Genomic DNA, 55,748 nt, shown 5'->3' with positions numbered 1-55,748 from the left:
GGAATTCCACATCGGCGAGGGTATTCGCACAAGGCAATACCATCTTACCTTCTATAGTCATATAGAACGTAGCTTTCTGCTGGTTCACATCCGCATGGCCTTTTACATGTACAGGTGAAATGCTTCTGATTTCGGGATCTTTTTCAAGAACACCTGAAGCATCAGCCTGTTCTTCAAAGTTCAGCGGCTTGCGATAGAAATTTTTCAATTCCTGTAGTGACCATTTCATTAAAAATCACCTCAAGGCAACAGTAGTAATTATATCGGTCCAAATATAAAATGTCAATATGATATCTTTACACCGCACTTTTGATTTTACGCTTTTTTCGAGTAAAATAAAAGGGATAAATTCTATTTTCTGAAAGGAAATCAAATGAATGCTTGCGGAGTAGTGGTTGAACACAATCCTTTTCATAACGGACATTATTATCATTTACAAGAAGCGAGAAAACAAACCGGCGCTGACTGCATCATTGCCTGTATGAGCGGCAACTTTCTTCAGCGTGGAGAACCGGCCATCCTATCCAAATGGATCAGGACAGAAATGGCCCTTCTAGGAGGCGCGGATCTCGTTATAGAGCTACCTTATCCATTTGCCACATCACACGCAGAAAGGTTTGCTTTTGGCAGCATTTCGCTGCTAGAGGCGGCAGGAGCAGAAACCTTTTGTTTCGGAAGCGAATCTGGAAAGCTGGATGACTTTCTTTCAACAATGAAGGAGTTCGAGCGCAGCCATAATCAGCTTGATTCGAAAATTTCATCCTACATGAATAAAGGCTTCTCTTATCCGAAATCAAACGCCATGGCATTGACAGAGACCATGGTAAATAGCAGCCTGGATATGAGTGCACCCAATAATATACTGGGATTTGAATACGTAAAGGCGGCCAGGCTGCACGGATTGGCCATCAAGCCACACACGATAAAGAGGATAAACGCCAATTACCATGATACGGACCTTGGTGCCGGAAATATCGCAAGTGCCACCGCCATCCGAAAAGCTCTTTTCACGGCCAAAGACACTATTCGTGCTTACATTCCAGAAACAACGGCTTCTTTAATGGATAGATCAGCTGTGGAATGGCACAGCATGAGCTGGGAGCGGCTTTACCCCTATTTCAAATATAAAGTGCTCACTGCAACGAAGGAAAAACTCTGCTCCTTTTATCAAGTGGAAGAAGGCCTTGAGAATCGAATCATGAATTGTGTAAAAAAAGCCGAAACGTTTGAAGAATATATGACCCTCCTAAAAACGAAGCGTTATACATGGACTAGACTTCAGCGCGCTTCCCTGCACATTTTCGCTGATGCTGGCAAAGAACAGATGAAAAGCCTATTACGTTCACCACCCCCTTATTTAAGGGTGCTTGGGATGAGTGAGACCGGAAGAAAATACATCTCTCATCATAAAAAACTTTCACCGCTACCCATCATCACCACATTATCGAAATATAGCCATAAAATGCTCGACTTAGAGGTCCGGACTTCTTCTGCCTATTATCATATCGCGCAGAAAAATCGTTCCTCTTCCTTTAATGAATACGCACAGCATCCTGTATTTACGTAAAAAGCTCAAACGCTTTTCTGCTGGCATAAGAAAAGCACACGGACCGAAGTCTGTGTGCTTTTTTCACTTCTTCTCTTTCAAACCCTCTAAATATTTTAATGCATCATCGAGTTTTTTCACCGGCACGATTTTCATCTTTGTGTCAATGCTCTTGCCCGCCTTTACTGCATCTTTGTAATTATTTGCAGCGACTGGGGCAAAGAAAATCTCGGCGCCCGATTCATCCGCCGCAACAATTTTTTGGCTGATTCCGCCGATCGGTCCAACTTCTTCATTTAGATTCATGGTACCGGTACCCGCGATTTTGCGGCCTTTTGCCAGGTCCTTATCTTGAAGCTGATTCATAATCTCAAGCGTAAACATTAACCCCGCTGATGGTCCGCCTATTTCTGAAGCGTTGATGTTTAGCGGCGGATCCGTTTTAATGCTAATATCCGTTACAGGGTAAGTGATTCCAAGCCCTGCTTTAGATTTCCCGCTGCTCTCGAGTTCTTTAGGAAAGGGCGCCAAGGGGAGGGTGACCGATTGTTGCTTTCCTCCCCTTTTATAAACCACTTTGACTTTGTCTCCTTCTTTCTTTGATGCCACATAATCGAGGAGCTGCATGGTTTCATTCACTTTTTGGCTGTCCATCTTAACGATAATATCTCCGGGTTTTAGAACCCCTTCAGCTGGCATGCCTTCAATGATTCCGGTAACATAGACACCATGATAAGAGATGTCCACCTTTTCTCCTGACTTCTTGAACGCGACGACAGTAGCTGCGTGCTGCGAGTCTTCCATCATTTGAAGCTGACGCTGATTGTATTCTTCATCGCTCTCATCTTTCTGGCGCACTTCTTCAGCCGGAATAATTTCCTTAAAATCTGAGGCTTTTGCCCATATGTATTGTGGGATGTTCGCTTTTCCGATCCGGACTGTCGTCAGCATAAAGACTCCTTTATCATCATCTCCGCCCTCTACTTTGATGATGGGATCGAGCACCTTTGCGTCTCCTGGAGACGTAATGTAATAGGGAAGTGGATAAAGGGCGATGACAGCCGCTCCAAGCAATACGAGTATTAATTTTCTAGCAGAAGAGAAAAATGGGGCCCGGCTTTTTTTCGATTCGTTCTCTGTCATGAATGAGACTCCTTCCATTTCTGTATCTTTTCCTTGATATGCGGGATTTGTTTACGGCCGGCTTCTTCTCCGATCGCGATGATTTCATTCACATCTTTAAAAGCTGTAGAACTGTATTGCTCAACCATCGGCCGGATCATCACATCGGCTGAGATTTCGTGCCATCGCACCATTTCACGCTGCATGATATCGATGCTTTGAATAATCACATCAAATATAGAGGAAATAGACGGCTCTGCCTTAAAATGCGAGATATCAACGGCAAGGACGATATCTGCTCCCATCTCCCGTACAACACTGACTGGCACTCTCTCGATCACTCCGCCGTCAACAAGCAGCCTGCCGCCAATTTTTTCAGGCACAAGTATGCCTGGGATAGAAATACTAGCTCTTACAGCTTCCGAAATCGGCCCTTCGCTGAATACTACTTTATTTCCTTGTATCAAATCTGTTGCCACAATGGATAAAGGAATCTGTGTATCTTCGATGTTCTTGTTATGTGTGAGCAGCCGGATTAACTCTTTTATTTTCTTCCCAGATATAAAGCCCATTTTTGGCACCGTATAATCCATATAATACTTTCGCTTGAAAAGATTGGCCATTTTTTTCATGCTTTCATCTGGCTGACCGATAGCAACGAGCGCGCCGACGAGTGCGCCCATGCTGCTGCCTGAAATCAGATCGATTGGAATGCCGGCTTCCCGTAAAGCGGAAATCACACCTACGTGCGCAAAGCCGCGCGCTCCACCAGAACCGAGCGCGAGCCCGACTTTTGGCTCTTTCATTCCAATCCCTCCTTTTAGTTTATCCTTTTTTAACATATGGTCTAAACTTTCTGCCTATACGTATTATTATAGAAGTCAGGACAAGTATCTCTTAAGGGGAGTGGCAAGATGCGGGGCAGCGTTATCAAAACACTCGGGTTAGGTATCGGCGGAAGCGTGCTTGCCGCTTCGGTTATGATCTATCCCAAAACGGCCTTTCAAGCCTCCTTGAACGGGCTGAATTTATGGTGGGATGTTGTGTTCCCATCACTTCTTCCTTTTTTTATCATGTCCGAGCTCCTTATCGGGTTTGGAGTCGTCCATTTTATCGGTGTTTTATTCGAGCCGCTTATGCGACCGCTTTTTAAAGTTCCTGGAGCTGGCGGTTTTGTCTGGGCGATGGGATTGTCTTCAGGCTTTCCTGCAGGCGCGAAATTAACAGCGAGACTTTGGCAGCAACAGCAGCTGACAACGACAGAAGCTGAAAGACTCGTCAGTTTCACGAACTGTTCAAATCCCCTCTTTATCTTTGGAGCCATTGCGGTCGGATTCTTTCAAAATCCCGCTGTAGGCATTGTTCTTGCCGTCTGTCATTATGGAGGAAACATTCTTGTCGGTTTTTCGATGCGTTTTTATAAAGGGACAGAAAAGGCTTCCTCTGAAACGAAGCAGGGCAGAAAAAGCGGATTGTTCACCGCATTTCAAAAAATGCATGAATCGAGGCTCAATGACGGCAGGCCGATCGGAAAGCTGCTTGGAGATGCGGTACAGAGCTCTGTTCAGACTCTTCTCATGATTGGTGGATTTCTTATCTTGTTCTCTGTACTAAGCAGCATACTTGAACGCCTGCATGTAACAAGAGGCATCTCTTATGCCTTGGATCAGATGCTGAACCTGCTCTCCATACCAAATGAAATTTCATTTCCATTGATGACGGGTATATTTGAAATTACCCTCGGAAGCAAGCTTTCAAGCATGGCAGATGTTTCGCTGCTCGTTCAATGCACAGCGGTAAGCTTTATATTAGCATTTAGCGGCTTATCGGTCCAAGCACAGGTGGCAAGCATCTTATCGGAAACCGACATAAGATTCAAGCCTTTCCTTACAGCAAGATTTCTGCATGCTGTCTATGCCAGCATCCTCTGTGTGTTCCTTTTCCCCTACTTGTATTCACCAAACAGCTCGGCAGCAAAAGAAACGATGGGCTCTGCTGGAATAGAGGGACTTCCATTGAGCGGGTTATGGGACTCTTTTCTCGCAGCCAGCTCTTATATCACTCTATTCACTTTATTAAGCTATATCTTTATCATGCACATAAGGTACAGTGACGAAACAAGCCGCCGTTTCTAACGGCGGCTTGAAAATTTTTGTTTTAGGGCTTCTTCTACTGCTACTGGAACAAGATCACTGACCGAAGCATGGTACTTCGCCGCTTCTTTCACGATGCTCGAGCTTAAGAAAGAATATTGGTTGCTCGTCATCATAAAGAAGGTTTCAACCTGGTCGTCTAATTTTTTATTAATGGAAGCAATTTTCATTTCATATTCAAAATCAGAAACAGCCCGCAAACCCCTTAACACGACGTTTGCACCAATTCTTTGTACATAATCAATGAGCAGGCCGTTAAATGAATCGACTTTTACATTGGGTATGTCCTTCGTCACTTCTTTTAATAGAGCGATCCGCTCTTCTACCGTGAATAAAGGATTCTTACTTTGGTTGTTGGCCACGACAACGATTACTTCATCAAATACTTTCGCGCCGCGCTTGATGATATCTAAATGGCCAAGCGTTACTGGATCAAAGCTTCCTGGACAAACAGCTGTAGCTGGCATACCTTGTCACCTCATATTACAATTTATTTATATTTATAGAATGATACAGCTGTTGCCGTTCCGTATTTATCATACTTAAACCGGATCAACCGCTCTGTTTCCTCAGGCAGCGTTACTTGAGGATCATGTTCGGCAATAATTATGCCATCTTCTGCAAGCATGCTGTATTCATCCACCTTTAGAAGGTCTTTTTTAAGCATCTGTTTGGCATAAGGAGGATCCAGAAAAATAAGATCAAACACGGCCTCACGCTTGTAAAGCGCTTTCAAAGCCCTCTGTGCATCGTTTCGATAAACTTCCGACTGCGCACTATATCCGCAGCTTTCGAGGTTTAATTTAATCGTTTCAATTGCCTTTTGTTCTCTGTCCACAAAGACGGCCTTTTCTATTCCTCGGCTCAGCGCCTCTATTCCAAGTCCCCCGCTTCCGCCATAGAGGTCCAGTGCCAGCCCTCCGTTAAAATACGGGCCAATAATATTAAAGATAGATTCCTTAATTTTATCGGTTGTCGGCCTTGTCGTCGTGCCTGGCACTGCCTTTAACGGCCTGCCCTTGCAACTACCTGATATTACTCTCAAATTTCTCACCTATAGTCGTTTAGTCTTTTACCAATCCTTATCCTATCATATATCCCATTTAAAATGAAATCACTCTTCTTTTCCATTGATTCGTATAGATTTCCAATAAAAGGAGATACTACTGCATAACAGCATCCAAAGATGTTGTTGCCAACCGCGGAGAAGACTTACATCCCCATAAGTCTTCCTCCGGTTTCTCCTCTCCCATCGCCTTGGGTAGCATGCTATCTGTAAGGCAGCCTGCAGAAATTCTGCAGGCTTTTTTCATGCTCCGGCTTCATTCAGCTTTTGTCTTCCCTCTATGCTGGTGCTGTGCTAAATTGAAAAGGGAAAGGGGATATCACATGATACAGAAATTTATTGAACTCGGAGAAGGATATTCTGACTTGTATGAGCTCATTGAACTAGGAAGAACGAGCAAGCACAGAATCTCAACACTTCTTTGTCTGCACACCAAAAAAGAAGAGAGAGAATACGCATCGGTCATCATAACCCTTCACCCTGCGTCTGAAGGTAAATTCCTACCTCTGTACATATGCCGGGAGGGGATACCGGTCGGATCGAAGCGCTACAGCCTTTTCATGGATTTTGCTGCAGAAATAGAGCAGGACCCAATCGTTTTCGATGTGAAGCATTCTTCTGAGTTTGCTGAAAAAGAATTATATTTTCATTACTTAACTGGAATCCTTCGCCTTAACTACCTGCTCCCGCCGCTGCAATAATGAACGAATGCGGGAAGCCGGGCTGATCAAGTAAAGTTACCGATAATACAAAAAAGCTGTTTTCGTAAGCTATGTTGCTTTTAAAATTCTGAGAAGTGGTTGATCTCCGTTACAGGTGCACGCTTATCGCAGGACAAGGTACGCTAAGGCAGCAACACATCAAACGCAAGAAAAAGTGAAGTTTTTTTTCGAGGAGTCGGCACCTTGCACTGCGTTCAACCTTCTCACCGTAGCATTCAAAGTAGTTGTTCAAGATATAAAAGTGTGTAAAAGCCGTTGTTTGTTAGGATTTAAGCAATCCTGATACAGGGAGTTAGAGCAGAAAGTATAGTAGAAATCCATCAGATTTATTGCAAAATCAGACTGTCTAAACCAACAATCTCATCCAAATGAGCCTGCAAAAGAAAAGACCCTGCCGATTCACCAAATTCGGTAACGACAGGGTCACTCTTTTAAATTCCCATTTTATAATCATATTCTTTAGCTTTATCTGGCACTTTGTTTTCATACTCTGTTTTAAGTTCATGCTTGAAAGACTTTCTTACGTCCTTCACAAAATGCAGAGATTTCAACTTATCAGCGATTTCATCCGCTTTAAGGCCGTCACAATAAATGACTGCATACTTCATTTTTTTTGATACGTAATGGACGTTCCCAAAGCGCCTTAGCTGTTTCGAAAACTTTAAAGAGTGCAGGTAAACCGATAACCCGGCACGGTTGCCTATCATCCAAGTTCCCTCATTTCTATCGTATGGATTTTTAACGTGTTATCCAGCAAACCCCTTTTAGCCTTCCAACCAATTCGTAAAAGAGGCGTTAACATGGAACTAGACTTAGTATGGGAAAGATTCCTCGAGCAGCTCAATCACAGTGAAACGGGCTTGTCAGCTTATAAAAAAGAAGTGACGGGTATTCCTTTTTTGTATGTGTCTCTCCTTGCAAGCACTATCGGCCGCGAACAAGCGGAGCATACCATTAAAGTATGTGCGGCACAGTCAATAAAAGGAAAAAGACTTTCGCTGCTGATGGAATATGTAAGAGAAGATAGCCACCTTCTCGTGTACCGCTTTCGTTTTCTTGTACCGCAGGAAAAAATGTTCTGCTGCGGCAATCTTTGCCCTGACTGCATCAGGTTCAAGCATTCGCGCTATTAACCGCAGCCGCAGCTTCCGCCAGACCCGCAGCCGCCGCTGCAAGACTTGCTGTCTAAAAACGGATTTCCAGTAGGCACTTTTATGGACGGCGATACACTTTCCGCGATGATTTGGCTGCATTCGATCAGCAGCTTATCCAGTTCCTTCTCCGCTTTCTTAAAAGCAGAGATCGTGCTGTGAAAATCAAGATCACGCTTCATCTCCCTTACGCTTTTATTAACGGCTGCATAATCAGGATGATATTTGCCGAAGCGCTGGACTTCTTCGAACTGTTCTTTCATGTATTGAAATCGCTTGATCAGCGATTGTGCTTCTGAATCGGACTCTAGTTCATTTTTCCAGTACCGGTAAGCAGATGCCGCTTCTGACTGAGCAACCATGGAAGCCAATCCGCTTGTCTCTTCTAATATGGATAATTGAGATACGGTCTCTCTCATAACCGGTAACCTCCTTCTGCATTAACCTGTTTATTATTATAACGGATGTAGCTCATGGTGAAAAGCAGGGAGGTCCGATTAATCATTCTCATAATCCATAAAACAAGAAAGAAAAGTACTTAAGATACAGACTTCACGATCCCGGATTGTTGTTCTTGTCTCCACCGGCTTCTCCAAGCAGTTCCATTAACAGCCCGATGCTTTTGAGCTGCTGATGAAACCGGTCTACTCTTTGACCGAATGTTTTCCCGAAAAATACCTTTGCCTGCTCTTCAAGCTCCTGCATGGATCCAGGGTTTCGACTAAGGGTACGGTACCATTCAGGCCGTTCCCGAATAAAAAACTTCAAATCTGGCCTTGTATTCAAGTAATGTAGAATTTCTTGTCTCATCATCTCTCATCCCTTTAGTCTTTATAGGTTTGAAACGTCTGGAAACTGGCTGCTTTTTCACGCTCTGCGGCTGTCGGCACTTGAGGGTTGCTCTGAAAATGCTGAATAAGCTGCTGTATGCCTTCAACCGCACCGCCAAATTGAGAGATATACTGCTGTAGGTCACTGACATTTATCTTGCCAAGCATCGAGACGATCTCCCCTACTGTCAGTTCCTTTCTTTTCTTTTCTTGATCTGTCTTTTTCTCACTCTTCTGTTTAGCGCTAGATTTTGCTTGATCATTCTTTTTATTCTCTTCCTTCATGCCCCGCTGCCATATTTCATGGTCTTCTCCAAGTGTGGCCCAATCCTTATACACTTCTTTCCACGTTTTTTGATGATCTCTTACTTCTTTAATGATGGCAGGATGCTTTACAATAAATTTTTTGAACTCTTCCACCTTGCTTTTTCCCACTGTTCTCACCTCCGGCTGTCCCACAGGTAACATTCTTCTAATACATGATACATATCTGCCTATAAAAAGGTGCGCCCATTTTTATGATTTCTTCTGTTATCAGTTGCCGAGATAGAAGAAATAAAAGTAAACTAAGATGAAACTAGATGATTGGAGTAGTGGTCATGACGGATTTGAACAATAAACTGAGGTCTACTTTAAATGAATGGATCGAAAAAGCTACAGCTGCGGATAAAGAGCTTTTACTGCAGGTTATGAAAGGGACAGAAACAAAAAACAGTGAAAAAATGCATACATACATTTCTGCTGTCATGCAAATGAACAAGCTTGAAACAACAGACGGTTCGGTGAAAATTGAAATACCGAACACGCCATTCTTAAGCAATTCACTCGGCATCATGCATGGAGGCCTCACATCCACTCTTCTTGATTCCGCAATGGGCACCGCAGCCAATTTAAACCTTGAAAAAAACGAAGGAGCTGTCACGTTAGATCTAAACATACGTTTTCTGTCACCTGGGATCGGTGAGAGCTTTATTTGTGAAGCAAGCGTAAAAAAATCAGGCAGGCAGATTATTGTAACAGAAGGCACTGTCAAAAACGAAAAAGAGCAAGAAATCGCAATCGCCACAGGCACCTTTTTCAAAGTCAACAGATAGTGAAAGGCAGACGCTTCTAAAACGCGTCTGCCTTTATTTATGGTGTTACAAAGTTTTGCGTATAATGCTTTTTATAAACCCCTACACCGAGGTGTGTGTAATCTTTGTTCAGCATCGCCCTTCGGTGTCCCTCACTGTTCAGCCAGCCCTCGACGGCTGCAGCGCCATCTGTATAATTTGCCGCAATGTTTTCGCCAGCAGCACGATACTCGACGTTGCCCTTCATTAACCGGTCTGATAATTCACCCGTTGTCGGTGATGTATGGGAGAAGTACTCGTTTTCGGCCATATCTTTACTGTGAAGGTAGGCAACCTCGGATGCTCCTCGGTGCAGGATCAAAGCCCGGAGGCCATGCCGTTCTCTTATTACATTTGTCATATCAAGAACCTGCTTTTCATTTGCCTCTTCCACCAGCTGCTGCTCCTTGGGTGTCAATTTAGGCTGTTCAGGCGCTTTTCCTTGAAACACGACCGAGTAAGGCTGCTGGCTGATTAGGACACTCTTGGCTATATATCTCACACTTGAAAGTTTCTGTGTGTACTGATCCATATAAAGCTGAGCATATACATCCTCATTAATGGCGATCAGCGGCCTTATATTAAGATCCGTTTCAGAAAGTTCAAAACGGTATAGCCCATTCTGATCATCCACGTTTACCGAAGATTTAGGCGAGGCTTTCTTTAATACACTTTCCGATGACTCCCCGATCTTAAATGGTTCTACATTCACCCTGTCGCCTAGGGCATATACAGTGACAACCTTTCCGTCTTTCACACCCGCCTGAATGTAAGCTGTTCTATCTTTCGCATATACATACCATTCATAACCATAAGCAGATGATTCAACTCGGTCTGGCTTGCCCCACTTTTTCACCCATTCCTTCTCTGTACGGCCCAAATAGCTTACAGCCGATTCTCTTGGGATGACGAGCTTCTCCTGTTTTTGAATAGCGGGACTAACTTCCTTATCCTGCAGAGTGAACGGCTTATTAGGAGCATCTTTTAAATACAGCAAGTAAAATATCACAGCTGAAAGCATTAAAATGAGAAGTATCCGCACCATGCACCGCCTTTCCATTAGTCATTTCTATTAGCTGTTCTTTATAGACGCTAGAGAAGTGTGGGTATATTTTCATATATGAGGCATAGTCTGTTCGAATGACATCCATCAAGCGCAGCTTTAAACGTTCCCTAAATTTAATGTACTTGAGTGAAAGCTGGATGTCCATTTTACTGCATAAAGAATACTTCGCTGACGATAGGCTTGAATACAGCCTATGTCATTTTTCTTTTAAAACGCTATGCTTTCTTAAAATATGAAAAAACACTGCCGTTATTGGCAGTGCCCAGGACATTTAATGAATGTGGCCACGATTTTCAGAAATATCGGTCAGGGCGCGGCCAGCTGCCATATCTGACTGACGGTGAAGTGACAAGTCACCAATTGAAACGATTCCAACAAGCTTTCCAGACTCAACGACCGGCAGCCTCCGAATTTGTTCAGAGCTCATCAATGCTGCAGCCTCTTCAAGATCCATGTCCGGGCTTGCCGTTACCAGATCCTTAGTCATGACATCTGTCACTTTCGTAGAACCGGGCCGCTTCTCTGCTATACACCGGACAGCGAGGTCACGATCCGTGATGACACCCATCAATTCACCGTTTCTGCAAACCGGGATGGCACCTACGTTATCATTCTTCATTTTAACTGCGGCTTCATACACATTATCGTCTGGATGACAGACGTCTACGTTTCGGCTCATGATTTCATTTAGCTTTTTCATAATGTACCTGCTTTCATAATTTTTCTCTTCCCTATTCTTTGCCAATCACACTAGATTATCCATTCGATTTCATTTCCAACGATTGCATCTTTAGCGCTTTCATACTATCATTAAGAAGTGATTGATCGATACTGTAGGAGGTAAAGGCATGATTTTTGAAAATACTGGTTTGGAAGAAAAGGTTGTTCAATTCTCACTACTAGAACATACGATGGAACAGCATGGAATCATCCGTGCAGGACAGTGGGATTATGAAAGAATTACATACGATTATAAATTCGAAGATATGACAAACGGAGATGTCTATTACTTCCGCATCCCTTGCCACGTAGTCGAAGGCGAAACAGAAACACCGCATGCTAAAATAGAAATCGATAAGCCGTATTTGGGCAAGCATTATTATCCGCATGGAGTAGAGTACGATGAAGAGTTCCCAAAGCATATCATCGCACACTGCAACAAGCTGATCGATGCGCTGAAAGCTGAACTGCACGTTTAATCAACCGTTGGCATTGCTTTTTGACTGCGCCGAAGTTCTACTCTGTTAAAAAATTATGCTTTCTTAACGTGCTAAAAAGGACAAAAACTCCCGCAAACCGCGGGAGTTTTTGTCCTTTAGATTACCTGTTTTCCATGGCTGTTCGATGAAAACCCCTCAAACAGCCTGCCCCCATAAGGAGAAAGAACTTGGTCAGCAAACGTTATGACTGACTCTTTGTCTCGGTCTGTATAATATTGATCAAACACACTGCAGAACGAATCGGCAAATTTAGGATCGAATTCCCTTAGTGCTCTTACGATCCATTTTCCTTCTCCGATCCAGTGGCTGTTTACACGCAGCACAAATTCATGGATAAGATAAGCTAATTTCGAAACGATGAACAAGTCTTCCACACCGTTCTCAGATCCTGACAAGTCTTCTAGCAAATCGGTGATCGTATATCGCGCGATGTCAATTTCTGTTGCCTTCCAGGGCGCAGGACCTGCTTTTAAAAGCTGGAGCGCTTCATTTTTTATTTGTGAAGCATGGCCATTGTCTTTCAGAATAATACCTTCTGCACACATCTGCGGAAGTGAGGGTCTGGCACGATCAACATTTTCTAAGAAATAGCGCTGATACGAACTTTTGTTATGAACGAAGACCTCTATCGGCCAGCCATATTCAAAATAAGACTGTCTGTATGAATCCGCAGCACATTCATCAAAAATCACGAGATCCAGATCAGAGCTTTGTGTTTCCTCTCCTCTCACCACGCTCCCAGCAAGAAGGGCAATCTCACATTCAGGAAAAAAAGCATCAATAAATTTTCGGGCGGTTAACCTTGCGCTGTCTCTCATAGCTGTCTCTCCTTTTATTGTCATTTCATACCTTACTTCTCTTAATCAACGAAAAAAACCTGCCGCATTTGGCAAGTTTTTTTTCGCTTTATTATTTGATCGTGTGCTGCGGTGCAAGGGCACTTTGCTTGATGCTCTCTAGGTCTTCTTTGTCTTTGATCCTCTCTTTTTTAACCCAGCGGTAAAAGATTAAACCTAAAACAAAGGCATAAACTACTTCCTGAATAATCTTCATGATCACTCCGCCAACATGCTGATCTTCATGTGGAGGCATGTATGAAAATAACTGCGGCACCCCTTCGTATGCAGCATATAGCTGAGTGTCTGCAAACATGATAAGAGCACAGGCTGGGGTCATTAAAACGCCGTTTGCAAAGATATACCCCACTTTCTTAATATCAGACAGCTGATCATTTGTTTCCACAGGAGTCATGACTGGCCACCACATCGTAAAGGCCGTAATGAGCAAAATACTGTGATACACGTAATGAAGAACAGCAGCGTTGGACACGGTATCAAAAATAAGGGGCAAGTGATACAAAGAGAACAAAGCGTTAAACAAAATAATCGCGATCAGCGGCTTCGTAAGAAATGTGAATAGATGATGCCACACTGTCTTGCCTTGCAGCATCTGCTGCCAATAACGCTCCGGAATGCCATATAAAACGAGCGGCGGAATCATTAAATAGAGAATGGCCATCTGGACCATATGTACACTGAATAAATAATGATGACCGATGATGCTTAATGGGCTCCCTTTCACAACATACACCAATGCCAAGGCAGCCATCATGCTTACCTTTTGCAGAAGAGTGGCACCTGTTCCCGTTTTTCTAAAATACAGATACATAGCAGCCAGAACAAGCAGCAAAATTTCAGGTTGGTACAACTCGAAAAAACTATAATGTGATAAATCAGCTTTAGCATGATGATGATTCAACAGTGTTCAACTCCTTGACATAACAAGTTCTTCCTTAAGACTAACGTGTTTGTATACTGCTGTAAAGTGTCCATCGGATGAACGAATCGCAGAAAAACATACTAATGGGAAGATGACCAAAATAAAAAGAGCTGCACGCAGCATGCAGCTCTTAAGACTTAAGAAGTCCAGATCATTCCCATAAGTGAAGCAACCGTGATGGCTGCGATCAAGATGCCGCTCGCCATGCCCCAGATTGGAAATTCATGGCCTTTATGGCTCAAGTGCATCCAGATATAGAGCTGGAAAAACACCTGTACAACGGCTAAGACCAGGATAAACATGACAGCGAAAGAATCGCCGATTTTGTCACTAGAAATCGCATAAAACGCAACAAGAGTCAGAAGGATCATCATAACAAAGGAAACATTATGATGCTTGCGCTCTTCTTTCAATGCAAGTTTCTTCTGCAGCGCTTCATGGCGGTGAATGGTTTTATCAGACTTGCTGTGAAGATCTGCCATGGATTACCCCACCTTCCCCATCAAATAAACGACTGTAAAGATAAATACCCATACAACGTCAACAAAGTGCCAGTAAAGGGCAAACAAATAATACTTAGGCGCGTTTACGAGTGTTAAACCGCGGTTCCAGTTTCTTACTAGCAATGTCGTAAGCCATAAACATCCGAACAGTACGTGTCCGCCGTGGAAGCCGACAAGCGTATAGAACGCGGAACCGAATGCAGAGCTAGTGAACGTATGCCCTTCGTGGACATATTCCACGAACTCATAAATCTCAAGTCCAAGGAAAGCAAGACCGAGAATGAGTGTAACGATAAACCATCCCTGCATTGCTTTCACTCGATTTTGTTTCATCGCAAGCACAGAGTAAACACTCGTCAGCGAGCTCGTTAAAAGAAGCATTGTTGCGACGAATACCATCGGAAGCTTGAAAATTTCTTCGCCGGATGGTCCATCCATGTGCATGTTTCTAAGACCTAAATAGGTTCCAAAAAGGGTTGCGAACAGCACCGTCTCTCCGCCAAGAAAAAGCCAGAAGCCCAAAAACTTATTTTTGCCTTCAAGGGTAGCTTTCTCCGGATGATCAGGAAAATTCGCGTCCGTCAATCTTTCATCGGCATGCATTAAGCTCTACCCCCTTTAATATCTGCTTCAACTTCTTCTTTATGAACGTGGTAGCCGTGATCGTCAATAACAGAACGAAGGAACATCGTAATCAATACAATTCCCATTCCGCCGCCTGCTGCATACCAGTTGGCATAGATGAAGCCAAACCCCGCAATAAACATTCCCAGAGACATGATAAACGGCAAGATTGATCCGTTTGGCATATGAATGTCTCCAACTGGCTCAGCTGGTGTCATCTTGCCGTTTCCAGCTGTTTTCTCCACATAAAGTGCATCAAGACCGCGAACAAGGGGAGTCTGTGCAAAGTTATATTCTGGAGTTGGTACAGGCATCGCCCACTCAAGTGTACGTCCATCCCATGGATCAGCTGATGCAATATTTTTCTTTGATGCGGAAACAATAATGTTAATAAACAATACTACTGTACCTGCTCCCATCAACAATGCGCCGATTGTAGAAACAAAGTTTGATGAATCTAATTGCTGTCCGCTCATGTATGTAAATACGCGGCGCGGCATTCCCATTAATCCTAGCCAGTGCTGAGGGAAGAATGTCAGGTGGAAGCCGATAAAGAACAGCCAGAAATTCCATTTTCCTAACGTATCGTTCAACACACGGTTAAACATTCTCGGGTACCAGTAGTATAATCCGGCAAATAATCCGAGAACCAAACCGCCAACAATTACATAGTGGAAGTGAGCGACGACGAAATAGCTGTCATGATACTGATAGTCAGCTGCTGGAACAGAAAGCATAACCCCAGTTACCCCGCCCATTACGAATGTTGGAATAAATCCGACAGCGAAAAGCATCGGTGTCGTGAAGCTGATTTTTCCGCCCCACATTGTGAAAATCCAGTTAAAGATCTTAACACCCGTTGGTATCGCGATCGCCATTGTTGCAACAGCGAAGATCGAGTTGGCGACAGGGCCAAGTCCAACTGTAAACATGTGGTGAACCCAAACCATGAATCCTAAGAATCCAATCAGAACAGTCGCGAATACCATCGCACTGTAACCAAAAAGACGCTTCTTAGAGAATGTTGAAACGATTTCAGAAATGATTCCGAAAGCTGGAAGAATGAGAATATATACTTCAGGGTGACCGAAGATCCAGAAAATGTGCTCCCAGATTAGAACGTTTCCGCCCATATCCGCATTAAAGAAATGAGTTCCGAAAACTCGCTCGAACATCAGCAAGAAAAATCCTACTGTTAAAGCAGGGAAAGCGAAAAGAATAAGTCCAGATGTTACGAATGATGCCCATGTGAACAACGGCATACGCATAAACGTCATTCCTGGTGCTCTCATGTTAATGATCGTCACGAGGAAGTTAATTCCTCCTGCCAGTGTACCTGCACCAGCGATCTGAAGACCTAATACGTAAAAATCAACGCCGTGGCCTTCTGAGGATGTGGATAGCGGGGCATAAGCCGTCCATCCAGCATCTGGCGCTCCGCCAAGGAACCAGCTTAAGTTTAAAAGCACGCCCCCGAAGAAGAAAAGCCAGAATCCTACTGCGTTCACGTATGGAAACGCAACATCTCGCGCCCCGATTTGCAGCGGAACGATCGCATTCATAAACGCGAATATAATCGGCATCGCGGCAAGGAAGATCATCGTCGTTCCGTGCATCGTTAACAGCTGGTTGAACATTTCAGCAGAAACAAAATCATTTTCCGGTTTGATCAGCTGGATACGCATCAAAATTGCTTCTAATCCCCCGATAAGGAAGAAGAACCCGCCGGATAGCAAATATAAAATACCGATTTTCTTATGGTCGACTGTCGTGAGCCAGTCCATCAGCCCACTTTTCTTTGTGTGACTTGCGTGAGTAGACAGTGGTATTACCTCCTTTAACTTGCCAAATACGGTACTATTGTAGTTTCAATTCCATCAAATAATCCGAAACGGCATCGATTTCTTCATCACTTAAATTCAGCTTAGGCATCTCATTGCCAGGCTTCACTTCTTGAGGATCTTTGATCCATTTTTTAAGGTTTTCTTTATCATGATCGATGAAACCAGCGATTTTTTCTTTGTCGCCAAATCCTGTCAGATTAGGACCTGTTGCTCCGCCTTTATCACCGACAGCGTGGCAAGATAAACAGTTCTTTTCGAACACTTTCTGGCCATCAGCATTGCCTGTTGAAGCATCAGCACTCTTGAATCCTTCAACCCAAGCTTTGTACTCTTCCTGAGAGACTACTTTAACTTTAAAGTCCATCAAAGCATGAGAAGCACCGCAAAGCTCTGCACATTTCCCTTTATAGACAGCTTCCTTGCTTCCTGTATCAAACCACATGTAGTTCTTGCTTCCATCCCCTGGGTTCGTATCTGTCTTTCCTGCAAGAGAAGGAATCCAGAAGGAGTGAATGACATCTGCTGTAGATAATTCAACGTGAACCTTCGTGTTAACTGGAAGTACTAGCTCCTGTGACGTGATCAGCTCTTCTTTTGGATATTCAAATTCCCACCAGTACTGATGGCCGGTTACCTTCAGGCTCAGTTCATCCTTAGATGGTTTTGCATCTGCTGCAAACTCAAATGTTCGCATTACTGTTGGAACAGCAAGGATGATAAGCAATAGGATTGGAATAGCCGTCCAAAGAATTTCAAGCAAGTGATTTCCTTCAACTTGTTCAGGGATGGAATCATCGCCTTCTTTTTTACGGAACTTGATAAGAACAAAGAAATAAAGAACAAATACTACTACAAGAACCAAGATCATTATGCTGATCGAAATGAGCATAAGCTGGAACTGTTTGTCCGCCACATCTCCCTGAGGAATAAGTGTTGACAATGTCGGATCACCACAGCCAGTCAGCAGAATCGCTAACATGGCAATCAGGGAAAACATTCGTCCCTTTTGAAGCCATTTTTTCATCACTTCATAAAACCCCACTTTCTCGTTGTTATTACTGATAAAAATGTATCTATTCAATCCGGTTCAATGCCGGACAAAAATAGCGCAGCCAAAATGTAAGCCCTTTTATGTAAAGGCAATGCAGAACAGCACTGAAAAGTGCTGTTCTGCCAGAATGATTATTTTATGTTAACGAGAATCATCGCGACGAACATAATCGTCAAGTAGTTCAGAGAATAAACGAACATCATTCTTGCCCATTTAATATCGTCTTTCGCACGCAATCCTGATATGGCCAGCACGAGCCAGCCTGTACCCAGCAGCGCTGTAAGGATGACATAGACGGTTCCGAAATCATACAAATAAAGCGATACAGGAAGCAGCGCAGCTGTATACCAAATCATCTGCCTTTTTGTCATCTCAAAACCTGAGACAACCGGAAGCATTGGAATTCCTGCGTTGCGATATTCTTCACAGCGTTTCATGGCAAGTGCCAAGAAATGCGGAGGCTGCCAAAGAAACATGATCAAGAACAAAATCCACGCGATCGGATGCAGGTTCGCATCTACAGCCGCCCAGCCGATAAGCGGAGGAACGGCGCCAGAAATGCCGCCTACAACCGTGTTAATAGAATGCGTCCTTTTCAGCCACATCGTGTATACGACGACATATACAAATAGTCCAATAAGGCCAAGGACTGCCGCCGTTAAAGTCGTGAGCGCCAAAAGAAGCGTACCGACAGCGGATGTTACAATTCCGACCCAAAGGACTTGATTGGCATTAATTCTGCCGGTTACGGTCGGACGCTCGAGCGTTCTTTCCATCAACTGGTCGATGTCTCTGTCGATATAATTGTTCAAACAGCAGCCGCCCGCAATGACAAGCGCGGCTCCTAATAAACAGAGTACCATCGGAACAAGCTGCTCAGTGAAGTTTAAGTTCGTATACTTAACGGCTAAGAAAAAGCCTGCAAACGTCGTAATCAGGTTGCTCATCACGATGCCGAGCTTCGCGATCGTTAAAAAGTCTTTCCAAGTGCCTGTTGGATTGGCTTCTGATAAAGGTCCGGGTTCCATAACCTTATTGGCTGCTTCGAAAGTTGTTTCTGTTTTACCCACTGATAACACCTCCTTTACCTAATAAAACACTTGCAAAATAATAACTAAGCTGAAAAGGGAATTGCCTCCTTAACAGCAAAATGTCCATATCTGTTCACAATCGCGGCCTCATCATCAAGGTACGGTGTGATAGGATAGACTTGTCAAGGAAATGTCCTATAACATTATAAAACAAATCCCGGACTTTGTATACTTTGACTAAAATCGACATTAACCTATATTATATGTACTATCCTGCCCTTTTTTATACTAGATTTATTTTTTACAAATTTGTGAAATTATCCATATTTATAAGAAACAGGTGATGGTTATATGAAAAGAGCTTTTCAGTGGTACAGCCTATTTACCACTTTTGGAATGTTGTTGGTTTTGCTCATGGGATCAATTGTAACAAAGACAGGGTCTGGCGATGGCTGCGGTAATTCATGGCCACTATGCTATGGCCAAGTCCTTCCATCCGCCCCTAAGCTTGAAACGATGATTGAATACAGCCACCGAATCGTTTCAGGCTGGCTTGGCATACTTGTCATCATACTCGCAGTCTGGGCATGGAAAAAGTACGGTCACATTAAAGGAATGAAATTTTTAGCATGCGTTGCCGTTTTCTTTATTGTACTTCAAGGTCTGCTTGGTGCAGCGGCTGTTATATGGAGTCAATCTTCCGCCGTTCTCGCCCTTCATTTCGGCTTTTCATTGATTTCATTTGCCAGCGTGCTCTTGATCGCCGTACTATCTTTTGAGAAGCAAGACAACCCGTTTGTGATGAACGTTTCATCCGGGTTTAAAAAGAACATTTACTTGCTCTTCATTTATTTGTATCTTGTCGTCTATACAGGAGCACTCGTCCGCCATACCGAATCGAGCCTTGGATGCACAGGCTTTCCGCTTTGCAATGGAGAATGGCTCCCGGAGCTTGGGGGTGCGGCTGGCATTCAGTTCCTTCATAGAATTGCCGCTTTCATCCTGTTTATCTGGATTCTTCTTTCAGCAGCTTATGCGCATAAGCATTACCGCGAAGACCGCAATGCCAAGATCGGATTTATTCTCGCTTCACTTTTCATTACCCTGCAAGCAGCAAGCGGAGCTATCGTCGTTCTGTCCAACTTGAATCTTTTTGCTGCCTTATCTCATGGTGTCATCATATCATGTTTGTTCGGTACGTTAAGCTTTCTTGTTATGGCCGCCTATCGAAAAACATAATAAGCAAAAGGCCGTCCTTCTCCCTGTTAAACAACAGCAAGAAGGACGGTCTTTATTTTGCAGCAGAGAGGGATGCCCGACAAAGCACCTCTCTGTCCTGTTATTTCGTTAGTTCCAGCAGCAGGTCGCCCGGAGAAATCGCATCGCTACCTGCAACAAAAATCTCTTTAACCGTTCCATCAAACGGCGCTTGTACAGTCGTTTCCATTTTCATCGCTTCTGTGATCATCAAATGGTCGCCTTTTTTCACTTTCTCGCCCTTTTCAACCAATACTTTTACAACCGTTCCCGGCATACCAGCACCGATCTGTTCAGGACTAGAAGGGTCAGCTTTTTTCCTAACCGCTTCTGTAACCTTGGCGCTTTCATCGATGACAACGATCTCTCGCGGCTGTCCATTCAATTCAAAATAAACCACTCGCGAGCCATCCTTTTGAGGTTCTCCGATCGAAACTAATTTTACGATCAGCGTTTTACCTTGTTCGATTTCAATGTTGATTTCTTCTCCAAGCCGCATGCCGTAGAAGAAGGTTGGCGTATCTAAAACAGAGACATCTCCGAAGAGGTTGAAGACCTTTTCTCTGTCTAAGAATACCTTAGGATAAAGCGCGTATGACAAAGCATCAAACATGGTTACTTGGCGTCCGAGCTTATGGAAGAGCGTTTCCTTTATATCCATAAAGTCAGCTGCCTCCAGCTGCTCACCTGGTCTTACCGTAAGGGGTTCTCTCCCTTTTAACACAATCCTTTGAAGCTCCTGCGGGAATCCCTGATAGGGCTGTCCAAGATAGCCCTGGAAGAACTCGACTACGGAGTCAGGAAAATCTAAGGTGTCTCCTCTTTCATACACATCATCTTCTGATAAGCTGTTTTGGACCATATATAGTGCCATGTCTCCGACAACCTTTGATGATGGCGTTACCTTGACCACGTCGCCGAACATATCGTTCACTCTTCTGTACATTTGTTTCACTTCATCCCAGCGGTTTCCAAGCCCTACTGCTTTTGCTTGCTGCTGCAGGTTCGAGAACTGCCCGCCTGGCATCTCATGTTCGTAAACTTCTGGATCGGGAGCTGCCATCCCGCTTTCAAACCCTTGATAATATTTACGCACATCTTCCCAGTAGGCTGACATTTGTTTTACATTTTGTATGCTAAGATCTGGCTGCCTTGAGTTGCCTGCCAGAGCATAGTATAGAGAATCCGCGCTCGGCTGCGATGTCTGACCGGCCATGGAGCTTACTGCTACATCGACAATGTCAACACCTGCCTCCACCGCCTTCGCATACGTGAAGATCCCGTTTCCACTCGTATCATGTGTATGAAGATGGATAGGAAGGCTCGTCTCCGTTTTCAAGGCACTGACTAAGTCATACGCTGCTTGCGGCTTTAAAAGGCCAGCCATATCTTTAATTCCCAGAATATGTGCACCTTCCTGTTCCAATTGCTTTGCCATGCTGACATAATACGCAAGGTCATATTTGGAACGGGAAGGGTCAAGGATATCACCTGTATAGCAGATTGAAGCTTCCGCTATTTTCCCTGCATCTCGTACAGCGTGGATAGCAGTCTTCATCCCTTCCACCCAGTTCAAGCTGTCAAAGATTCTGAATACATCGATTCCAGCCTGTGAGGAATGCTTGACAAACTCTGTGATTACGTTATCTGGATAGTTCTTATAGCCGACAGCGTTCGATGCACGAAGCAGCATTTGAAACAATACATTCGGTACACGCTCTCTCAGCTTGAGCAGTCTTTCCCATGGATCTTCATTTAAGAACCGGTAAGCCACATCAAATGTCGCACCGCCCCACATTTCAAGTGAAAACAGCTCTGGCCATAGCTTTGACACAGGATCCGCCGCTTTAAGGAGATCGTGTGTGCGAACACGTGTCGCTAGCAATGACTGATGGCCGTCGCGGAAAGTGGTGTCGGTTAGAAGGACTTTCTTTTGGTCCTTCACCCATGAAGCCAGTCCTTCAGGCCCTCTTTCATCGAGAATCTGCTTCGTTCCTGGGCGAGCATCATCCGAATATTTAACTGCAGGAATACGCGTTTCACTGTATAAAGGCTTCTCGATCTTTTCAAGACCTGGAAATCCGTTGATGGTCGTGCTGCCGATGTACGAGAGCATTTTTGTTCCCCGGTCTTTTCTTTTCGGGAACACGAATAGCTCGTTCGTGGAGTCAATGAATGATGTGTCGTATTGTCCGGATAAAAAGTTTTTGTGTTTGACTACATTCTCGAGAAATTCGATGTTTGTTTTAATTCCTCGAATACGGAACTCTTTTAAATTCCGCAGCATTTTAGACGCGGCATTCTCGAATGTCAGGGCCCAAGTAGACAGCTTAACAAGAAGGGAGTCATAATGCGGTGTGATGACCGCTCCTTGAAATCCATTTCCTGCATCCAGGCGTACTCCAAAGCCCCCGCCCGAACGATAAGCCATAATCTTGCCGGTATCCGGCATGAACTGATTGGCAGGATCCTCTGTTGTTACACGGCATTGAATGGCATAACCGTGGCAGGCGATCTCCTCTTGTTTTGGAATAGCAACTTCCCTGCTGTGGAGGGAATGGCCGCCAGCAATCAAAATCTGTGATTGAACGATATCAATCCCTGTAACCATTTCTGTAATCGTATGTTCAACCTGAACGCGAGGGTTCACTTCAATAAAATAAAAATCCTCGCTGCTCGTAACTAAGTATTCTACGGTTCCTGCGTTGTAGTAGCCGACATGCTTCATCAGCCTGAGGGCTGACTCACAAATGTCTTGCCTGCACTTCTCACTGAGTGAAACACTCGGAGCGACCTCGACAACTTTCTGATGCCTTCTTTGAACGGAGCAGTCTCTTTCATAAAGGTGGACAATATTACCATCATGATCCCCGATGATCTGAACTTCAATATGCTTTGGCTTTTCTATAAACCTTTCTACATACACATCATCTTTTCCAAACGACGCTTTCGCTTCAGATTTTGCCCGGTCATAACTTTCAGCGAGTGAGTTTTCACTGCGAACGATCCTCATCCCTCTGCCGCCTCCGCCGAGCGCCGCTTTAATAATAATTGGGTATCCGTGCTCTGAAGCAAAAGACCGCACTTCCTCCAGGCTGGTTACTGGTCCGCCGCTGCCCGGTATAACTGGAATATCAGCTTCCACAGCAGCAGCACGGGCTTTCACTTTATCTCCGAATATATTTAAGTGTTCTTCTTTAGGTCCGACAAAAATAATGCCTTCTTCACGGCATCGCCTTGCAAAGTCAGCGTTTTCTGATAAGAACCCGTAGCCTGGGTGGATAGCATCCACATCGTTCGCTTTAGCGATATCAATGATTCCTTCAATATCTAAATACGCATCAATCGGCTTTTTCCCTGCTCCCACTAAATAGGCTTCATCTGCCTTGTATCTGTGATAGGAACCTGAATCTTCTTTAGAATAAACCGCAACGGTCCGGATATTGAGCTCGGTACACGCCCTGAATATACGGATGGCGATTTCACCGCGGTTGGCAACGAGTATTTTTTTGATGGTTTTTTCCATGAGGTTCCTCTCCTTTTCCATGCTATAACGCTTTTACATGACTTTCTCTTACAGCCGGTGCTGAAACAGGCTGATTTTGTTTGTAATGAACGTGTGCGGAAATATTGATCAAGATGCCTGCTGAAGCCATAAACAAAATGAGCGATGAGCCTCCATATGAAACAAACGGCAGCGGTACGCCTGTGATCGGGAGGACTCCAACCGCTGCCCCGAGATTCACGACCGATTGAACACCTATCATGCCTGAGATGCCGAAAGCAAGCAGGCTGCCGTATGTATCCTTCCCTATCACTCCTATGTAGAAACCTTTTAAAACAATAAACGCAAGCAGCAGCAACACCACTGCAATTCCCAGAAACCCAAGCTCTTCACCGATTATGGCAATGATGAAATCAGTATGAGGCTCTGGAAGAAAACCGTATTTCTGCACAGATTCACCGAGCCCTGATCCTGTTAGCCCTCCTGCCGCCATGGCAACATAAGCATTGATGAGCTGGTAGCCATCCTGCTCGGGGTCAGAAAACGGATCGTATGCAGCATCAAAACGCGACATCTGCTCTCCGGAAAATAGAAACGAAAACAAGCTGAGTGCGGCCAGGCAAGAACCAATCAAAAGGAAAAGATGTTTCCGGCGCATTCCAGAACAAAAGATGACGATACCTGCCACGCTTGCTACGATCATTGCTGTACCAAAATCCGGCTGTTTGATGATCAGCAGCAAAATGATAACGATGATGGATAGAGGGGGGATGACACTTGTGCTGAATTGGTCCAGTTTCTCCTGCTTTTTAGAAAAGATTCCTGCAAGATAGATGGCCAGCCCGAGCTTTACAAATTCGGCAGGCTGAAGACCGAATCCCCCGATCATAATCCAGCTTTTGGCGTTATTGACGGTTTTACCGAAAAGAAAAACCGCAGCAAGCATAGCGATAGAGCCAAATACAATCGGAACCATCAATTTTTTGTACGTTTGATAGGGCAGCACGAGAGTAAAGGCGAAAATGATGAGGCCAACAAAAAAGAAAGCTAGCTGCCGTACAAAAAAATGGCTTGGACTGTACTCATATTTCGTGATTGAAACACCGATGCTCGCACTATAGATCATCACTAATCCGATGCCGCATAACAAAAAAACGGCAATCAAAAGATAATAATCAACATGCTGAAAAAATTTTTTCAAAACCCTCACCTTTTCCTCATACTTTCTACATATAAAACAATTCGGTTAATCAGGCGAAATTCCTGTCGTAATTTAGCTAAAAAATCAAAGAGCAGCTAATTTTAGCTCATAGCGATAAGTCAAATATTCTTCAATCAATAAAAAGGAATACAAAAAACCCAGACTGATTGTTCACCGTCTGGGTTAGTATCATTTCCTCATGGATGCCTCATGCAGCGCGCTCAGCTGCTTTTCAAGCGTTCCAAGCAGCTCCTTGCCGGCCTCCGCATCTATTAATTGAAGACGAACAGCAAAGTCAATTTCACGGGATAAGCCGAACATCTGCGTATCCAGAACTTCCTCATAGAGGGGACATTGCGGCATCGTCAAGTTGCCCATTTGGACTTCGATCAGCTTTAATATTTTCTGGGCATCGGCTTTAAGTAATTCCAGCGCCCTTTCGTGGTGTCCTGTTACCATCTCAGCTGCCAAAGATCATCCCTCCGTTCCTGCACCTATCTAACTTTAAATATAAAGCTTTCATCACAAAAAATCAACATATTACAGTAATCGGGGAATCGTGCTATGCTTTAGATGCTCATTTAAGCAACCAGGAGGTTAATATGGAATTCATCTTATATTTAAAAGGAAATGTCGCCCATCCTCTCACAATCGATCCAAGCGTATGGATTTTTGATGAACGGAAAATTCTCGTCTCGGATATCGGGAGACTGAACGGCCTAGAAGACGCTGACACGTTGTATTTAAAAGACGTCTCTTCCCATTGGGACCGTGAGATTACAAAAGGGGCCGAGCTTCCTTCAGATAAAGCGAAAGAAAGTGGCATGACGAAAAAAGAGTACTTGCTGCAAAATTCATTTGCGATGCCGCTCGCTCCGTTTATAAAAAACGCAGAGCCCGCAGAGAGAGCCCGCGCTGTCATCATCCAAGGAAAAGATCAGACAGAAACGATTTCACTAGACGATGCCGCACGGTGTTATCTGGCATTTTCTGAAAATGGAAAACCATTGAAAGAAGATGGGCCTATACATGTTTATTTTCCAGACAGCAGCAAGCCACCAATGAAACACATCATTGGCTTTGAAATTGTGTAAGCAGGAGGGTGTCCAGATAAAGCAATGGACACCCTCATCTGTTAAAGCCTTACAATAAATCTGCTGCCAAGAGGGCAAGGCTGGACCGTTCCCCTTTTTCAAGCTTCACATGCCCGCTGATCTTTTGATCTTTAAACTTTTCCACAACATATGTGAGACCATTCGTGAACTCATCCAAATACGGGTGGTCTATCTGATTGGGATCGCCAAGGAGCACGATTTTACTGCCTTCCCCTACACGTGTCAGGATGGTTTTTATTTCGTGCTTGGTCAGGTTCTGCGCCTCATCAATGATAATGAACTGATCGGGCAGGCTTCTTCCTCTTATATACGTGAGTGCTTCAACATGAATGGATCCGATGCCGGCCAAGATCTTATCAAGTTCTCCAGGCTTTTTCGTATTAAACAAATATTCCAGATTATCATAGATCGGCTGCATCCACGGCTTCAGCTTTTCTTCTTTTTCTCCTGGCAAATAGCCGATATCTTTTCCAACAGGAACGATAGGCCGCGCGATAAAGAGTTTAATGTAGCTTTTCAAGTCTTCGGTTTGCATAAGCCCTGCAGCAAGCGTTAGCAGCGTTTTCCCCGTCCCGGCTTTTCCGATCATCGTCACAAGAGGAATGTCCTTTCTCATGAGCAGTTCAAACGCCATTTTCTGCTGAGCGTTGCGAGCTCGTATTCCCCATATCTGTTCATTATCAAACACGAGCGGTTTGATTTTTTTCCCAGATTCGTCCACCTTTGCCAGTGCAGATGATGAGCTTCTGTACAGGTCTTTTAAAATAATAAATTGATGCGGATAAAACACGTGTCCGGCAAGCTCTTCGATTGCGAGTTCCTGGCTTTCGTAATAAGCAGCAAGCACTTCACTTGCGACATACACTTCCTTATAGCCGCTGTAAGTCTGGTCATCACGGTCTACTACCCGGTCACTGAGAAAATCTTCTGCCTCTAGCCCGAGGGCATCAGCCTTTACCCTGACAAGGACATCTTTTGACACGAGTATGACTTTTCTTCCATCCAGCCTCTTTTTTTCTTCAGCGGCCAGGTTGGAAGCAACAGCCAAGATGCGGTTATCGTTAGAAGCTTCAATAAATGTATCCTGTAAGCGCTGAAAAGAGCGATTGTTCAGTTCAACTCGCAATGTTCCGCCTTGTTCGAGCGGTACACCTTCATGAAGTTTTCCATTTTGCCTAAGCTTATCAATCAGCCGTGAAAACTCGCGTGCGTTCCTTCCAATCTCGTCCATATATCGTTTTTTCGAATCCAATTCATCTAGAACTACCGCAGGTATTACGATATCATGGCCATCAAAAGAAAAAATAGAATACGGATCCTGAAGCAAAACATTCGTATCAAGGACGTATAATTTATCCAACATGCGGCCTCCTGTCTTCTGCATTAAAAATGGCATCTTATTCTGTGTGTAGTTCAATGTATGAAGAAATAGACGAAGTTAGAAGAGAGCTTTACTTTTTCAGGAGGCCGAATTGGCTCACAGCGTTCCGCTCAAGTTGCGGTACAACTTGGCTGCGTGTGTGCTATACTTAATTTTAAGAAAAATTGAGGTGACCGATATGCGCGTAAAATGCGTTCTATGTGACAAAATTGATGTAATTGAAGATCATTGCTCACTCGCTAAAAAACTGAGAAACCGCCCCATCCATACGTACATGTGCCCTAACTGCAAAGACAGGATAACAGACAAGACCGAACGCCGTGCTGCAACTGGCAACTTTTCATTATACAGAAGTCCTCAAAAAGAAAATGACTGGTAAAGAGTTGAAAGGCATTGTCTACAGCGGACTTTATTCGGGCATTTGGCTTGGCCTTCTATTTTATGCGATACAAAAACTATCAAACAGAAGGCTTCTGGATTTTCTCTTAAACGTTGATTTTCTCCCATTGCCTAAAGATATTACTCATAATGTTTTTTTGCAATGGACGCTTCACTTAGCCATCTCTCTGCTGCTGGCGTTCGCCCTTTACAGAGCAGCAAAGGCTAGACCGTCTCTGCTCCTTCCACTTTCTCTAGCCATTAACTTGATTGTTTCAATCTCGTTCTTCCCGCTTGAGGGGATTTCGGTAGAAAAAATCCTTCAGCCTTCCTTAGTGAATGTTAGCATTTGGACTGCGGGGCATGTTTTATACGCTTGGATTCTGGCTTCCTCGCTTAAAAGAACCGTTTTTAAACAATATAATGAAAAACCGCGCTGATCTTCAGCGCGGTTTTTCATTATATTTCGGTTCTGATGCAATAGAACGATAGAGTGCATCAATGTACTCTTTGGAGAAGGTGAGCGTTTCGTGTTTATCATCTTTTTCATATGAGATGATGTAGGCATCTTCTGATCCGCTCACTGCAATGTTCGAGACATGATGGTCTTCCATCAAGATCTCGTGAAAGAACTGCAGCGTATCAGCTGCGGCTTGATCTTCAGGTCTGTGCTCGGCCACTGTCTTGATGCTCAGCCAGTTATAGAAGACATCTTGAAGGTTCACGCTTGCGCTTCCTTCTTTTTGCTTTTATAGAGCCTGTAACGGTAAGCACCAAGAAAAATGGCAGAAACGATCAGTCCTTCTGCAACAGGAAGGCCGATTCCAAGAATGGCAAGCGGAAAACAGCCCACTAGTAGAAGGATATAAATAAACAATGATTTTAAGACTGGCAGTTTTTTTGCAAAACCTAATTTATAGACGATGATGCAAAGGAGAACAATCAAAGCGTATAACAGCCAAAACCCTGTAGTTGGATCTTTATCGATCCCAAGTAAAAGAGCAATGGAGGAGGAATTCTCCCCCGTAGCTTTCATGATTTGATCTTCTTTCACCTTTACCACTCCCCGATGGCAAAACTGCGTTTATTTATTTAATTTATTCTTTTTCGTCACACGTTCACGTTCGTTCTTATCTAGAATCTTCTTACGTAAACGGATGCTCTCAGGTGTCACTTCACAATATTCATCATCGTTCAAATACTCAAGTGATTCTTCAAGTGACATGACGCGAGGCTTCTTCATTGTAACCGTCTGGTCTTTGTTCGCTGAACGCATGTTTGTCATCTGTTTCACTTTCACGATGTTTACCGTGATGTCGTTCTCACGCGTGTGCTCTCCAACGATCATGCCTTCATAGACTTCTGTACCCGGTTCAACGAACAACGTACCGCGGTCTTCCACACCCATCATGCCGTACTGAGAAGCCTTTCCGTTTTCCATGGATACAAGCACACCTTGACGGCGTCCTCCGACGTTGCCGGCAGCCATAGGCTTGTAGCTGTCAAACGTATGGTTCAAGATTCCGTAGCCGCGCGTCTGTGTCAGGAATTCAGTTCCATATCCGATCAATCCGCGTGCAGGCACGAGGAACTCAAGGCGGACTTGTCCAGATCCGTTGTTAATCATGTTCAGCATCTCGCCTTTACGATCTCCAAGTGATTCCATGATCGAGCCAGTGTATTCTTCAGGAATGTCGATTTGTACACGCTCAACAGGCTCGCATTTCTTGCCATCGATCTCGCGTACGATAACTTCAGGCTTTGAAACTTGCAATTCATAGCCTTCACGACGCAAGTTCTCGATCAGGATAGACAAGTGAAGCTCTCCGCGTCCTGAAACCGTCCAAACATCCGGAGAATCTGTGTTTTCAACACGCAAGCTGACATCTGTCTGAAGCTCCGATTTCAAACGCTCTTCAATTTTACGGCTCGTTACATACTTTCCTTCACGTCCTGCGAAAGGAGAGTTGTTAACAAGGAACGTCATCTTCAGTGTAGGCTCATCGATGCGGAGGATCGGAAGTGCTTCTTCCTGACCTTCAGGACAAACTGTTTCACCTACGTTGATTTCTTCCATTCCTGAAACCGCGATAAGGTCGCCGGCTTTTGCTTCTTCGATCTCAATGCGCTTAAGTCCAAGGAAACCGAACAGCTTCGTTACACGGAACTTCTTTACTGTGCCGTCAAGCTTCATAAGCGAAACCTGCTGACCTACTTTGATCGTTCCGCGGAAGACGCGTCCGATTCCGATACGGCCAAGGTAATCGTTGTAATCAAGCATCGTCACCTGATACTGAAGCGGCTCATCACTGTTGTCTACAGGTGCTGGAATTGTTTCAAGAATCGTATCTAGGAGTGCAGACATATCTTCATCTTGCTTTTCAGGGTCCAGGCTTGCTGTCCCGTTAAGAGCTGATGCAAATACAACTGGGAACTCAAGCTGATCTTCTTCTGCTCCAAGATCAATAAAGAGGTCGATCACTTCATCAATTACTTCAAGCGGGCGTGCAAAATCACGGTCGATTTTGTTAACTACAACGATTGGCGTCAACTTTTGCTCTAATGCTTTCTTCAATACGAAACGTGTCTGCGGCATGCAGCCTTCGTATGCGTCAACTACGAGAAGAACACCATCTACCATTTTCATGATACGTTCTACTTCTCCGCCAAAGTCTGCGTGTCCAGGTGTATCCATGATGTTAATGCGCTTTTCTTTATAGTTGATTGCTGTATTTTTAGCAAGGATAGTGATTCCGCGCTCTCTTTCTAAATCGTTGGAATCCATCGCTCTTTCGCTTACTTGCTCGTTTGAGCGAAATGTTCCAGATTGATGAAGCAGCTTGTCAACCAGTGTTGTTTTGCCGTGGTCAACGTGGGCAATAATGGCTATATTTCTTAAGTCTTCTCGACGATTCAATAGAATTCTCTCCTTATTTAACCTTTTACAGGTGTTCATTATTAGTGTCTATTTTTGCTCAACTTTTGTATTATACCATACTTTTGAAAACATACTTTTTCTTTTTATGTATTTTCGGTAAACTAGGGGTAAAGCTCGTCCCAACACAGAAAGGAGCTCGCCAACATGAAACCTAACTTTCTTTTTTTCCTTCTTGCTCTTTGCACGGCAATGTCAATCGGCGGTATTGGAGTGGCTGTAAGTGAACAGAGCATCTTGATCGCTGCCGTTTCAATCTTTTGTGTCATTGTTTTAATGGGTGCAGGTTTTACATTAAAAAAGAAACTTCGGGAACAAAACCAAGAATAAATGAGAAATAAACAAGGAAGAAGGGCCTCCCCTTCTTCCTTGTTTATTTCTGCCCCGAAAGAAGTTCCTTCATAACTTGTTCATGCAATCCCGGTTTTCCGCAGAATACACTGTTTTGTTCGAGCAGGGAAATCTCGTCGCCATAAACGGTCGTCACGATTCCTCCGGCTTCTTCAATTAATATTTTTCCTGCCGCAAAGTCCCATGGCGACAGCCTCATCGTCAAGTACGCGTCAAGCCTGCCTGCAGCTACATATGCCATTTCAAGTGCAGCGGATCCATAAGACCGAGTGCCTCTAGACCTTTTAACAACCGGAAGAAGAAGGGTATGATCGAAGCGTCTGTTAGGCGTCAGCCATGTTGCATTGATGCCAAAGACACATTCTTCAAGCACCGTTTTCTGTAGCATTGGCAGTTTTTGCCCATTTAAATAGACGCCGTTATTTTTTTCTGCGGTAAACAATTCATCCTTTGCCACATCATAGATAAACCCTAGCATACCAATACCGTTAAAATAAATGCCTATTGAAACAGCAAAGTTGCATTGCTGATGAATGAAATTGGTCGTTCCGTCAATCGGATCAATGATCCATAGAACCCCGCTGGCATCCGTGATATTGTCACCGTAGCCTTCTTCGCCGAGCACGCGGTGATCGGGGAACTCATGGTTAATATGGCGGATAAAATACCGCTCGATGCTCTTATCCATTTCTGTCACAAGATCAGCAGCGTGTGATTTGTATGTAATCGTCCTCTCGCGGTCAAACGAGTCCTTGATCATGTTTCCGGCTTCCTTTATCCAAGCCTCTGCCCTCTGTTTAATCTGGTTATAATCCATGGTTTCCATTGCGACACTCCCTGTGAGCTTTCCTCCATTATATGATATCCTTCTTATGTTCACAAAAAAACGAACCACCGAAGTAAAGATGGGTCCGTTTTTTATTATCCGGTTTCACTCTCGATCATGCCTCTAATCTCACGAGTTCCTGCCGCATCCGCTCCAGCTTTCGCTTGCATTCATTCACAGCTTTCTGGTCTTTCGCTTTCAAGGCATCCGACAGTGTCGACAATTCATAATCGATTTCAAGCTTCAATACAGGAATTCTTCTTTCCGCATCCGTTTTTTTCAGCGTTTGTATCACTTGTTTCATTCTTTCCACTTCCTTTCAGTATTTTTCTTACGTTATTTTATGAATGTGCCATTCATATGGTACCCTCTGCACCGCCTTTTTTCTGGCTTCTCATGTATGGTAGAATCAATGGGTACTATAATGAGATGGAGGACTGCACCATGTTCAAAGGTTTTAACAACCGCGATTTTGATGTGTTTAAAATAGATGGGCTACAAGAGCGTATGGAGAAGCTGATTGAAAGAATCCGCCCTAAACTTGAAGACCTAGGCAAAGAGTATGCAGGCGAACTTTCTGCTCTATCCGGAACGGAGATGCACTACCACGTTGCTAAGCACGCGCGTAGGACAGTCAATCCGCCAAAGGATACGTGGGTCGCTTTTGCACCAAATAAGAGGGGCTATAAGATGCTTCCACATTTCCAGATCGGTCTTTTTGAGTCTCACGTCTTTATCTGGTATGCCGTTATATATGAAGCTCCTATGAAAGTTGAGATCTCAAAAAAAATGCTAAAAAACGTGATGTCCATCAAGCAACAAATACCTGATACGTTTGTTTGGTCTCCGGATCATATGAAACCGGAAGCTGTCTCTCATAAGGAATTAAAGGATAACGGCTTAGAAGATCTCATATCACGGCTCGGCACGGTAAAAAAAGCGGAGCTGTTGTGTGGTGTTCATGTTGCAAGAGAAAAGGCCACAAGCATGACCGCGGAAGAATGGCATTCCCTACTTTCAAGTACGTTCCGGCAGCTGATGCCTCTATATGAAATGCATATCGTCAGTTCTAGTTGATTGTCTGCGTGCACCTGTAACGGAGATTAACATCTCCTCGAAAACTAAAAGCAACAATGTTTACAAAAACAGCCTTTTATAAAGTAAAACAAAAAATAGTGGCAAGAGTCGGCTTAGCCCGCTTCTTACCACTATTATATTGTTCTTGACTAAATATGTTTGGGTAAATACCCGCCTAATAGAAAGTTATCGTTTGATGCGCTGCTGCAACTCAGAAAGTACCTTTATCGCTTCACTTTCCAATCTTCGAAGAATTTCACTTGCCGATAATACCTCTTTTATGCCGCCCATACCTTGGCCGGCCCACCCAAAGCCTTCCTTTTCTCTGCCCTCATGAATATATTTCCTGTTTGCCTCACCACTAATGTAATCCTTTAACTCCTCAAATCCGTGGCTTTCTTTTTCCATCTCCAGAATTTTTTCAATAAACGGTGTGTAGACGGCCCTTCCTGGCGCACCTAGTGACCGCTTGATCACAACCGTATCCTCTTCACTGCCATCTAGAATGGCCTGTTTATAAGCAGGGTGGGCATGTTCACACTCACTTGCCGCAATAAACCTCGTTCCCATCTCAATGCCTTCTGCTCCTAATGATAAGGCTGCAGCGAGCCCCTTTCCATCCACGATTCCTCCTGAAGCTATAACGGGTAATGAAACAGCCTCAACAACCCTTGGTATGAGGGCGATCGTTCCAGTATCCGCTCTGCCGATGTGCCCTCCGCCTTCTTGTCCGACCGCCATAATAAAATCAGCGCCGCTCTCTTCAGCTTTTTGAGCCTGCCTGACGCTCGAAACGAGGACGAGAGTTTTTATTCCCGTCTTGTCCAGTTTTTTAATAAAAGGAGCGGGGTTGCCTCCCGTGATGCTGATCACCTTCACACCTTCTTCTATTGCCGCTTCTAGCATATGTTCATAAGGCCGCCCATGCTGCCCGATCGCAAAGTTAACACCGAATGGCCGGCTAGACAGGCTTTTAACAGCCTTAATCTCTAGTTGCAGCGCCTTTTCATCCGGTAGTGACATGGCTGTAATCTGTCCAAGACCTCCTGCATTGGAAACAGCAGCTGCAAGCTTTGAATAGGCGAGATAGGCAAGGCCGCCTTGGATGACCGGGATCTGGATTCCGAGCCCTTCCGTTACCTTCGTATGTATTCTCATAATAACTCTCCTTTTTTGCATATTTACTTACATAATCGTTTGTTTTTTGATATACTTCATTTTGTTTTATAAGTTCAAAGATAGGATAATTTGATTATAGATGAGGTGTGCGAATTTTGTCTCAACAAGAAACCCCGCTGTTTACCGGACTGCGTGAGCATGCAAAAAAAAACCCGCTGCAGTTTCATATTCCCGGCCATAAAAAGGGGCGCGGAATGGACGAAGAATTTCGTGATTTTATTGGTGAAAATGCTTTATCCATCGATTTGATCAACATTGCTCCACTGGATGACCTGCATCATCCTAAAGGGATGATTAAAAAAGCACAGCAGCTTGCAGCTCAGGCTTTTGGTGCTGACCATACGTATTTCAGTGTACAAGGGACAAGCGGGGCGATCATGACGATGATCATGAGTGTCGTAGGGCCTGGTGAAAAAATCATTGTGCCGAGAAATGTGCATAAGTCCATCATGACGGCCATTGTTTTTTCAGGCGCGACACCCATATTTATTCACCCAGAACTTGATATTGATTTAGGAATCTCACATGGCATCAGCCCTGAAGCAGTAAAAAAAGCTCTAGAACAGCATCCTGATGCAAAAGCCGTTCTGGTCATTAATCCAACATACTTTGGAGTGGCAGCTGATCTGAAAGAAATTGTCGATATTGCTCATTCTAAAAATGTTCCGGTTGTCGTGGACGAAGCGCACGGTGTCCTGATCCACTTCCACGATCATATGCCACTATCTGCGATGCAGGCTGGTGCGGATATGGCCGCGACAAGTGTTCATAAGCTTGGCGGTTCATTAACCGGAAGCTCCATCCTGAATGTGAGAAATGGTCTTGTTTCTCCGGATCGCGTGCAGACAATCCTAAGCATGCTTACGACGACGTCCACGTCGTATATTTTGTTAGCCTCTCTAGATGCAGCGCGACGCCGCTTAGCAACAGAAGGGTATACCTTGATCGAAAAAGCCATTAAACTCGCAAACGACACCCGCGAGAAGGTGAACGAAATCGACGGGTTGTATTGCGTCGGTGAAGAAATTTTAAATACAAAGGCTACATTTGATTACGATCCGACTAAGCTGCTCATATCCGTTCAAGAGCTTGGGATTACAGGGTATGAAGCCGAGACGTGGCTTCGAGAAAAACACCAGATTGAAGTCGAACTGTCTGACTTGTATAATATTCTTTGCTTGATCACGACAGCAGACAAAGAGAAAGACACGATGGTGCTTGTGGATGCACTAAAAGAGATGGCTCAAGTGCTCCGCCAGACGAAATCAGAAGAGACCGCCACACTTCCTGTGCATGTGCCTGACATCCCGGTTCTTGCGCTCTCTCCAAGAGATGCCTTTTACGCTGAAACAGAATCTGTGCTCTTTGAAGAATCTGCAGGCAGGATTATCGCCGAATTTATTATGGTCTATCCTCCAGGCATCCCGATCTTTATACCTGGTGAGATTATCACAGAGGAGAACCTGGCTTACATTAAAGAAAATCTTGAAGCGGGTCTCCCTGTACAAGGTCCGGAAGACGGCACATTGAAAAGATTAAAAGTTATAAAAGAGCATATAGCGATTAGATAAAAACGCAAAAAAACCTCCACAGACTGTGGAGGTTTTTTTGCGTTTTCTTACATTTCCTGAATGACAACATCTTTACAATGCGGGCACTGCTTTGTATAGAGAGTCGTTACTTTTTCATCTTCAAAATGCTCTACCGTTGCTTCACACGTCTGACATACAATGATTCCCATAAAGAAACTCTCCCTTCCGTTTGAAAGCGCTTTTATTTGCTAACCTAATAATAATATGTCACATTAAAGATGTCAAGGGTAAATTAGTATAACACTTTTGCAGATATCATTCATACTGATGTACAAAATAGTGTTTCGGTACATACTCTTCCACGATGGCAGCCAGGTGTTCGGCTTCACTTAAGCTAGGAAGATGAAAGGCTTTCCTTAAGTACTCTACATTTTTTACATCCTCCGAATCTAATAAAGCCGATCTTCCTGTCTGCATACATATTACGAGCGGCTTCCCAAAAAACATATTCGTGAATACCAGACCAAAATCAAATCGAGATGTTTCTGTGGCATAACCTACAAATCTTACTTTTACGTGTTCGGTTTCGTCATATAATTTTTCAAGCCATTCCATAGTCCACCCTCCTCACCAATTAACCGGGCTGCCATGTTCACTGCTTTATCTAAATACTATTCAATCATACTAAATATATTCCGCACCCAATTTCTTCCCTTTTCCCTCTCTTACTTAAAAGTAAACTTAAGTTTTCATAATCTTCTTACAAATGGTAAACTACATGTACCTTGACGATCAGGAGGTAATATATGTCTAATCAAGCTTCCATCACATTAACCTCATCCTCTTTACAGAAGAGGATCAGCTTGTCAGAAGTAAAAGATCTGCTTCACTATTATAAAGACATTACGGAAAAAACAGGGAATCAGTTAAATTGGCAGTACAGCGAAGCAGCCTTTCCTTATGTCATAATGGAAAACAGCAGCAAACCGAATCATATGATTTGTTTAAAAGGAGATGGAAACAAGCTGTACAATTATTTATTACTAGGAGTGGAAACAGCATTATCTAACGAAGAGACCGATGACTTCAGTACTATTCATATCGGGCTCACTGAAATATCTACGCATGGGGATAAAGCGAAGGCGAACGAAATGGGCAAGTTTTTAGCTAGCAAGCTTAAAGGGAAACTGACCCTTTTTAATGGCAGGGTCATGCACTATGATCTGAAAAAATAAGTGCCTGAATGCCTCCCTCTCAAGCATTGCCCCCACCTTTTCTCGAAAACCGCCGAATATACTTAACTTAGAAGCTCACTGCAGAGCTTCTTTTTTGATGACATCATAGCTTCTGCGTTTCGTGGCAATGATAATAACTAAACACGAGAAAGGGTGTATGTATGAACAAGAGGTCTCATACGGTATTTATTGTTTCCTTGGCCATATCCTTGGTCTTTATCATCGCTGGAATCCTTGTACCTGAACAGTTCTACAAAAAAGCAACGATGATCCAAAATTTTCTACAGGATAAATTCGGGTGGTTTTATCTTTTATCCGCCACTATTTTTTTAGTATTTGTCCTATTTTTAGCGTTCAGTAAATTTGGAAGGATCAGGCTTGGTGAAGCTAGGGAGAAGCCTGAATACAGTACGATAACTTGGTTTGCCATGCTGTTCAGTGCAGGCATGGGAATAGGTTTGGTCTTTTGGGGAGTAGCAGAGCCAATCAGCCATTTTTATGCCCCTCCGGCCGGAGAAGCATCAACCCCAGAAGCAGCACAGCTAGCTTTGAGATACAGCTTTTTCCATTGGGGGCTTCATCCTTGGGCAATCTATACTCTGATAGGCTTGGCATTGGCTTATTTCAAGTTCAAAAGAAATTCACCAGGTTTGATCAGTGCCATTTTCAGTCCGATTCTTGGAGAAAGAACGGAGGGTCCGATTGGTAAAGCGATTGATGTTATCGCTGTCATTGCTACCGTTTTTGGAGTTGCTACATCACTTGGTCTTGGCGCTGTCCAGATTAGCGGTGGTATATCGTACATAAGCAATATCCCGAACACATTTTTGACACAGCTCATCATTATTGCCATTGTCACCATTTTGTTTATCTTATCAGCTCAGACCGGTCTGAATAAAGGCATAAAATACCTGAGCAACCTAAACATCGTTCTCGCCGTCGCGCTTATGCTCTTTCTGCTGTTTGTCTCTCAGACAAACTTCATTATGGATGTGTTCGTGCAATCGATCGGCAATTACTTGCAATACCTTCCTGGCATGAGTCTTAGGCTTAGCCCATTTAAGCCGTCTCAATCCGGCTGGATACAAGGCTGGACTGTTTTTTACTGGGCATGGTGGATTGCTTGGGCGCCATTTGTCGGCACTTTCATTGCACGTGTTTCTAAAGGCCGTACGATCAGAGAGTTCATCCTCGGCGTCCTGCTTGTCCCGACTCTTTTTGGCGCGCTATGGTTTTCGGTGTTTGGGGGAGCCGCCCTGCACCTCGAGTTGTTCAGCCAGCTAGGTTTGAATAAAGTGATTGAATCAAAAGGAACAGAGATCGCCCTTTTTGCTCTTTTTGATCAGCTCCCACTCAGCTCATTCATGTCAGTGTTAGCGATTTTTTTAATCAGCACTTTCTTCATTACATCCGCTGATTCTGCCACCTTTGTTCTAGGAATGCAGACATCCGGAGGGAGTCTAAACCCTTCTGGGAGGGTGAAATTTATATGGGGAGTTATTATCTCTGCATCAGCAGCCATTTTATTATGGTCAGGAGGGCTTGAAGCCTTACAGACGGCATCCATTATCGTGGCATTTCCTTTTGCATTTGTCATGCTGTTTATCATGGTTTCCCTTTATAAAGCTCTTTCTACCGAGGAAGCGGTCAAGAAGCAATAGGCATCCTCTAAACCGGCAAATGGAGCCAGCTTAGAGCCGCCCACTTGCCCACCATGTATAGCAGTGTGCTAGACAATGTAATCCGGAAAGAGAGTGTTTTATCCTTGATCGACTGCAGCGTGACTAAATAGCCAAAATAGGAGAACAAAAGCAGCAGCAGCGTTTCAAATAATTTATGATCATGCCTCGACAAAAGGAGCACCGTGCTGTACAAAATCCAAAGAGCTGTATGAATAAAACCTATCACTATGGCAGGCATATCGTTCCCTCCTTTGTGAATACTGTAAATAATATGCGCGGTCTCTTCGTAACATTCAAAAGCGTTCCTTCCTGTTTAAGAACGCTGTACAAATAAAAAAAGCTTTCCGCCGGATGCGGAAAGCTTTTTTATTTGTATTTACTTTACAACGTGTACAGGAAGGCCAATCGCTACTTCTGCAGCTTCCATCGCAATCTCACCGAATGTTGGGTGAGCATGAATCGTCATAGCGATGTCTTCTGCTGTCATGCCTGCTTCAATCGCAAGACCAAGCTCAGCGATCATATCAGAAGCGTTTCCACCTGCAATTTGGGCACCGATGATCAAACCGTCTTCTTTGCGCGTGATCAGCTTCATGAAGCCATCTGTCTCGTTCATAGAAAGCGCACGGCCGTTTGCAGCAAACGGGAACTTAGAAGCTTTTACATCGAATCCAGCTTCTTTCGCGCTCTTTTCATCATAACCCACAGTCGCTAGCTCAGGATCTGTGAACACGACAGCAGGAATCGCCATATAGTCGATTTCAGCCGCATGTCCGCTGATCACTTCAGCTGCCACTTTGCCTTCATACGATGCTTTGTGAGCAAGTGCAGGACCTTCTACAACATCACCGATCGCATAAATGCCGCTGACACTTGTCTGGCATTGCTTGTTGATCTTGATGAGTCCGCGCTCTGTCATTTCCACGCCAACCTGCTCAAGGCCAAGCTCTTCTGTGTTCGGACGGCGTCCTACCGTTACGAGGACGTAATCCGCTTCGAATGTTTTTTCTTCACCTTTTACTTCAACCGTCACTTTGACGCCGTCTTTCGTTTCTTCAACGCCTTTAGCCATCGCTTCAGTGAATACTTCCACGTTGCCTTTTTTCTTCAAGCGCTTAGAAACGACCTGGCTCATCTGCTTTTCAAAGCCTGGAAGGATCTGCTTTCCGCCTTCAAGAACGGTAATTTCCGTTCCGAAGTTGGCGAAAGCAGTTCCAAGCTCCATTCCGATGTAGCCGCCGCCGATGACAACCATTTTCTTCGGAACTTCCTGAAGTGCAAGCGCACCAGTCGAAGAAATGATTCTCTCACTCCATTTAAATCCTGGAATTTCAATAGGACGGGAACCAGTCGCGATAATGCAGTTTTTGAATGTGTAGGTTTGTGAAGCTTTGTCGTCCATGATGCGAACCGTATTTTCATTTACGAAGTACGCTTCTCCACGGATGATCTCTACCTTGTTTCCTTTTAGAAGACCTTCAACACCGCCAGTCAGCTTCTTAACGATGCCGCCTTTCCATTCTTGGACTTTTGAAAAATCAACGGTTACGTTATCAACCGTGATTCCCATGTCGTCAGAATGCTTCGCGTGTTCAACACGGTGACCCGCATTGATCAGTGCTTTAGAAGGGATACAGCCGACATTCAGACAAACGCCGCCCATTTCAGCCTTTTCCGCTACTGCTACTTTTTGTCCAAGCTGTGCCGCACGAATCGCCGCTACATATCCCCCAGGGCCTGAACCAATAATCAGTGTGTCTAATTCAATCGGAAAATCTCCTACTACCATCTTTTTTACGCCTCCATTACTAATAGTTGTGGATCGTTTAACAAGCGTTTAATGTGGTTGAGTGCGTTTTGAGCCGTCGCGCCATCGATCAGACGGTGGTCGAAGCTTAGAGAAAGTGCCAGAACTGGAGCAACGACGACTTCTCCGTTTTTCACGACCGCTTTTTCAGCAATGCGCCCGATTCCAAGAATCGCTACTTCAGGGTGGTTGATGACCGGTGTGAACCACTGACCGCCTGCAGAACCGATGTTCGTGATCGTGCACGTTCCGCCCTTCATCTCTTCACCGGACAGCTTTCCGTCGCGGGCTTTTGTAGCCAGTTCATTGATCTCAGAAGAAATCTTGAAGATCGATTTACGGTCTGCTTCTTTAACAACAGGAACCATTAATCCGTTGTCAGTGTCAGCTGCGATACCGATGTTGAAGTAGTGCTTGTACACGATTTCTTCATTCGAATCATCAATTGAAGCATTAAGCACAGGGTACTCACGAAGAGCAGATGTAAGTGCCTTAACTACGTAAGGTAAATAAGTAAGCTTAATACCTTTGTCAGCTGCTACAGACTTGAATTTCTTGCGGTGTGCAACAAGATCTGTCACGTCCACTTCATCCATGAGTGTTACGTGTGGGGCAGTATGCTTAGAGTTAACCATCGCTTTCGAGATCGCTTTGCGGATGCCTTTGATCTTCTCGCGTGTTTCCTGCTCACCTGCTGGAATGGCTTTTGGCGCTTCTTTCTTAGTTTCAGCCGCTTTCGGCGCGTCCTCTGTACCTTTTGCTTCTGCTGCAGGTGCAGGTGCTTCTCCGCCTCCGCTCACGAACTTGTCTACATCTTCCTTCAGTACACGCCCGTTGTCTCCGGAACCTTGAACTTTACGAATATCGATGCCTTTTTCGCGGGCATATTTACGTACAGACGGCATAGCAATCACACGCTTTGTTTCATCTACTGGCTCTTCTTTCACTTCTTCTTGAGCCGGCGTGTCTGTTTTAGCCGCTTCTGGGGCCTTTTCTTCCGCTTTAGGCTGTTCAGGAGCTTTCTCTTCCTCTTCATGACCGTGTGCAGAAGCCGGCGCTTCGCCGTCAAAGTCGATGGTAACAAGAACGTCGCCTACTACAGCTACTGTCCCTTCATCAACTTTCACTTCTAAAATTTTACCGTCAACCGGCGATGGAATCTCAACGACTGCTTTATCATTTTGAACTTCAAGAAGAATGTCATCTTCCTTTACTTCGTCTCCTGGCTTAACAAACCATTTAACGATTTCACCTTCATGGATTCCTTCTCCAATGTCGGGAAGCTTGAATTCAAATGCCACAAATAACGCCTCCTAATAATCAAGTTTAACATATTTCCTCATTTTAAAAGGCTGAAAAAGAAATCGGTTTCCGTCATTCTCTTTCAGCATTACATGTTGTTATTTAGAAGTTATAGACTTGCTTCGCTTTTTCCACGATATCTTTGTGGTCAGGCAGCCATGCATCTTCTGCTGATGCAAACGGGAACACCGTGTCTGGCGCTGTTACACGAAGAACAGGTGCCTCTAGGCTAAGGATCGCGCGGTCGTTGATTTCAGCAACAACAAATGCTGCAATCCCTGCTTGCTTTTGAGCTTCCTGAACGACAATCGCGCGGCCCGTTTTCTCAACCGAAGCAATGATCGTATCAATATCAAGCGGGCTGATGGTACGAAGGTCGATCACTTCAGCAGAGATGCCTTCCTTCTCAAGCTCTTCAGCTGCTTTAAGAGAAGCGTGAACCATGGCGCCGTATGTGATGATGGAAACATCTTTACCTTCACGCTTGATGTCTGCTTTACCGATTTCAATTGTGTACTCTTCCTCAGGAACTTCGCCGCGGAATGAACGGTAAAGCTTCATGTGCTCAAGGAAAACAACCGGATCGTTGTCACGGATTGCTGAAATCAATAGTCCTTTTGCATCATAAGGAGTAGAAGGAATGATTACCTTCACACCTGGAGACTGGTACATTAATCCTTCGAGTGAATCAGCATGCAGTTCAGGCGTTTTAACCCCTCCTCCAAAAGGAGAACGGATCGTTACAGGAGAGTTGTACACTCCGCCTGAACGGTAGCGCATACGCGCCATCTGGGCAACAACAGAATCCATTACTTCGAATAAGAATCCGAAGAACTGAATTTCCATTACTGGGCGGAATCCTGTCATGCCAAGACCTAGCGCAAGGCCGCCGATTCCAGATTCGGCAAGCGGCGTGTCAAACACACGGTCCTCGCCGAATTCTTTTTGAAGGCCTTCCGTGGCACGGAATACGCCTCCGTTTTGACCAACGTCTTCACCGAAAACAAGAACGTTCTCGTTATTTTTAAGTTCAGTGCGCATCGCATCCGTGATGGCCTGGATCATGGTCATTTGAGCCATATTATTTCGACTCCTTTGCTTTGTATTCTTCCATTTGCTCTTTCAGGTTGTAAGGAAGTTCTTCAAACATGAAGCCGATCAAGTCTGTAACTTTTTGTTTAGCAGCGCCGTCAGCCTTCTTGATCGCTTCTTTAATATCTTCTTTCGCTTGATCTACCACTTTGTTTTCTTGCTCTTCAGACCAAAGTTTCTTACTTTCAAGGAACTTGCGGAAACGGACTAATGGATCTTTCTTCGTCCACTCGTCATCAAGCTCTTTCGTTCTGTAGCGCGTAGGATCATCGCCCGCCATCGTATGCGGTCCGTATCGATACGTAAGTGTTTCGATAAGCGTAGGTCCTTCGCCATTCACTGCACGTTCACGCGCCTGCTGTGTTGCAGCATAAACCGCAAGAACGTCCATTCCGTCTACTTGGATGCCTTCAATTCCAGCAGCAACAGCTTTTTGTGCGATTGTTTTCGCAGCAGACTGCTTTTCAACAGGAACAGAAATCGCGAAACGGTTGTTTTGAACGACAAAAATAGCGTTTGCTTTGTAAGCGCCTGCGAAATTTAGACCTTCGTAGAAATCACCCTGTGAAGCTCCGCCATCACCTGTGTAAGTGATCGCAACGTTTTTCTTGCCTTTCTTTTTCAAGCCAAGCCCGAATCCTGCAGCCTGAATGATCTGCGCGCCGATGATAATCTGCGGCATTAAAACATTCACACCTTCAGGAATCTGTCCGCCTTCAAAATGTCCGCGGGAATACAAAAACGCTTTATATAGTGGCAAACCGTGAAAAACGATTTGCGGGATATCACGGTAGCCTGGAAGAATCCAGTCCTCTTTATCAAGCGCGAACTGTGTCCCGAGCATAGAAGCTTCTTGTCCTGCAACTGGTGCATAAAAGCCAAGGCGTCCTTGTCTGTTAAGTGAGATTGCACGCTGATCCCAAATACGCGTATAAACCATTCTGCGCATTAATTCTTGAAGCTGCTCGTCTGATAGCTCAGGCATTGCGGCTTCATTTACAACTTCTCCGTCTTCTGAGAGAATTTGAAACGTTTCAAATTGATCTTGAACGGCATCAATTGTGTTCGTTTTCATGTACTTCACCTCTTCCTTTCTTATACCCTCATAAATTCTGCCAAAAAAGCAAACACATTCTTTATGTTGTCCAAAAAACGTGCAGCAGATGACAAAGGACAGCAAATGTTTCACGGATATTTTCAGACCGGAACATACACACTTTGTTTTCCCTGTTAATGAAGGATGAAACAGAGTGGCTGTCCATAACTGCAACTGTAACTGTACTACTTATATACTACACCAATAGTAATACACTAACAGCATTCACGAATATAAGTGTACATCACCTTAAAAATGCAGTCAATCTCTTTACCACTCTATGTTTCGAATAAAATCTTTCTCATTCCTAACGGGATACTTCAGCAGCGCAATTAAACTGTATCAATGAAATATAACACCTGTTTCATTCTCCCATTATTTCTTTGCGCGTAATAATAAGCCTGGTATTCACCTCGATTGGAGACCATGACTAAATATCCGTTCTTTTTTTTAATTCTGCCTGTATGCTAGAATAATACAGGTTATGAATCGATATTGTGTTCGGGAGGATTAATATGCTCACAATGAAGGACATCGTTAGAGAGGGGCATCCCGCTCTGAGAGAAAAATCCGCTGAGGTGGAGATCCCTATTAGGGAAGAAGATAAGACAACAGCACTTGCATTGCTTGAATATGTTAAGAACAGCCAGGACCCAGATATTGGACCAAAATTCGGCCTCCGTCCTGGCATCGGGTTAGCTGCTCCACAAATAGGCGTCACAAAACGCATGATTGCTGTGCATGTTGAAGGAGAAGACGGAGAGTTATACAGCTGTGCTGTGATCAATCCGAAAATAACCAGTCACTCCGTGCAAATGACGTATTTAGAAAGCGGAGAAGGATGCTTATCGGTAGACCGGGATGTCCCTGGCTATGTACCGCGATATGCAAAATTGACAGTCAAGGGATACAGCCCAGATGGCGAACCGGTTGAATTCAAATTAAAGGGCATGCCGGCTATCGTGTTCCAGCATGAGATCGACCACCTCGATGGCATCATGTTTTATGACCGCATCAATAAAGAGAACCCGTTTCAGCCGCCTGCCGCGGTTCCGTTTGGAAGATAGCGAAAGAAAACTAAGCTGATGTCAGGATTTTTTGTCAGCCTACCCTAATCTCTGTACGTTAACTTTTTGACTGCGTCGAATTTCTCTTCTTTAAATTTTCATTTAAAACGCAAAAAATCTGCGGATATCCGCAGATTTTTTTGTTTCCTTTACCTTCTAGCCGTTCAAGCTGGAAAATTTCGGTCCTTCTCTTCCTTCCTCTTATTTTTCGCAGATAAAAAAATTCCCGCCAGAACAAAAATCATTCCTGCAGCTGCGTGAAGAGTAAACAGCTCATTAAGCAAAACAGTTCCCCAAATAACTGCCGTAACCGGGACCAAATAAGTGACAAGTGTGGCTAATTCAGCCGATCCTTTTTGAATTAAATAATAATAAAGCAAATATGCGACGCCTCCTCCAAAGGATCCGAGGCCTATTAGCGAGAGAACGGACAGCCAAGAGATGGATGCTGCTACACTGCCTGTCGCTGCACTTCCTGCAAGACCCGTAAAGAAACTTGCCAATAAGGTTGAAACAGAGATAACCCAAACTCCCGCCTCTTGAAGATGTTTTTTCGCTAAATGGGAGCTGAACCCATAACAGCAAGTGGCACAAAGCATAAGGACAACACCCGTCACGACCGTTAATTTCCCTTCTTCTGAAGAATCCACTCCCGACAAAAGCAGGATTCCGAAAAACCCGGCCAAAATTCCAATGTATTGGCGTTTCGCAAGCTTTGAACCAAAAAAAAGAACGCCGATCACGGTTGCCCATAGCGGAGTCGTTGCATTTAAGATAGCTGCTAGACTGCTCGGTAGAACCTTCTCACTTAGTGCGATCAGCCCCCATGGAATGCCAGCGTTTAAGATCCCTACAATGAAAAGCATTGGATAAGGCTGTTCTCTCCAATTTATGGTTAATTGTTTTGCGAAATAAATGATGGCCAAGGCAGCAAGGCCGAACACACTCCGGTATAGAACAATCTGCCAAGGACTCAGTTCTAGGAGAAGAATCTTGATGAACATGAAAGACATTCCCCAAATCACACTCAAGCTCACCAATGCTGCTGCAAGTCTAATCATTGCCACACTCCTGTCATTTTAAGTTCCATTAATTACCTGTTCCTTTTTCTGTAAGAAGCACATCCTAAGAAAAAACGTACGGTGGTGTTAAGATGAAAAGAAGAAAACGGTGGCTCCAGAGATTAAGAAAAATGCTTTTTCCCCAAGCTCCACTGAAATCCGCACTAAAATAATATGATCTAAATTGGGCAGTATGGGTCCGGAAGAATTTAGGGTAAGATGAAATATAATGAAAAACGTTACTGTTTCATTTATAATAGAACGAAGATTATATAAATACTAGCACGGCGAGGAGATTATAAGATGATTTATAAAGTATTTTTTCAAATTCATGCGAACGAAGTACCGGTTAGAGAAAACACAAAGACAATTTATGTAGAAGCGGGTTCTATCGCAGAGGTGCGCAACAAACTGAAGGACCGTTCTTACAATATTGAATTCATTCAAGAAATTAAAGGTGAATTCCTTGATTACGAACAATCCTTCGAGTCTTATGTATTGGAGAATGTATAATTTATGAAATTCGTAAAAAACCATCAGACGGCTGTCTTTGCTCTTGGCGGTCTCGGTGAAATCGGAAAGAACACGTACGGAATTCAATTTCAGGATGAAATTATTCTGGTAGACGCCGGAATCAAGTTCCCTGAAGATGAACTCCTTGGCATCGATTATGTTATTCCTGATTACACATACCTTGTTAAGAACGAAGATAAAATTAAAGGTCTCTTTATCACACACGGTCATGAAGACCATATTGGAGGCATTCCTTACCTGCTTCGTCAGGTGAATGTACCGATATACGGCGGAAAGCTGGCCATTTCCTTGATCAAAAACAAACTGGATGAACATGGACTTTTGCGCCGTGCCAAACTGAATATTATCGGTGAAGAGGATATCATCAAATTCCGGAAAACATCGGTCTCTTTTTTCCGTACGACTCACAGCATTCCCGAATCACTTGGTGTTGTGGTGAAAACACCTCCAGGAAATATCGTACATACTGGAGACTTTAAATTTGATTTTACTCCGGTGGGAGAGCCTGCGAACTTAACCAAAATGGCTGAAATCGGGAAAGAAGGCGTACTTTGCCTTCTATCTGACAGCACGAATAGCGAAGTGCCAGGATTCACGCTATCTGAAAGAAGAGTCGGAGAAAGCATTCATGATATCTTCCGAAAAGTGGACGGACGTATTATTTTCGCTACATTCGCTTCCAACATTCACAGACTGCAGCAAGTCGTAGAAGCATCGGTTCAAAACAATCGAAAAATCGCTGTTTTCGGACGAAGCATGGATTCTGCCATAACCATTGGACAAGAGCTCGGGTTCATTAAAGCACCCAAAAACACGTTCATAGATTCCAATCAGATCAACCGTTTTCCAGATAACGAGATAACGATCCTTTGTACGGGAAGCCAAGGTGAACCGATGGCCGCTCTTTCTAGAATCGCGAATGGAACACACCGCCAGATTCAGATTATTCCCGGTGACACCGTCATATTCTCATCTTCTCCGATTCCCGGAAACGCGCTCAGTGTTTCTAAGACGATCAACCAATTGTACCGGGCAGGCGCTGAAGTCATTCACGGTTCTCTCAATGATATTCACACATCCGGACATGGAGGACAGCAGGAACAAAAGCTTATGCTTCGCCTTATGAAGCCAAAGTACTTCCTCCCGATTCACGGAGAGTATAGAATGCTGAAAATGCATACAAAGCTTGCTGTAGATTGTGATGTTGCTCCAGAGAATTGCTTTATCATGGACAATGGGGAAGTTCTCGCTCTTTCTGGAACAGAAGCGTCAATCGCAGGAAAAATTCCGTCAGGCTCTGTATATGTCGACGGCAGCGGGATCGGGGACATCGGGAATATCGTGCTCCGCGACCGCAAAATATTATCTGAGGAAGGCCTTGTTGTAGTCGTTGTGAGCATGAACATGAAAGAGTTCAGAATCGAGGCTGGACCAGACATCATTTCTCGCGGATTTGTCTATATGCGGGAATCAGGGGATCTTATCAACGATGCTCAAGACTTGCTTTCCAAGCACCTTGAAACCATCATGGGCGAAAAGCGTACAACTCAGTGGTCTGAAATCAAAAACGAAATCACGGATACACTTGCTCCTTTCCTTTATGAAAAGACAAAACGCCGTCCTATGATCCTCCCGATTATTATGGAAATCTAATAAAAACAGCAGCCGCTCATCATGATGAGCGGCTGCTGTTTTTTGACTGCTATCTATTATGTACGAAGCACGAGAAGTAAGTATGCTTCCGTCAATCCTGTGCGAGCTGATTTTCCAGCCTGTTAATGCTTTTGTCACCGCCAATGACGATAAGGATATCTTCACCAGTAATCGGTTCGCCCGCTGGAGGAGACACAATGATCTCTTCTCCTCTTTTAATGGCAACGACATTGCACCCATAGCGCGCCCGGACATCAAGCTGTGCCAACGTTCTTCCGATCATCGCATCAGAAGCACTCAATTCCACTATGCTATGTTCTTCTGAAAGCTCCAGATAGTCAATCACACTGTTGGAAACAATCTGATGGGCAATCCTTACGCCCATATCCCGTTCTGGATGAATGATTCGGTCAGCTCCGATTTTCCGAAGAACTTTTTCATGATAATCGTTCTGGGCTTTCACCGTGATCTTATTCACGCCTAGCTCTTTTAAAATAAGAGTGGTCAGGATGCTCGATTGAATGTTATCACCAATCGCCACAATGACATGCTCGAAGTTTCGTATCCCAAGACTTTTGAGTACTCCTTCATCCGTCGTATCAGCAGTGACCGAATGCGCCGCAATCGATGAATACTCGTTCACCCGCTCTTCATCAAGATCAATAGCTAATACATCCATTCCTTGGTTAGTTAACGCTCGGCACATATTGCCGCCAAATCGGCCAAGTCCAATGACTGCGAACTGTTTTTTCATATCCTTACCTCCTCTTACATCTATTCCCTATATGGTAATCAATTATTTCTGAAAACGCAAAAAAGGAATCCTGTATGACCAGGATTCCTTTATTCATTCATTTTAAAGTGTATTAAAGAGTCTTCTGACCAGGCTTCCAGTTCGCTGGGCATAGTCCGCCCGTTTGAAGGGCCTGCAGGACACGAAGCGTCTCATCAACATCACGGCCGATGTTGTTATGGTTGACTACAGAATACATCAGCTCGCCTTCAGGAGAAATGATGAATAATCCGCGAAGAGCGATGCCTTCTTCCTCAATAAGCACACCATAATCACGTGCTACAGAATGGTTTGTATCAGCTGCCAGCGCATATCGAAGTTCACCAAGGCCGTTCATATCGCGCGGAGTGTTGATCCAAGCTTTATGTGTGTGGATGGTATCCGTAGATACTCCAATAACTTCAGCATCAAGATCTTCAAACTCGTCGTAACGATCGCTTAAAGATGTAATTTCTGTAGGGCAGACAAATGTGAAGTCCATTGGATAAAAATAAAGAACTGTCCATTTGTCGTTTTTCATGTTTTCCTCTAAGCTTACTTTGCCAAATTCTTTATTCGGCAATACCGCGTCCATCTCAAAGCGAGGCGCTTGTTTTGCTACCATGCGTTCTGCCATTCTAAAAAACCTCCACTGCTATATTATTTACAGGCTTCATTATAATACAAAGGCTTATTTTTAGTCAATATTAAATGATAATTAATTTAAATAAGCCCCATTTAATGACCCTGTTATAACATCTCCCTAATGATAACAAGATAACCGAAGAATGTGAAATGATGCGCTTGTTTTATAAATAAAGCGATCGGGAAAACCTCTTAAAAGGAGGAATTATATGCCTTACAAAAAGTTAAGTGAACTGCCCGAACCCGTAAAGAAACATTTGCCACATCATGCTCAGGAGATATACAAGGAAGCGTTTAACTCCGCATTAAGTGAGTATGATGCCGAAGAAACCGCCCATAAAGTAGCTTGGGGCGCGGTCAAGCATAAATATGAAAAGAGAAAAAATGGAGACTGGACAGAAAAAGACACCTGAATCTACTCATCAGGTGTCTTCTTCTTATCATATCCATTGCGATGGATTTCAATTTTCTTCACTTGATGTCCCTCTAAGTCCAGCACTTTAAATGTATACCCTTGGTAGTTAACCGCGCTTCCAACCTCTAGATCCATTTCCTTCGTCAACATCCATCCCCCGATTGTATCAAGGTCTGAATCATCAATATCTAACGACAGCAGCGAATTAATTTCAGAAATCAGCACTTTGCCTTCTACATGAATGTCTTCTGCGGAAATACGCTGTACTTCAGGCTCTTCATCCTCGTCAAACTCATCCCTGATCTCACCAACGATTTCCTCTAAAATGTCTTCTACCGTAACGATTCCCGCTGTACCGCCATATTCATCTACGAGTACGGCCATATGGGTACGGTCTTTCTGCATTTTCACAAGAAGCTTCTGAATGGGAATGGTTTCATGAACCGTAATAATAGGACGGATATAATCTTCTAAGTTTCCATCTTCCCTGTCTACAAATTCGTTAAAAAATTCTTTAATGTTCACCAGCCCGATGATATGATCTTTATCAAATTGCGCGACCGGATAACGTGTGAATTTTTCATCTCTCATAATTTCCATATTCTCAGAAAAAGTCTTTTCTTTAAACAAGCAGACAATCTCCGTTCTTGGCACCATGATCTCTTTGGCAACGCGGTCATCGAACTCAAATATTCTATTCACGTAACGGTATTCCGACTGGTTAATCTCACCGCCTTGAAGGCTTTCCGATAAGATGAGGCGCAGCTCTTCTTCTGTATGCACCATCTCATGCTCACCGGCAGGCTTTAGTCCAAACAATTGTGTGAGCAGCCTGGCTGAGCCATTCAAGATAAAAATGAAAGGATACATCAGCTTATAAAAAAATATAAGCGGCCTTGCTGTCGCTAAACTGATTGCTTCGGCTTTCTGAATCGCTACCGTTTTCGGTGCAAGCTCTCCGAGCACAACGTGCAAGAATGTGATGAGGATAAACGAAATAGCGAACGAAATGGTATGTGCCAGCGCATTCGATATATCCATCCTTTCAAAAACGGGCAGCAGGAGTTTCACTACAGTCGGCTCTCCGAGAAAACCCAAACCTAACGCGGTTATTGTAATGCCCAGCTGGCATGCTGATAAATAGCCATCAAGATTGCTGATGACTTTCTTAGCCGCAATCGCCCGCTTATTTCCTTCTGCAGCTAAATGATCGATCCGTGTCTTTCTGATTTTAACGATCGCAAATTCAGATGCAACGAAAAAAGCAGTCAAAACAATCAAAATGACGATTAAAAAGAGATAAAGGATTGTCATTAGAAAACCACCTGTCTGTATAGAGTGCATGTAAGCCGGATGGATGGCAAGCCAGCACGCTTTCATTTGTTGACTAAATACTTCCCTATCGAATGACGAAATAAACTGCACGTACGTACAAATTAGGATAAGAGCGTTATGTACCTCATTTTTTATCTTTTCATCATGCTAAGAGGACGATCACAGATGAAAAGTGATGCTTTGTTAACGTAAAAAAACTTGGCTGACACCATGCTTTTATGTCAGCACTGCTGCCCTTAACTTTTTAATGCGCCGAATTTCTATTCTGTTAAAAAGGTAAAGTGTAAAAAAGGACAGCCGCAGCTGCCCTACTGATTTAACTTGCTTTCAACCTGTGAGCATACTTCTTCTGCCGTCATGCCATGTGCGTTTAATACCGAACCTTGCACGGCCGCGTTCTGTATTCCCATTACATTTTGGTCTTGTCCAGAAATGACACAGCAGTCACAGCCGTTAGCATCGCTTTCCTGCTTCAGTTCCACAACATCGTGGCCCTTTGCTCTGAGTGCCTCTGAAACAGCAGACAGCGATTGTTCTACACCGATTTTCGCCATATGTAACACCTCCTTACCCGATTAATGTTGCCTGGTGTCCTTCTTTCTATTCCAGATGGCATCAAAAAAAGCAGGGTGCCAATAATAGGCATCCTGCTTCACACATGTCTCAAAAATTTTATAAGCAGATCAACAGCCAAAGGAATCGCCTTTTCATTAGGCTGAAGCTTAGCATGATGAAGACCATAAGGCGTTTCCACCCCAAGCCAGAACATGAAACCAGGGACAGCTTCTAAAAAGTATCCGTAATCTTCTCCTGTCATCGCTTCCTTACAGCGGATGACCTGAACATCTCCTGTCTGCTCCGCAAACGATATAAACCGTTCGGTAAGCTCGGGATCGTTATCGACCATCCTGTAGTTCGCACCATAATCAATCACTGCCTCACATTCAAAGGAAGCAGCAATGCCCTCTGCTAACTTTTCTATACGGTGCTTCACTTTAAGCATGGAAGAAGAGGATAGTGTACGGATTGTCCCTTCAATACGAGCTTTCTCTGCAATGATGTTCTGTTTCGTACCGCCTGTTATCTTCCCTACCGTAATGACAGCAGAATCAAGAGGGTCTATGTTTCGGGCTACTATCGTTTGCAGCTGAGTAACAAAATGGCTCGCAGCTACAACCATATCATTAGCATGGTGAGGGTAGGCAGCATGTCCGCCTTTGCCTTTCAGATCAATAAAAAGTTCTGACGTATTGGCAAACAGCAGGCCAGGTTTTGTAGCAATCGTACCGACAGGGTACTCCGGAGCAATATGGAGTGCAACCATGATATCCGGCTTGCTTCGGAGAAACGGCTCGCTCTCTCTCATCGTAAACGCCCCGCCAGGCCCTTCTTCAGCAGGCTGGAAAATAAAGAGCACATGGTCATCAAGCGGCTCACTCGCAAAATGCCGCAGGATGCCAAGAGCGATCGTCATGTGAAAGTCATGGCCGCACGCATGCATATGCCCTTCATGATGAGATGCGAAATCGTATCCTGTTTCCTCTTTTATTGGAAGGCCGTCCATATCTGCTCGGTAACCGATCGTTTTCTTGCCAGAGCGGCCACGGACTTTAACAAAGATACCGGTTTTCCATGTTTCCACTTCCAGATGCTCCTGAGGCAGGCTGTTAATCACATTTAACAGAAGGGACTGTGTCTTGAACTCTTGAAAACCTGGTTCGGGTATTTGGTGCAGCTTCCTGCGAATGTCAATAAGCCAATTCATCAAAACGTCTCCTTAAAAGGAAAATCAGTCGTTTAACTGGCGAAGCTCTTGTTTGATCTCTGTTTTTGATTTTGTTTTTTCGTCGATCTCTTTGATGACACGTGCTGGTGTACCAGCCACAACAGTATAAGGAGGTACATCTTCAATAACAATCGCACCAGCGGCTACTACGGCCCCTTTTCCTACTGTCACACCCTCAAGAACGACTGCGTTCGCACCGATCACTACATCGTCTTCCACCACAACTGGCTTAGCTGAAGGTGGTTCGATAACGCCTGCTAATACGGATCCTGCCCCAATATGGCAGTTCTTCCCAACTGTAGCGCGTCCACCTAATACGACGTTCATATCGATCATCGTGCCTTCGCCAATAACAGCACCGATGTTGATCGATGCTCCCATCATAATGACAGCATTATTGCCGATTTCCACTTGGTCGCGGATGATGGCACCTGGCTCAATGCGTGCGTGAATATTTTTCATATCGAGCAGAGGAATCGCAGAGTTTCTGCGGTCGTTTTCGATGACAAAATCCTCGATTTTTCCTTCGTTCGCTTTCAGAGCAGCATCAATTTCCTTCCACTCTCCAAAAAGAACTCCCGTTGGTCCGTTTAAAAATGCTTTTGTATCTTTGCCAAAATCAATACCCTCAAGGTCACCTTTCACATACACCTTAACCGGCGTCGATTTCGTGCTGTTTTGAATGAACGAGATAATTTCATTTGCATCCATCATTTTCATAAAAATACATCCTCCTTAATACCAATCTGTCTTGTATTAAACCACTAAATGCCGCAACTTTCAAACCTTATTCACAGGAAATTGGTTCACAATCTCTAAAAACGCGCGTACTTGATTCAGCTCTGCAGCAGTATTGTGATGAATGATCCACGTATCACGCTGCATATCGCTGTCGGTTTTTGTAGAGAGCGGGATTTTATAGAATTCATCCTCAGGACGCAAGCTGACTGAAGGCAATATCGCATAGCCGATCCCGTTGAGCGCCATTTGTTTGCACGTTTCAATTTGATCGACGATGATTGTTTTCTTTGGTGCGGATTTGAAATGCTCATGCCACCAATCCTGAATTTCCTGATAATACGTTGAATGGCTTTTAAATTGAATAAAAGGCTTATTCGTCTCGCCCACTTCCTCGATTGAAGACAATGTGGTGTCAACTAAATATAAGCGATCGCTAAACAAGTGCTTTTTCTCCCCGCGCCATTCCGGATTTCCTCTAACAATACCTACATGGATGCTTTCTTCATATAAATGCTTGATAATTTCACTTGTCCATCCTGTGATCAAGGAGATGTTCACATTAGGGTATAATGTAACGTATTTTTTCAGTACGTTAGGAAGCCAATATTGGCCGATAATAGAAGCAACCGCGAGCTTTAATGTCCCATGCACCTCGTGAGAAAGAGATCGGATCTCTTCTTTAACCCTCTCTTCTCTTTGTAATGTTTCATTGACATAATGAATAATCTTTTCTCCTGCCGGTGTTAAAGTAAGACCCTTTTGTGACCGGATAAAAATTCTTGTGCCCCATTGGCTTTCAATCGTCTGCAGCCGTTGGCTTAATGCAGGCTGTGAGACGAATAGCCGTTCGGCAGCTTTTCGCATATTCAGTTCGAGTGCCAGTACGTGCAGGATCTCCAACTCTGACAATTGCATTGACGCCAATCCCTTCATAAGTATTCCTTATGTACATTTACTAGTATATACGAATTTCAATTATGACTCATCCATCATAAAATAAATAACGAAACGTATGGAATGAGGTGAAGCCTTGTGACGACTCTATTATTTTTGATTGGCATCTGCGCAACATTTTTAGGCACTTTAGCCGGAGGCGGAGGAATTTTAAGCTTTCCAGCGATGCTTTTATTAGGCGTGCCGCCACATATTGCCATTGCCTCGAATAAATTCTCCAACACCTTCAGTTCCTTTTCCAGTTTTTATGTACTGCTGCGGAAAAAGGAAGTGACACTTCGTACACTTGTCGTTCCTGGTTTCTTCAGCCTTGCTGGAGGAATCGCAGGAAGTCAGCTGTCTGTGGCAATCCCTTCACATGTTATGAACGTACTGGCCCTATTTTTGCTTGTGGCAGCCTTTATGCTGACATACTTGAAACGGCCGGATGAAACTATCGATTTCAAAGGCCCCATCCCCTCTTCTACTTACCCTCTATTATTTGGCATCGGGGCATATGACGGCATGTTCGGACCTGGGCAAGGTACACTGCAGATGAATGTATTTTTGAATAAAGGATTTTCTGTCATACGAGCCATCGCTTTCACCCGCTTCAACACTTTTTTGAGCTGCATCGGTGCGGCTGTCTCTTATATCGCGTCTGGCTTCTTCCTCGCCGAAGTCGCGATCCCTTTAGCAGCAGGCAGCCTCATCGGAGCACAGCTTGCCGTCCGCTCAGCCAAAAAGCTGTCAAAAAAGCACATCCTCATGATGGTAAGAGCCCTTACTCTGCTGCTCATCCTCCAGCTTGCCCTGCAGATGTAAAAGTAACCAAGCCCGGGGTCCGGTACAATTTTTTACGATCCCGCTAACGGCTTCCTATGCAAGGGTAGGGTACCGGACCCCAATAAACCAATAAACCAATAAAGCAATAAAAACTATCATGAGCGGTCCTCTCCCAACCCCCGCATGAAAATGGGAATGCGGTGACTATACTGAAGATGACACAAACAGTTCCAGTACGTGGCTTTTTAT

The 55,748-nt window shown here is 44.1% G+C and carries 63 protein-coding genes (1 of these 63 running past the window's edge); 20 read left to right on the top strand and 43 right to left on the bottom strand.

The annotated features are described in order from the left end of the window. Positions 1–229, bottom strand: partial view of a YceD family protein gene (locus ACFQPF_RS10230; protein WP_379749268.1) — the beginning only. It extends 293 nt beyond the left edge of the window; only the first 229 of its 522 coding nucleotides appear in the window; its start codon is at positions 227–229; its stop codon lies off the left edge, out of view. Between the two features lie 144 nt (positions 230–373). Between ACFQPF_RS10230 and ACFQPF_RS10225 the strand changes: the two genes are divergently transcribed. Next, positions 374–1,567 carry a nucleotidyltransferase gene (locus ACFQPF_RS10225; RefSeq protein ID WP_379749266.1) on the top strand — a complete coding sequence of 398 codons (1,194 nt, stop codon included), beginning with the start codon at positions 374–376 and terminating at the stop codon, positions 1,565–1,567. A 63-nt stretch (positions 1,568–1,630) separates the two neighbouring features. Here the strand turns inward: ACFQPF_RS10225 and ACFQPF_RS10220 are convergent, their stop codons facing one another. Both ACFQPF_RS10220 and ACFQPF_RS10215 read right to left on the bottom strand, forming a co-directional pair. Beyond that, a complete protein-coding gene (locus ACFQPF_RS10220; RefSeq protein ID WP_379749264.1) occupies positions 1,631–2,689 on the bottom strand; it encodes a SepM family pheromone-processing serine protease in 1,059 nt (352 codons plus the stop codon). Then, the gene (locus ACFQPF_RS10215; protein WP_379749262.1) at positions 2,686–3,474 is read right to left on the bottom strand and encodes a patatin-like phospholipase family protein; all 789 of its coding nucleotides are present in this window, start codon (positions 3,472–3,474) and stop codon (positions 2,686–2,688) included. The genes ACFQPF_RS10220 and ACFQPF_RS10215 overlap by 4 nt, the downstream gene beginning before the upstream one ends. 108 nt (positions 3,475–3,582) lie before the next feature. Here ACFQPF_RS10215 and ylbJ point away from each other — a divergent pair, with 108 nt between their 5' ends. After that, positions 3,583–4,803, top strand: coding sequence for a sporulation integral membrane protein YlbJ (gene ylbJ, locus ACFQPF_RS10210; protein WP_379749260.1), 1,221 nt, complete (start codon positions 3,583–3,585; stop codon positions 4,801–4,803). Here ylbJ and coaD read toward each other — a convergent pair. Further along, positions 4,800–5,288, bottom strand: a complete 489-nt coding sequence (gene coaD, locus ACFQPF_RS10205) for a pantetheine-phosphate adenylyltransferase (protein WP_379749258.1) — start codon at positions 5,286–5,288, stop codon at positions 4,800–4,802. The two genes, ylbJ and coaD, sit on opposite strands and share 4 nt — an antisense overlap. A 23-nt stretch (positions 5,289–5,311) precedes the next feature. After that, the gene (gene rsmD, locus ACFQPF_RS10200) at positions 5,312–5,866 is read right to left on the bottom strand and encodes a 16S rRNA (guanine(966)-N(2))-methyltransferase RsmD (RefSeq protein WP_379749256.1); all 555 of its coding nucleotides are present in this window, start codon (positions 5,864–5,866) and stop codon (positions 5,312–5,314) included. A gap of 344 nt (positions 5,867–6,210) precedes the next feature. Here rsmD and ACFQPF_RS10195 point away from each other — a divergent pair, with 344 nt between their 5' ends. Next, positions 6,211–6,588, top strand: coding sequence for a DUF7147 family protein (locus tag ACFQPF_RS10195; protein ID WP_379749254.1), 378 nt, complete (start codon positions 6,211–6,213; stop codon positions 6,586–6,588). Between the two features lie 452 nt (positions 6,589–7,040). Here the strand turns inward: ACFQPF_RS10195 and ACFQPF_RS10190 are convergent, their stop codons facing one another. Further along, positions 7,041–7,316 (bottom strand): YlbG family protein, encoded by a 276-nt coding sequence (locus tag ACFQPF_RS10190; RefSeq protein ID WP_379749252.1) that lies wholly within the window; start codon positions 7,314–7,316, stop codon positions 7,041–7,043. A gap of 93 nt (positions 7,317–7,409) precedes the next feature. Between ACFQPF_RS10190 and ACFQPF_RS10185 the strand changes: the two genes are divergently transcribed. Then, positions 7,410–7,742, top strand: coding sequence for a hypothetical protein (locus tag ACFQPF_RS10185; protein WP_379749250.1), 333 nt, complete (start codon positions 7,410–7,412; stop codon positions 7,740–7,742). Here the strand turns inward: ACFQPF_RS10185 and ACFQPF_RS10180 are convergent. The 3 genes from ACFQPF_RS10180 to ylbD form a co-directional block, all read right to left on the bottom strand. Continuing rightward, positions 7,739–8,179, bottom strand: a complete 441-nt coding sequence (locus ACFQPF_RS10180; protein WP_379749248.1) for a YlbF/YmcA family competence regulator — start codon at positions 8,177–8,179, stop codon at positions 7,739–7,741. The genes ACFQPF_RS10185 and ACFQPF_RS10180 overlap by 4 nt on opposite strands. Before the next feature lie 133 nt (positions 8,180–8,312). Next, positions 8,313–8,573 (bottom strand): YlbE-like family protein, encoded by a 261-nt coding sequence (locus ACFQPF_RS10175; RefSeq protein ID WP_379749246.1) that lies wholly within the window; start codon positions 8,571–8,573, stop codon positions 8,313–8,315. Positions 8,574–8,584: 11 nt separating this feature from the next. Beyond that, on the bottom strand, positions 8,585–9,025 hold the full coding sequence (gene ylbD, locus ACFQPF_RS10170; RefSeq protein ID WP_379749244.1) for a spore coat protein YlbD: 441 nt from the start codon (positions 9,023–9,025) through the stop codon (positions 8,585–8,587). Between the two features lie 146 nt (positions 9,026–9,171). Here ylbD and ACFQPF_RS10165 point away from each other — a divergent pair, with 146 nt between their 5' ends. After that, positions 9,172–9,684, top strand: a complete 513-nt coding sequence (locus ACFQPF_RS10165) for a PaaI family thioesterase (protein WP_379749242.1) — start codon at positions 9,172–9,174, stop codon at positions 9,682–9,684. A gap of 37 nt (positions 9,685–9,721) precedes the next feature. On the opposite strand, the gene ACFQPF_RS10160 is transcribed toward ACFQPF_RS10165, so the two are convergent. Together ACFQPF_RS10160 and ACFQPF_RS10155 are read right to left on the bottom strand one after the other, a co-directional pair. Further along, positions 9,722–10,747 (bottom strand): CAP domain-containing protein, encoded by a 1,026-nt coding sequence (locus ACFQPF_RS10160; RefSeq protein ID WP_379749240.1) that lies wholly within the window; start codon positions 10,745–10,747, stop codon positions 9,722–9,724. Between the two features lie 292 nt (positions 10,748–11,039). Next, on the bottom strand, positions 11,040–11,468 hold the full coding sequence (locus tag ACFQPF_RS10155; RefSeq protein WP_379749237.1) for a CBS domain-containing protein: 429 nt from the start codon (positions 11,466–11,468) through the stop codon (positions 11,040–11,042). A 148-nt stretch (positions 11,469–11,616) separates the two neighbouring features. Here ACFQPF_RS10155 and ACFQPF_RS10150 point away from each other — a divergent pair, with 148 nt between their 5' ends. Continuing rightward, positions 11,617–11,967, top strand: coding sequence for a YugN family protein (locus tag ACFQPF_RS10150; RefSeq protein ID WP_379749235.1), 351 nt, complete (start codon positions 11,617–11,619; stop codon positions 11,965–11,967). A 116-nt stretch (positions 11,968–12,083) separates the two neighbouring features. On the opposite strand, the gene ACFQPF_RS10145 is transcribed toward ACFQPF_RS10150, so the two are convergent. The 7 genes from ACFQPF_RS10145 to cyoE form a co-directional block, all read right to left on the bottom strand. Beyond that, entirely contained in the window at positions 12,084–12,806 is a 723-nt protein-coding gene (locus ACFQPF_RS10145; protein WP_379749233.1) for a nucleotidyltransferase domain-containing protein, read from the bottom strand. Between the two features lie 91 nt (positions 12,807–12,897). Then, complete coding sequence (locus tag ACFQPF_RS10140; RefSeq protein WP_379749231.1) at positions 12,898–13,746, bottom strand: cytochrome c oxidase assembly protein; 849 nt, start codon at positions 13,744–13,746, stop codon at positions 12,898–12,900. Positions 13,747–13,904: 158 nt separating this feature from the next. Further along, positions 13,905–14,249, bottom strand: coding sequence for a cytochrome C oxidase subunit IV family protein (locus ACFQPF_RS10135; RefSeq protein WP_379749228.1), 345 nt, complete (start codon positions 14,247–14,249; stop codon positions 13,905–13,907). Positions 14,250–14,252: 3 nt separating this feature from the next. Further along, a complete protein-coding gene (locus ACFQPF_RS10130; RefSeq protein ID WP_379749225.1) occupies positions 14,253–14,873 on the bottom strand; it encodes a cytochrome (ubi)quinol oxidase subunit III in 621 nt (206 codons plus the stop codon). Further along, positions 14,873–16,717, bottom strand: coding sequence for a cytochrome c oxidase subunit I (gene ctaD / locus ACFQPF_RS10125; RefSeq protein WP_379749684.1), 1,845 nt, complete (start codon positions 16,715–16,717; stop codon positions 14,873–14,875). Before ctaD ends, ACFQPF_RS10130 begins: the two co-directional genes overlap by 1 nt. 34 nt (positions 16,718–16,751) lie before the next feature. Further along, entirely contained in the window at positions 16,752–17,762 is a 1,011-nt protein-coding gene (gene coxB / locus ACFQPF_RS10120; RefSeq protein ID WP_379749682.1) for a cytochrome c oxidase subunit II, read from the bottom strand. A 158-nt stretch (positions 17,763–17,920) separates the two neighbouring features. Beyond that, positions 17,921–18,859: a heme o synthase gene (cyoE, locus tag ACFQPF_RS10115; protein WP_379749223.1), complete on the bottom strand. Its 939-nt coding sequence runs from the start codon at positions 18,857–18,859 to the stop codon at positions 17,921–17,923. 312 nt (positions 18,860–19,171) lie between these two features. Between cyoE and ACFQPF_RS10110 the strand changes: the two genes are divergently transcribed. Next, on the top strand, positions 19,172–20,059 hold the full coding sequence (locus ACFQPF_RS10110; RefSeq protein ID WP_379749220.1) for a COX15/CtaA family protein: 888 nt from the start codon (positions 19,172–19,174) through the stop codon (positions 20,057–20,059). A 100-nt stretch (positions 20,060–20,159) separates the two neighbouring features. Here ACFQPF_RS10110 and pyc read toward each other — a convergent pair whose 3' ends face one another. From pyc to ACFQPF_RS10095, 3 genes are all read right to left on the bottom strand, one after another. Then, positions 20,160–23,603, bottom strand: coding sequence for a pyruvate carboxylase (gene pyc, locus ACFQPF_RS10105; RefSeq protein ID WP_379749218.1), 3,444 nt, complete (start codon positions 23,601–23,603; stop codon positions 20,160–20,162). Positions 23,604–23,625: 22 nt separating this feature from the next. Then, positions 23,626–24,792, bottom strand: coding sequence for a putative lipid II flippase FtsW (gene ftsW, locus ACFQPF_RS10100; protein WP_379749216.1), 1,167 nt, complete (start codon positions 24,790–24,792; stop codon positions 23,626–23,628). A 180-nt stretch (positions 24,793–24,972) separates the two neighbouring features. Further along, positions 24,973–25,254 carry an Fpa/YlaN family protein gene (locus ACFQPF_RS10095; protein ID WP_094250947.1) on the bottom strand — a complete coding sequence of 94 codons (282 nt, stop codon included), beginning with the start codon at positions 25,252–25,254 and terminating at the stop codon, positions 24,973–24,975. A gap of 131 nt (positions 25,255–25,385) precedes the next feature. Between ACFQPF_RS10095 and ACFQPF_RS10090 the strand changes: the two genes are divergently transcribed. Continuing rightward, positions 25,386–25,877 carry a peptidyl-prolyl cis-trans isomerase gene (locus ACFQPF_RS10090; protein WP_379749213.1) on the top strand — a complete coding sequence of 164 codons (492 nt, stop codon included), beginning with the start codon at positions 25,386–25,388 and terminating at the stop codon, positions 25,875–25,877. 49 nt (positions 25,878–25,926) lie between these two features. Here the strand turns inward: ACFQPF_RS10090 and ACFQPF_RS10085 are convergent, their stop codons facing one another. Next, complete coding sequence (locus tag ACFQPF_RS10085; RefSeq protein ID WP_379749680.1) at positions 25,927–27,258, bottom strand: PhoH family protein; 1,332 nt, start codon at positions 27,256–27,258, stop codon at positions 25,927–25,929. A gap of 199 nt (positions 27,259–27,457) precedes the next feature. Between ACFQPF_RS10085 and ACFQPF_RS10080 the strand changes: the two genes are divergently transcribed. Then, complete coding sequence (locus ACFQPF_RS10080) at positions 27,458–27,658, top strand: YlaI family protein (RefSeq protein ID WP_379749678.1); 201 nt, start codon at positions 27,458–27,460, stop codon at positions 27,656–27,658. After that, the gene (locus tag ACFQPF_RS10075) at positions 27,600–28,097 is read left to right on the top strand and encodes a hypothetical protein (protein WP_379749710.1); all 498 of its coding nucleotides are present in this window, start codon (positions 27,600–27,602) and stop codon (positions 28,095–28,097) included. The genes ACFQPF_RS10080 and ACFQPF_RS10075 overlap by 59 nt, the downstream gene beginning before the upstream one ends. Positions 28,098–28,100: 3 nt before the next feature. On the opposite strand, the gene ACFQPF_RS10070 is transcribed toward ACFQPF_RS10075, so the two are convergent. From ACFQPF_RS10070 to typA, 3 genes are read right to left on the bottom strand one after another with little or no spacing between them, the layout of a single operon-like run. Next, complete coding sequence (locus tag ACFQPF_RS10070) at positions 28,101–28,382, bottom strand: hypothetical protein (protein ID WP_379749211.1); 282 nt, start codon at positions 28,380–28,382, stop codon at positions 28,101–28,103. Then, positions 28,379–28,693 (bottom strand): YlaH-like family protein, encoded by a 315-nt coding sequence (locus ACFQPF_RS10065; protein WP_379749676.1) that lies wholly within the window; start codon positions 28,691–28,693, stop codon positions 28,379–28,381. The genes ACFQPF_RS10070 and ACFQPF_RS10065 overlap by 4 nt, the downstream gene beginning before the upstream one ends. 48 nt (positions 28,694–28,741) lie before the next feature. Next, positions 28,742–30,574, bottom strand: coding sequence for a translational GTPase TypA (typA, locus tag ACFQPF_RS10060; protein WP_379749209.1), 1,833 nt, complete (start codon positions 30,572–30,574; stop codon positions 28,742–28,744). A gap of 165 nt (positions 30,575–30,739) precedes the next feature. Here typA and ACFQPF_RS10055 point away from each other — a divergent pair, with 165 nt between their 5' ends. Then, on the top strand, positions 30,740–30,922 hold the full coding sequence (locus tag ACFQPF_RS10055) for a DUF5325 family protein (protein ID WP_379749207.1): 183 nt from the start codon (positions 30,740–30,742) through the stop codon (positions 30,920–30,922). Between the two features lie 43 nt (positions 30,923–30,965). On the opposite strand, the gene ACFQPF_RS10050 is transcribed toward ACFQPF_RS10055, so the two are convergent. Together ACFQPF_RS10050 and ACFQPF_RS10045 are read right to left on the bottom strand one after the other, a co-directional pair. Beyond that, the gene (locus ACFQPF_RS10050; protein ID WP_379749205.1) at positions 30,966–31,769 is read right to left on the bottom strand and encodes an inositol monophosphatase family protein; all 804 of its coding nucleotides are present in this window, start codon (positions 31,767–31,769) and stop codon (positions 30,966–30,968) included. A 115-nt stretch (positions 31,770–31,884) separates the two neighbouring features. Further along, positions 31,885–32,073: a hypothetical protein gene (locus ACFQPF_RS10045; RefSeq protein WP_379749203.1), complete on the bottom strand. Its 189-nt coding sequence runs from the start codon at positions 32,071–32,073 to the stop codon at positions 31,885–31,887. 140 nt (positions 32,074–32,213) lie between these two features. On the opposite strand from ACFQPF_RS10045, the gene ACFQPF_RS10040 reads away from it, so the two are divergent. After that, complete coding sequence (locus ACFQPF_RS10040) at positions 32,214–32,846, top strand: YktB family protein (RefSeq protein ID WP_379749201.1); 633 nt, start codon at positions 32,214–32,216, stop codon at positions 32,844–32,846. A 186-nt stretch (positions 32,847–33,032) separates the two neighbouring features. Here ACFQPF_RS10040 and ACFQPF_RS10035 read toward each other — a convergent pair whose 3' ends face one another. After that, complete coding sequence (locus ACFQPF_RS10035; protein ID WP_379749199.1) at positions 33,033–34,004, bottom strand: NAD(P)H-dependent flavin oxidoreductase; 972 nt, start codon at positions 34,002–34,004, stop codon at positions 33,033–33,035. 116 nt (positions 34,005–34,120) lie between these two features. Between ACFQPF_RS10035 and ACFQPF_RS10030 the strand changes: the two genes are divergently transcribed. After that, on the top strand, positions 34,121–35,596 hold the full coding sequence (locus ACFQPF_RS10030; protein ID WP_379749197.1) for an aminotransferase class I/II-fold pyridoxal phosphate-dependent enzyme: 1,476 nt from the start codon (positions 34,121–34,123) through the stop codon (positions 35,594–35,596). A gap of 47 nt (positions 35,597–35,643) precedes the next feature. On the opposite strand, the gene ACFQPF_RS10025 is transcribed toward ACFQPF_RS10030, so the two are convergent. After that, positions 35,644–35,766 (bottom strand): GapA-binding peptide SR1P, encoded by a 123-nt coding sequence (locus ACFQPF_RS10025; RefSeq protein ID WP_379749195.1) that lies wholly within the window; start codon positions 35,764–35,766, stop codon positions 35,644–35,646. A 106-nt stretch (positions 35,767–35,872) separates the two neighbouring features. Then, a complete protein-coding gene (locus ACFQPF_RS10020; protein WP_379749193.1) occupies positions 35,873–36,172 on the bottom strand; it encodes a DUF3055 domain-containing protein in 300 nt (99 codons plus the stop codon). A gap of 191 nt (positions 36,173–36,363) precedes the next feature. Here ACFQPF_RS10020 and ACFQPF_RS10015 point away from each other — a divergent pair, with 191 nt between their 5' ends. After that, positions 36,364–36,792, top strand: coding sequence for a DUF1885 family protein (locus ACFQPF_RS10015; protein WP_379749191.1), 429 nt, complete (start codon positions 36,364–36,366; stop codon positions 36,790–36,792). A 161-nt stretch (positions 36,793–36,953) separates the two neighbouring features. Further along, positions 36,954–38,453 (top strand): glycine betaine uptake BCCT transporter, encoded by a 1,500-nt coding sequence (locus ACFQPF_RS10010; RefSeq protein WP_379749189.1) that lies wholly within the window; start codon positions 36,954–36,956, stop codon positions 38,451–38,453. 7 nt (positions 38,454–38,460) lie between these two features. Here ACFQPF_RS10010 and ACFQPF_RS10005 read toward each other — a convergent pair whose 3' ends face one another. From ACFQPF_RS10005 to pdhA, 5 genes are all read right to left on the bottom strand, one after another. Next, entirely contained in the window at positions 38,461–38,712 is a 252-nt protein-coding gene (locus ACFQPF_RS10005; protein ID WP_379749187.1) for a hypothetical protein, read from the bottom strand. Positions 38,713–38,850: 138 nt separating this feature from the next. After that, positions 38,851–40,263: a dihydrolipoyl dehydrogenase gene (gene lpdA, locus ACFQPF_RS10000; protein WP_379749185.1), complete on the bottom strand. Its 1,413-nt coding sequence runs from the start codon at positions 40,261–40,263 to the stop codon at positions 38,851–38,853. A gap of 5 nt (positions 40,264–40,268) precedes the next feature. After that, entirely contained in the window at positions 40,269–41,582 is a 1,314-nt protein-coding gene (locus tag ACFQPF_RS09995) for a dihydrolipoamide acetyltransferase family protein (protein ID WP_379749183.1), read from the bottom strand. Positions 41,583–41,685: 103 nt separating this feature from the next. Continuing rightward, entirely contained in the window at positions 41,686–42,663 is a 978-nt protein-coding gene (locus tag ACFQPF_RS09990) for an alpha-ketoacid dehydrogenase subunit beta (RefSeq protein ID WP_379749181.1), read from the bottom strand. Between the two features lies 1 nt (position 42,664). Beyond that, positions 42,665–43,750, bottom strand: a complete 1,086-nt coding sequence (pdhA, locus tag ACFQPF_RS09985; protein ID WP_379749179.1) for a pyruvate dehydrogenase (acetyl-transferring) E1 component subunit alpha — start codon at positions 43,748–43,750, stop codon at positions 42,665–42,667. Between the two features lie 536 nt (positions 43,751–44,286). Between pdhA and def the strand changes: the two genes are divergently transcribed. Further along, positions 44,287–44,838 carry a peptide deformylase gene (gene def / locus ACFQPF_RS09980; protein WP_379749177.1) on the top strand — a complete coding sequence of 184 codons (552 nt, stop codon included), beginning with the start codon at positions 44,287–44,289 and terminating at the stop codon, positions 44,836–44,838. Between the two features lie 164 nt (positions 44,839–45,002). Here the strand turns inward: def and ACFQPF_RS09975 are convergent, their stop codons facing one another. After that, positions 45,003–45,899: a DMT family transporter gene (locus tag ACFQPF_RS09975; RefSeq protein ID WP_379749175.1), complete on the bottom strand. Its 897-nt coding sequence runs from the start codon at positions 45,897–45,899 to the stop codon at positions 45,003–45,005. 303 nt (positions 45,900–46,202) lie between these two features. On the opposite strand from ACFQPF_RS09975, the gene ACFQPF_RS09970 reads away from it, so the two are divergent. Continuing rightward, positions 46,203–46,412, top strand: coding sequence for a DNA-dependent RNA polymerase subunit epsilon (locus tag ACFQPF_RS09970; RefSeq protein WP_379749173.1), 210 nt, complete (start codon positions 46,203–46,205; stop codon positions 46,410–46,412). 3 nt (positions 46,413–46,415) lie between these two features. Further along, complete coding sequence (gene rnjA, locus ACFQPF_RS09965) at positions 46,416–48,086, top strand: ribonuclease J1 (RefSeq protein ID WP_379749171.1); 1,671 nt, start codon at positions 46,416–46,418, stop codon at positions 48,084–48,086. 91 nt (positions 48,087–48,177) lie between these two features. Here the strand turns inward: rnjA and ACFQPF_RS09960 are convergent, their stop codons facing one another. Continuing rightward, positions 48,178–48,840: a potassium channel family protein gene (locus tag ACFQPF_RS09960; RefSeq protein ID WP_379749169.1), complete on the bottom strand. Its 663-nt coding sequence runs from the start codon at positions 48,838–48,840 to the stop codon at positions 48,178–48,180. A 112-nt stretch (positions 48,841–48,952) separates the two neighbouring features. After that, complete coding sequence (locus ACFQPF_RS09955) at positions 48,953–49,495, bottom strand: peroxiredoxin (RefSeq protein ID WP_379749167.1); 543 nt, start codon at positions 49,493–49,495, stop codon at positions 48,953–48,955. Positions 49,496–49,712: 217 nt separating this feature from the next. On the opposite strand from ACFQPF_RS09955, the gene ACFQPF_RS09950 reads away from it, so the two are divergent. Next, positions 49,713–49,916 (top strand): ChaB family protein, encoded by a 204-nt coding sequence (locus ACFQPF_RS09950; protein WP_379749165.1) that lies wholly within the window; start codon positions 49,713–49,715, stop codon positions 49,914–49,916. A gap of 2 nt (positions 49,917–49,918) precedes the next feature. Here ACFQPF_RS09950 and ACFQPF_RS09945 read toward each other — a convergent pair whose 3' ends face one another. The 5 genes from ACFQPF_RS09945 to ccpC all read right to left on the bottom strand — a co-directional run bounded on the left by ACFQPF_RS09945 (position 49,919) and on the right by ccpC (position 54,695). After that, positions 49,919–51,232: a hemolysin family protein gene (locus tag ACFQPF_RS09945; RefSeq protein WP_379749163.1), complete on the bottom strand. Its 1,314-nt coding sequence runs from the start codon at positions 51,230–51,232 to the stop codon at positions 49,919–49,921. Between the two features lie 329 nt (positions 51,233–51,561). Beyond that, positions 51,562–51,807, bottom strand: a complete 246-nt coding sequence (locus ACFQPF_RS09940; RefSeq protein WP_379749161.1) for a YkuS family protein — start codon at positions 51,805–51,807, stop codon at positions 51,562–51,564. A gap of 98 nt (positions 51,808–51,905) precedes the next feature. Next, positions 51,906–53,018, bottom strand: coding sequence for an N-acetyldiaminopimelate deacetylase (locus ACFQPF_RS09935; RefSeq protein WP_379749159.1), 1,113 nt, complete (start codon positions 53,016–53,018; stop codon positions 51,906–51,908). Positions 53,019–53,042: 24 nt separating this feature from the next. Next, a complete protein-coding gene (gene dapD / locus ACFQPF_RS09930; protein WP_379749157.1) occupies positions 53,043–53,759 on the bottom strand; it encodes a 2,3,4,5-tetrahydropyridine-2,6-dicarboxylate N-acetyltransferase in 717 nt (238 codons plus the stop codon). 60 nt (positions 53,760–53,819) lie between these two features. After that, positions 53,820–54,695, bottom strand: a complete 876-nt coding sequence (ccpC, locus tag ACFQPF_RS09925; protein ID WP_379749155.1) for a transcriptional regulator CcpC — start codon at positions 54,693–54,695, stop codon at positions 53,820–53,822. Positions 54,696–54,812: 117 nt separating this feature from the next. On the opposite strand from ccpC, the gene ACFQPF_RS09920 reads away from it, so the two are divergent. Further along, positions 54,813–55,538, top strand: coding sequence for a sulfite exporter TauE/SafE family protein (locus ACFQPF_RS09920; RefSeq protein ID WP_379749153.1), 726 nt, complete (start codon positions 54,813–54,815; stop codon positions 55,536–55,538). The last annotated feature ends 210 nt before the right edge of the window (positions 55,539–55,748 follow it).

Origin of the sequence: Fictibacillus iocasae (assembly GCF_042665465.1) — a bacterium.
Taxonomy (GTDB): Bacteria; Bacillota; Bacilli; order Bacillales; family Fictibacillaceae; genus Fictibacillus; species Fictibacillus iocasae.
This window is presented reverse-complemented; position numbering and strand designations above follow the sequence as displayed.

Bases quoted from the DNA above. Each gene is read 5' to 3' on its own strand.
- ACFQPF_RS10225 (WP_379749266.1), top strand. From the start codon at position 374: ATGAATGCTTGCGGAGTAGTGGTTGAACACAATCCTTTTCATAACGGA.
- ACFQPF_RS10220 (WP_379749264.1), bottom strand. From the start codon at position 2,689: ATGACAGAGAACGAATCGAAAAAAAGCCGGGCCCCATTTTTCTCTTCT.
- ACFQPF_RS10215 (WP_379749262.1), bottom strand. From the start codon at position 3,474: ATGAAAGAGCCAAAAGTCGGGCTCGCGCTCGGTTCTGGTGGAGCGCGC.
- ylbJ (WP_379749260.1), top strand. From the start codon at position 3,583: ATGCGGGGCAGCGTTATCAAAACACTCGGGTTAGGTATCGGCGGAAGC.
- coaD (WP_379749258.1), bottom strand. From the start codon at position 5,288: ATGCCAGCTACAGCTGTTTGTCCAGGAAGCTTTGATCCAGTAACGCTT.
- ACFQPF_RS10195 (WP_379749254.1), top strand. From the start codon at position 6,211: ATGATACAGAAATTTATTGAACTCGGAGAAGGATATTCTGACTTGTAT.
- ACFQPF_RS10190 (WP_379749252.1), bottom strand. From the start codon at position 7,316: ATGATAGGCAACCGTGCCGGGTTATCGGTTTACCTGCACTCTTTAAAG.
- ACFQPF_RS10185 (WP_379749250.1), top strand. From the start codon at position 7,410: ATGGAACTAGACTTAGTATGGGAAAGATTCCTCGAGCAGCTCAATCAC.
- ACFQPF_RS10180 (WP_379749248.1), bottom strand. From the start codon at position 8,179: ATGAGAGAGACCGTATCTCAATTATCCATATTAGAAGAGACAAGCGGA.
- ACFQPF_RS10175 (WP_379749246.1), bottom strand. From the start codon at position 8,573: ATGATGAGACAAGAAATTCTACATTACTTGAATACAAGGCCAGATTTG.
- ACFQPF_RS10165 (WP_379749242.1), top strand. From the start codon at position 9,172: ATGATTGGAGTAGTGGTCATGACGGATTTGAACAATAAACTGAGGTCT.
- ACFQPF_RS10160 (WP_379749240.1), bottom strand. From the start codon at position 10,747: ATGGTGCGGATACTTCTCATTTTAATGCTTTCAGCTGTGATATTTTAC.
- ACFQPF_RS10155 (WP_379749237.1), bottom strand. From the start codon at position 11,468: ATGAAAAAGCTAAATGAAATCATGAGCCGAAACGTAGACGTCTGTCAT.
- ACFQPF_RS10150 (WP_379749235.1), top strand. From the start codon at position 11,617: ATGATTTTTGAAAATACTGGTTTGGAAGAAAAGGTTGTTCAATTCTCA.
- ACFQPF_RS10145 (WP_379749233.1), bottom strand. From the start codon at position 12,806: ATGAGAGACAGCGCAAGGTTAACCGCCCGAAAATTTATTGATGCTTTT.
- ACFQPF_RS10135 (WP_379749228.1), bottom strand. From the start codon at position 14,249: ATGGCAGATCTTCACAGCAAGTCTGATAAAACCATTCACCGCCATGAA.
- ACFQPF_RS10130 (WP_379749225.1), bottom strand. From the start codon at position 14,873: ATGCATGCCGATGAAAGATTGACGGACGCGAATTTTCCTGATCATCCG.
- coxB (WP_379749682.1), bottom strand. From the start codon at position 17,762: ATGAAAAAATGGCTTCAAAAGGGACGAATGTTTTCCCTGATTGCCATG.
- ACFQPF_RS10110 (WP_379749220.1), top strand. From the start codon at position 19,172: ATGAAAAGAGCTTTTCAGTGGTACAGCCTATTTACCACTTTTGGAATG.
- pyc (WP_379749218.1), bottom strand. From the start codon at position 23,603: ATGGAAAAAACCATCAAAAAAATACTCGTTGCCAACCGCGGTGAAATC.
- ACFQPF_RS10090 (WP_379749213.1), top strand. From the start codon at position 25,386: ATGGAATTCATCTTATATTTAAAAGGAAATGTCGCCCATCCTCTCACA.
- ACFQPF_RS10080 (WP_379749678.1), top strand. From the start codon at position 27,458: ATGCGCGTAAAATGCGTTCTATGTGACAAAATTGATGTAATTGAAGAT.
- ACFQPF_RS10065 (WP_379749676.1), bottom strand. From the start codon at position 28,693: ATGAAAGCTACGGGGGAGAATTCCTCCTCCATTGCTCTTTTACTTGGG.
- ACFQPF_RS10055 (WP_379749207.1), top strand. From the start codon at position 30,740: ATGAAACCTAACTTTCTTTTTTTCCTTCTTGCTCTTTGCACGGCAATG.
- ACFQPF_RS10050 (WP_379749205.1), bottom strand. From the start codon at position 31,769: ATGGAAACCATGGATTATAACCAGATTAAACAGAGGGCAGAGGCTTGG.
- ACFQPF_RS10045 (WP_379749203.1), bottom strand. From the start codon at position 32,073: ATGAAACAAGTGATACAAACGCTGAAAAAAACGGATGCGGAAAGAAGA.
- ACFQPF_RS10040 (WP_379749201.1), top strand. From the start codon at position 32,214: ATGTTCAAAGGTTTTAACAACCGCGATTTTGATGTGTTTAAAATAGAT.
- ACFQPF_RS10035 (WP_379749199.1), bottom strand. From the start codon at position 34,004: ATGAGAATACATACGAAGGTAACGGAAGGGCTCGGAATCCAGATCCCG.
- ACFQPF_RS10025 (WP_379749195.1), bottom strand. From the start codon at position 35,766: ATGGGAATCATTGTATGTCAGACGTGTGAAGCAACGGTAGAGCATTTT.
- ACFQPF_RS10020 (WP_379749193.1), bottom strand. From the start codon at position 36,172: ATGGAATGGCTTGAAAAATTATATGACGAAACCGAACACGTAAAAGTA.
- ACFQPF_RS10015 (WP_379749191.1), top strand. From the start codon at position 36,364: ATGTCTAATCAAGCTTCCATCACATTAACCTCATCCTCTTTACAGAAG.
- ACFQPF_RS10010 (WP_379749189.1), top strand. From the start codon at position 36,954: ATGAACAAGAGGTCTCATACGGTATTTATTGTTTCCTTGGCCATATCC.
- ACFQPF_RS10005 (WP_379749187.1), bottom strand. From the start codon at position 38,712: ATGCCTGCCATAGTGATAGGTTTTATTCATACAGCTCTTTGGATTTTG.
- lpdA (WP_379749185.1), bottom strand. From the start codon at position 40,263: ATGGTAGTAGGAGATTTTCCGATTGAATTAGACACACTGATTATTGGT.
- ACFQPF_RS09990 (WP_379749181.1), bottom strand. From the start codon at position 42,663: ATGGCTCAAATGACCATGATCCAGGCCATCACGGATGCGATGCGCACT.
- pdhA (WP_379749179.1), bottom strand. From the start codon at position 43,750: ATGAAAACGAACACAATTGATGCCGTTCAAGATCAATTTGAAACGTTT.
- def (WP_379749177.1), top strand. From the start codon at position 44,287: ATGCTCACAATGAAGGACATCGTTAGAGAGGGGCATCCCGCTCTGAGA.
- ACFQPF_RS09975 (WP_379749175.1), bottom strand. From the start codon at position 45,899: ATGATTAGACTTGCAGCAGCATTGGTGAGCTTGAGTGTGATTTGGGGA.
- ACFQPF_RS09970 (WP_379749173.1), top strand. From the start codon at position 46,203: ATGATTTATAAAGTATTTTTTCAAATTCATGCGAACGAAGTACCGGTT.
- rnjA (WP_379749171.1), top strand. From the start codon at position 46,416: ATGAAATTCGTAAAAAACCATCAGACGGCTGTCTTTGCTCTTGGCGGT.
- ACFQPF_RS09960 (WP_379749169.1), bottom strand. From the start codon at position 48,840: ATGAAAAAACAGTTCGCAGTCATTGGACTTGGCCGATTTGGCGGCAAT.
- ACFQPF_RS09955 (WP_379749167.1), bottom strand. From the start codon at position 49,495: ATGGCAGAACGCATGGTAGCAAAACAAGCGCCTCGCTTTGAGATGGAC.
- ACFQPF_RS09950 (WP_379749165.1), top strand. From the start codon at position 49,713: ATGCCTTACAAAAAGTTAAGTGAACTGCCCGAACCCGTAAAGAAACAT.
- ACFQPF_RS09945 (WP_379749163.1), bottom strand. From the start codon at position 51,232: ATGACAATCCTTTATCTCTTTTTAATCGTCATTTTGATTGTTTTGACT.
- ACFQPF_RS09940 (WP_379749161.1), bottom strand. From the start codon at position 51,807: ATGGCGAAAATCGGTGTAGAACAATCGCTGTCTGCTGTTTCAGAGGCA.
- ACFQPF_RS09935 (WP_379749159.1), bottom strand. From the start codon at position 53,018: ATGAATTGGCTTATTGACATTCGCAGGAAGCTGCACCAAATACCCGAA.
- dapD (WP_379749157.1), bottom strand. From the start codon at position 53,759: ATGAAAATGATGGATGCAAATGAAATTATCTCGTTCATTCAAAACAGC.
- ccpC (WP_379749155.1), bottom strand. From the start codon at position 54,695: ATGCAATTGTCAGAGTTGGAGATCCTGCACGTACTGGCACTCGAACTG.